Here is a 56,222-nt window from a genome sequence, read left to right on the forward strand (position 1 = left end):
CTTCCACAGCGGGTTGCTCTCGGCGGTGGCGCGCTTGGTGGACTTGGGGTCGCCGTAGACGCCGGTGAAGATCCAGTCCGCGTCGGCCTGGTTGATGTTCTCCGGGCTGACCTCGGTGGCGAGGTCCTGCACCTGCTGGTTCTTCGGCCGCGGCAGGCCGACGTCCTTGAGGACGGTGCCGATGAAGGACTGCTGGGCGTAGAGGCGGGTGAACTGCGGCATGTAGCGCAGCATCGTGACGGTCGGCTTCTTCGGGCCGATGTCTTCGCCGAGCTTCTTCGCCTTGGCGTCGTACGCGGCGAGCTTGCTCTTGGCCTCGGCGGTCTTGTCCAGGGCCGCGGCGTTGAGGAGGTAGTTCTCCTTCCACGTGAAGCCGGGGCGGATGGAGAAGACGGTCGGGGCGATCTTGGCGAGCTGCTGGTACTGCTTCTCGGCGCGGAGCTTGCTGCCGAGGATCAGGTCGGGCTTGAGCTTGTTGATGGCCTCCAGGTTGAGGCCGTTGATGGTGCCGACGCTCTTGGGGTGGCCCGCGTCCTTCTTGAGGTAGTCCGGGATCGCCTCGTCGCCCTCGGTGGGGGCGTAGCCGACGGGCTTGATGCCGAGCGAGACGACGTTGTCGAGTTCGCCGACGTCGAGGACGACCACGCGCTTGGGTGCGGACTTCAGCGGGGTGCTGCCCATCGCGTGCTTGATGGTGCGCGGGAACTCGCCGGGCTTGGCGTCGGTGCCCATCTTCGCGGTTTCCTCGGCGGCCTTGCCGAAGTCCTTGCCGCCCTGCGCGACGGACTTGGAGCCCGCGCCGTTGCCGCTCTTGTCGGCGTCCCCTCCGGACGAGCCACAGGCCGTCAGCGCGAGGGCGCCGGCGGCGGCTAGTGCGGTGGCGGCGGCGCCGCGGCGGCGAAGGAACATCGCGTACTCCAGGGGAGATCGGGCTGCCGGGCGGGGCCGCGCGGGGGCGGAACCGCACCTACAGCACACACTGTGCACAACTTAGGCAGACCTAACTTTACGCACGCGTGAAACACCCAGCACAGCCGCCCCCACCAGTACCGGCGAATCGGACTATTGCCATCCTTATGCGTGAAGTGCCGCACCACGCGTTGATCGACTGGAAGTGCGAAAACTACCTTCGGTTCCTGACTGGAGGTGACCATCCGATGACGGTCTGTGTCATGGAGGACGTGACGGCGCTCGGAAGCCCGCACCGCGCGGCGCTGACGATCGCCGCCGACGGCTCGTACGCCGCACGGCTCGCACGTCACGACGACGCGGCAGGCAACTGGTATCCGGAGCGCTGGACGATGAACGGCCCGGAGCCCTACGCCGTGCCGCTGCCCGGCAATCAGCCGGAGGAGCCGGACAGCGAGCTGCTGCCGCTGGCCGACGGCCGGGTGCTGATCCGGCGGCGGATCGCCGAGCGGTTCGCCCTCTCCTTGCTGTACCCGACAGGACCGGGGACCGGTGAACTCCCGCTCGGCACCATCGAGGTGCCCGAGCTGACCCTGCTGCCGCCGGCACCCGGCGGCCGGCACGGCTACGCGCTGACCCCCGGCGATGAATCGACGTCGCTGTGGCTGGTGCACGGTGGCCGCCGCGGCCCCGAGCACCTGGCCGAGGTGCCGGGGCGCTGCACGGGCGGCGTCTGGCTCGACCACTACGGCGGGCTGCTCGCCGTCGACCAGGAGCTGGACGGCCGGACGAAAACGGTCGCCATCAACCTGGAGCGCGGTGGCGAAACGACTCTGCTGCTGGCGATCACCGAGGACAGCAACGACCGGCTGCTGCTTGCCGATCCGGACAGCGGACTGCTGATCGTGCGGTCCGACGCGCCGGGCCAGGACCGGCTGGGCTGGGGGGTACTGGGCAGCTCGCGTCCGGTGCGCTTCCCCGAGTCCCTGCACGCCGCGGGCCCCGCGCCGCTGCCGTTCGCCGTGCAGCCGGGGCAGATGCTCACCCCCGAGCGCTGCGCGGTGGCCTTCCGGCTCGACGCGGCGCAGGGCGGCACGCTCGGCGTCTGGCGGCCCGCGGGGAAGCGGCTGCGGCGGCTGCCGGCGCCCGAGGGGTGGCTGTCCGGCGCCGGCCGCTGGACACCCGGCGGCCAACTGCTGCTGCCGTACGTCACGGACGCGGTGCCCTGCGGAGTGGCCAGGATGGCCGTGCCGCTGGAGCCGGCCCGCGGGCGCTGGGTCCGCAGCTCAGAGCCGCTGCCGATGGCCGCCAGGACGCGACCCGCGCCGTCCGGCGCGCCCCTGCCCGCGGCGCCCCCGCCCGCACCCCCGCGGCCCGGTACGCCGCCCGAGCCGCCGGCCGACGTGCCGCCCGGGGCCCGCGCCGCAGCCCGCGACACCGGGAGGCTGCGGAACCTGCAGCACGTGCAACACCTGCGGAACGTACGGAACATGCAGGGTCTGCACAGCCTGCGGGCACCGGATGACGCATCCGGCATACACGACATGCACCCCCTGCGGACCTTCGGCGGGGTCGCCCGGTTCGGCACGGAGATCACCCCTGCTCCCCCGGATCCTGACAACGACTCCACAGCATCCTCACAACCGGACAGCCCGGCGCGGGAACCGTTCGCGGCGTCCGCGCATCCCTCTTCGTGCAGGCCGGTTCCGTTGCAACAGGCGCCGCTGGCGGCCGGGGAGGCCCGGTGGAGCGTGATCACCCGCCCCGTTAGAATTTGACGGGGGCCAGGGCGTGTCCGTTGGGGTGCCGCGACGCCACGGCGCCCCAACGGACACGCCCTACGCAGCCGGTTGACCCGGCCACCGACGGTGACGCCGCGGCGGTCCCGACGCGTACAGCCGTAAGCGAACTGACGGAGTGACTCTTTTCATGTCCGAAGCCCGAACCGACACGACCGAGGCGCGAACCCCGGAGGGTTCCGCCCAGGCCGCCGAGGCCACCGGCTCCGGGAGGCACCGCGGCCCGGCAGCGACGGAGGAGGCCAAAGAGGCCGCCAACGGCCGCCACCGCCGCGACAAGCAGCCCCAGAACGCCTAGGGGTCACCGCAGAGCCCCTCCACGGCCCCCGCCGCCTTCATCCGAAGGCGGCGGGGGCCGTCGGTTTTCCCGCGCCGTCAGCCGCGTTTGAGGCCCAGCACCTCGGCGGCGCCGAAGGTCTCGTTCGGCGGGCGGTCGGCGTAGTACGGCGTCAGCAGCCCGTCGAGTTCCGCGTAGCTGAAGGCGTCCTTCGCGCTGTCGAACTTGGCGGCGATCCGGGGGCGTTCGGCGACCGCGACCATGCCGCCGTGCACCACCAGGAGCTGGCCGTTGACGCCGGCGGCGGCGGGTGAGGCCAGGTAGCCGACGAGCGGTGCGACGTGCTCGGGTGCCAGCGGGTCGAGCTGTCCTTCGCCCGGCTCGGCGAAGCCGGCGAAGACGTCCTCGGTCATCCGGGTGCGGGCGCGCGGGCAGATGGCGTTGGCGGTGACGCCGTACTTGGCGAGCGCCAGGGCCGTGGAGGTGGTCAGGCCGACGATGCCGCCCTTGGCCGCCGCGTAGTTGGGCTGGCCCGCCGCGCCTGCCAGGAACGCCTCGGACGAGGTGTTGACGATCCGGCCGTGGACCGGCCCGCCGGCCGCCTTGGAGCGGGCGCGCCAGTGGGCGGCGGCGAAGTGGGTGGTGTTGAAGTGGCCCTTGAGGTGGACGCGGATGACCGAGTCCCACTCGTCCTCGGTCATCGAGAAGATCATCCGGTCGCGCAGGATGCCCGCGTTGTTGACCAGGATGTCGAGTTTTCCGTAGCTGCTGATGGCCAACTCGACCAGTTCACGTGCCTGTTCGTGGTCGGCCACGTCGCCGGTGTGGGCGACGGCCCGGCCGCCGGCCGCGGTGATCTCGGCCGCGGTCCGCTCGGCGGGGGCCGCGGACGCGTCGCCCGAGCCGTCACGGCCCGGCGCGCCGAAGTCGTTGACGACGACGGCCGCGCCGAGGCGGGCCAGTTCCAGGGCCTCGGCGCGGCCCAGGCCGCGGCCGGCGCCGGTGACGACGGCGGTCAGGCCGTCCAGGGGCAGTGCCATGCCAGTCAATGCCGTTCCTTTCGGAGTGCGGTACGGGCGGCCGGCCGGCGGTGCGAAGGCCGGGCCCCGGTGCCGGGTGTCAGATCTCGATGCAGGTGCGCAGGGAGGTGCCGGTGCGCATCTGGTCGAGGGCGTCGTTGATGTCGGCGAGCGGGACGCGGTGGGTGATGAGCCCTTCGAGGTCGATCCGGCCGGCCCGCCACAGGGCGATGGCCCGCTCGTAGGACCGCAGGACGTCGCCGCCGCCGTAGAGCGACGGCAGGATCCGCTTCTCATCGAAGAACAGCTCGAACATGTTGACCTGGAAGGTGTCGTCCATCGCGCCCGCGCCGACCACGCACAGGGTGCCGCCGCGCCGGGTCGTCTCGTACGCGGTGCGGGCGGTGGCGGACTTGCCGACCACCTCGAAGACGTAGTCGAAGCCCTCCCCCGAGGTGATCTTGGCCTTGGCGTCGGCGAGTCCGTCGGGTTCGACGGCGTCGGTGGCGCCGAACCGCAGGGCGGCCTCGCGGCGGGCGGCCACCGGGTCGACGGCGACGATCCGGGCGGCGCCGCAGGCCCGCGCGCCCTGGATGACGGAGATGCCGACGCCGCCGCAGCCGATGACGGCGACCGACGAACCCGCCTCCACCTTCGCGGTGTTGACCGCGGCGCCGATGCCGGTGGTGACGCCGCAGCCGATGAGGGCGGCGATCTCGTACGGCACGTCGTCCGGGATGGGCACCGCGCAGTCGGCGGCGACCACGACCTCTTCGGCGAAGGTGCCGGTCCCGGCGAAACCGAAGACGTCCCCTTCGGCGCGCCGGAAGTTGGGTGTCCCGGCGTTCATGAAGCCGGCCAGGCACAGGTGGGTCTGGCCGCGCTTGCAGGAGGGACAGCTGCCGCAGGCGGGCAGCCAGCACATCAGGACGCGGTCGCCCTGCGCCAGTCCTGTGACGCCGTCGCCGACGTCGATGATCTCGCCGGCACCCTCGTGCCCGGGGACGAACGGCGCCGGCTGCGGCAGCACCCCGTTCATCGCGGACAGGTCGGAGTGGCACAGGCCGGTCGCCCGGACCCGCATCCTGACCTTGCCGGGGCCGAACCCCACCGCTTCGACGTCGTCGAGGACTTCGAGCGTGTCCTGCCCTGTCTCGTGCTGTACGGCTGCGCGCACGGTGCGGCTCCTTACGTAGGTAGGGCGGTGCGGGGGCGGGCCCCGGGAGGAGCCCGGTGGGTCAGCTGTGCTCGATGACGGTGTCGGCGAGCACCGGGGCGTCGTCGCGGTCCGCTGCGGTGACCGCGACCTGGATGCGGCCGGGTTCCGGTGCCTCGCGCCAGATGCGCAGGCGCAGCGTCTCGCCGGGGAAGACGACCCCGGCGAACCGGGTGGTGTAGGCGCGTACCCGGGAGACGTCGCCGCCGAGCGCGGTGTCGACGACGGCCTTGAGGGTGACTCCGTAGCTGCACAGGCCGTGCAGGATCGGCCGGTCGAAGCCGGCGAGCTTGGCGAACCCGGGGTCGGCGTGCAGCGGGTTCCAGTCGCCGGAGAGGCGGTAGAGCAGCGCCTGGTCCTCGCGGATGTGCCGTTCGCATCTCAGGTCGGGGGCGCGGTCGGGCAGGTCGATGCGGGCGGACGGGCCGCGCTCGCCGCCGAAGCCGCCCTCGCCGCGGACGAAGATCTGGGTGTCGCAGGTCCACAACGGCCCGTCGTCGTCGGCGACTTCGGAGCGCAGCACGATGACGGCGGCCTTGGTCTTGTCGTGGACGGCGGGGACGGTGGAGGTCTGGGTGGCGCGACCGCGTACCGGGAGGGGCCGGTGCACGGTGACGGTCTGGCCGCCGTGCAGGACGGCCGCGAGGTCGACGTCGATGCCGGGGGCGGAAAGACCGCCGGCCACCGCCATGCCTCCGCCTGCGACGGTGGCGAAGCTGGGCAGGACGTGCAGCGCGCTCTCCAGGGTGTAGCGCAGTTCGTCGGGGTCGGTGGCGGGGTGCGCCTTCTCCGGGGTGGCGGCGCCGGCGCCGATGCCGAGGTGGTAGAGCTGGACGTCCTTGTGGTCCCAGGCGAGTTCGCAGGTCCGCGGCTCGGCGGAGGTGGCCTTGGCGGCGTCGATGGGCATGGGGCTGTTGCTCCTTCACCACGCTGTGAAGACCCCGGCCCGCCGTCCGCACCGTCGGCGGGGCCGGGGTCGTACCGGTCTCGGCCGGGCCGCTTCCGGGGTGCGCCGGGACGCACTTCTAGAACGCGTTCTAGCCGATGGCTCTCATGTATAGCCGATCGGCCCGGCACCCGGAAGACCCCTGACGCGTCGTCAGATACAGCGTCGCGGGGCCACCCTGTGACATTTGTCAGGGGACATCACCCACATCCGCCACTGTCCCTTTCCCGGACACGCTCCGTAGTCTCCCTGACATGACGACCACAGGCAGGACGGTCACGCGGCAGTTGCCCGGACCACAGGGGGCGGCGGACGACGGCGCCGATGCCGCGGTGGAGTTCTCCGGTGTCACCCGGAACCACGGCGCGGTACGGGCGGTGGCGGGCATCGACCTGCGCATAGCGGCCGGTGAGACGGTGGCGCTGCTCGGCCGCAACGGCGCGGGCAAGTCCACCACGATCAACCTGCTGCTCGGCCTGCTGCCGCCGGACACCGGCACCGTCCGGCTGTTCGGCACCGCCCCGGAGGCCGCGGTACGCGCGGGCAGGGTCGGGGCGATGCTCCAGGACGGCAAGCCGATACCCCGGGTCACCGTCCGCGAGCTGCTCACCTTCGTCGCGTCGGCGTACCCCGCGCCGATGGACGTCGACGAGGCCCTGGAGCTGGCCGGGCTCGGCGGGTTCGCCGGCCGCCGCATCGACCGGCTCTCCGGCGGCCAGGCCCAGCGGGTCCGCTTCGCGGTGGCGCTGGCGGGCAACCCCGCGCTGCTGGTGCTCGACGAGCCGACCGCCGCGCTGGACGTCGAGGCCCGCCGGGCGTTCTGGCGCGCCATGCGGGCGTACGCGCGGCGCGGCCACACCCTGCTGTTCTCCACCCACTACCTGGAGGAGGCGGACGCGCACGCCGACCGGATCGTGGTGCTCGACCGCGGCCGGGTGGTCGCCGACGGCAGCGGCGACGCCATCAAGCGGCGGGGCGGCGGCGCCCTGGTCGCCTTCGATCTCGCGGGCGCGCCGACCGGCCCGCTGTCCCGCCTGCCAGGCGTCGGCTCCGTCGAGATCCGCGGCGACCGCGCACGGCTGCGCAGCACCGACCCCGACGCGACGGTCGTCGCGCTCGCCGGGCTCGGCCTCGTACGCCGCCTGGAGGTCGCGCCCGCGTCCCTGGAGGACGCCTTCCTCACGCTCACCTCCGCCCCGGAGCCCGGCGCGAAGGAGGCCGTGTGATGTTCGGCTACGTCCGCCTGGAAGTCCGCCGCACGCTGCGCGACAAGGGCTTCCTCGTCTTCGGCATCGGCATGCCGGTCCTGATGTACCTGCTGTTCACCCGCCTCGGTACCGGTGCGGGCGGCGCCTCGATGGAGTGGAAGGTCTCCGCGATGGTCGGGATGGCCGCGTACGGCGGCCTCGGCGCGGCCATCGGCACCGGCACCGGCGTCGCGGAGGACAAGAGCCTGGGCTGGCTGCGGCAGTTGCGGGTCACCCCGCTCGGCCCGGTGCGGGTGGTGGTGGGCCGCGGGCTGACCGGCTCGGTGACCGTGCTGCCCGCCGTCGGCGCGGTCCTGCTGGCGGGCGCGCTGGTCAACGGCGTACGGCTGCCGCTGTGGCAGTGGGCCGCGCTGCTCGCGCTGCTGTGGGCCGGCACCGCGCCCTTCACCCTGCTCGGGCTCGGCAACGGCTACCGGCTGTCCTCCCAGGCCACCGGCCTTGTCAACACCGGGTGCCTGATGCTGCTCGCCATCGTCGGCGGCCTGTGGTTCCCGGCCGACGCGTTCCCCGGCCCGCTGCGCTCGCTGTCCGTCTGGACACCCGCCAACCGCTTCGCGGACCTCGGCCGGAGCGTCACCGCGGGCACCGCGCCGAGCCTGACGACGGTGGCGGTCATGCTGGCGTGGCTCGCGCTCTTCGGCGGCTACGCGGTCCACGCCTACCGCAGATCGACACGGGTGATATGACCGTTCCGGAGCCGCCACCCGCGGCACGGACCCGACCTGGGGAATCACAGTGCGGAACACGAAACGACGGCGCACGGCCGGCGGCCGGTCCGGTGGCGGCGAATGGTCCTGCCGCTCCTGGTCGCCGGACCCGGCCGGAGCCACGGCGGCAGGGGACGCCGTCCGGTCCAAGGGGCCGGGCAGATACACCTTCCTGCCCTGGCTGCTGATGGGTCTTGGCGCCTTCTCCAACATCATCCAGGGCAGGTCGGGCAACCCCTGGCTGGCCGGCGCCGGGCTGCTCGCCTTCAACTCCCTCTACATCAGCGTCGTCTTCTTCTCCTTCAACCCGCGGCTGCGCGACTCCCGTTACCCGCTCTACGCGCTCGGCGCGCTGACCGCGGTCACCTACGCCATCGCCCTCGGCTTCGGCGGCAACTGGTTCCTGTTCTTCCCGCTGCTGTCCCTGGCGTCCGGCACCGTACGGAAGCTGCGCGGCAGGAAACTGGCCCTGTGGCTGGTGACGCTCAGCGGCTCGGCCGGATACCTGACCGGCTGGCACGGCGGCGACCCGGGCGACTCCTTCGGCATCGGCTACGGCACCTTCCTGTCCGGCATGGTGACGGCGACGGTACTCAGCCTCTTCGACACCATCCGCGAACTGGACGCCACCCGCCAGGAACTGGCCCACAGCGCCGTGGAGAAGGAGCGGCTGCGGTTCTCCCGCGACCTGCACGACCTGCTGGGCCACACCCTGTCCGTGGTGGTGGTCAAGGCGGAGGCGGTCCGCAGGCTGGCGCCGCGCGACCTGGACGCCGCGCTCGTCCAGGTCACCGACATCGAGGCGGTGGGCCGGCAGGCGCTGACCGAGATCCGCGAGGCGGTCAGCGGCTACCGCGAGGGCAGCCTGACCACCGAACTCGACCGCGCCCGCTCGATGCTGGAGGCCGCCGGCATCGACCCCGTCGTACGGCAGTCAGGCCCGCCGCTGCCCCCGCAGACCGGTGCGCTCCTCGGCTGGGTGGTACGCGAAGGCGTCACCAACACCGTGCGGCACAGCGGCGCCACCCGCTGCGAGATCGAGGTGCGGGGCGACGCGGACCGGGCACGCCTGACCGTCACCGACGACGGGCGCGGCCCGGCGGGGACGCCAGGACCGTACGGCGGCAGCGGCCTGAAGGGCCTCGCCGAGCGCCTGGCCGCGGCCGGCGGCACCCTGGAGGCCGGCCCTGACGGCCGCCGCGGCTTCCGCCTGATCGCCGAACTTCCGGTGGAGGAGGGCGAGATGGGCGAGGCGGCGGAGGCGTGACGAGGGGCGGCCGGGGTGTGAGGGGGCACGGCCGGCGCCCCTGGCGACGGCGGGTGCGCGCGGGGGCGCGCCCAGCACCCACGGGGTTCAAGCCCGCCACGGCCGCCCGGTGCCCCCGTACGGTTCAGCCCTCCACAGCCACCCGGTGCCCCCGTACGGGTTTCAGTCCGCCACAGCCACCCGGCGCCGTACGCCGCCCGCCACCGCCGCGACCAGCAGCGCGAGCGCCACCAACGCGGCGCTCACCCCCAGCGGCGAGCGGTAGCCGAGGCCCGCGCCGATGGCCAGGCCGCCGCACCAAGGACCCAGCGCGCCACCGACGTTGAAGGCGGCGGTGGCGAAGCCGCCGGCCAGGGTCGGCGCCCCGGCCGCCGCGTAGAGGGCCTGCGAGATCAGGGTGGAGCCGACACCGAACGAGAGGGCGCCCTGGACGAAGACCAGGACCGGCGCAACCACCGGGCTGCCGGCCGTCAGCGCGAGGAGCAGCCAGCCGGCGAGCAGCGCCGCGCCGCCCGCCACCAGCAAGTGCACCGGACGCACATCGGCGAACCGCCCGCTCACCCGGACACCGACGAAGGACCCCGCGCCGAACAGCGCCAGCATCACCGGCACCCCGCCCGCGCCGTATCCGGTGACGGTGGTGACCAGCGGCGCGAGGTAGGTGAAGGAGCAGAACGTCGCGCCGTTCACCAGGGCGCCCAGCAGCAGGGTCACCCGCAGCCGCGGGGCACCGAGCGCCCGCAGCTCACCGCGCAGCGCCGGTGCGGCGGCGTCCGGGCCACCGGCAGGCACCGACCGCAGGGCGATCAGGGCCGGCACGGAGAGGGCGGCCACCGCCCAGAACGCCGCCCGCCAGCCCCAGTGCTGGCCGAGCAGAGCACCGGCCGGCACCCCGGCGACGCAGGCCAGGGTGACACCGCCGAGCAGGGCGGAGGTGGCCCTGCCCTTGGCGTCGGCCGCCACCATCGCGGTCGCCGCCACCAGCGCCACGGCCAGGAACCCGGCGTTGGCCAGCGCGGCGACGATCCGGGTGGCGAGCAGCACCGGGTAGCTGGTGGTGACGGCGGCGACGACGTGCGCGAGCAGGAACGTGACGAGGAAGGCGAACAGCGCGCGGCGCCGGGGCCGGCGGCGGCCGATGGCCGCCATCAACGGCGCGCCGATGATCATTCCCACCGCGAACGCGGCGGTCAGCGACCCCGCCGCCGGTACGGAGACCCGGAGGTCATGGGCGATGTCCGGCACCAGGCCGGACAGCATGAACTCCGACGTCCCCATGGCGAAGACGGCGAGGGACAACAAAGGGATGACAAAGGGCATGACAGGGAACTCCGCAACCACAACGTGGATCGACCGGAAAGGGATCGACTGGCAGCGGTGGTCACGGCGCCGGGCAGCGCCCCGCCGGAACCCCGGCACCCGGACCGCAACAGGCCGGGCACATCGGGCAGTTCGTCACCGTGAGCGGCAGGACACGCAACCACCGCGGGAGGGGCAGGCGGTGCCGGAAAGGCACATCGGCACCGGCACGGACCACAACTCCCGTACTACGGCGCTCCGGTGGCGGAGGCGGGGAACACAGCCCGGCACCCGCGCAGGGCAGAACGCTGCGGCTGAGGCGGGCAGGGGCCACCGGACGCGGTGGCTAGCGTCTTGACGCCTCGGGGCTGGACATGACCGCAGCGTACGAGGGCCCGGAGGACGGCGTCCAACCCTTTTCGGGTTGAGGCGCGGGACGAGACCGGCGCCGCACGACGACGCGACACTCTGCACGGCACGACGACACGACGCTCCGTACGGACCCGGTCCGGACCCGTACGGAGCGAACGGTACGACTGTGACGCGATCCGGCCCTGATCCCTAGGCGGCAACACCCGCCGTGCAGACCGCGAAAGCCCTCAGGTCTTCAGCGGCGTTTCCGACATTCTTGCCACGGATGATCCATGACCCGCCGGAAGCATAAGAGAAGTCGAAGTGGAGATTTCCCGTGGTGCCGGTACCACCGCCACCCCCGGTGGGGACCTGACCCGCCCCCTGTCCGGGCTGGAGTGTCACGTTGGGGCCGAATAACCCGTACCGGCGGTGAGTGCCACGATGACCGGCATCCATAAGAACCTGGCTCGCTTCATTTCCACCTCACGCTTGCCGCGACAGTGACGGGAGACAAGCTTCCCCGCCCGCCCCCACCCCGCCCCCACAGCACACGGCGCACCACCGGCCGGCGAACCGGGCACCGGTGACGCGCTCCGTAAGGCAGCCGACCCGCTATCACTGAATTCAGTCGTCGTTGATGACCAGGAAATCGACGGCGGTGGCCAGCACTTGGGCGCGCCCGGCGTGGTGAGCGGATATTCCGCGATGGAGGCAAATACCCGCGAATTCGGCGTGATACCTCACGGTGGACCCTCCGAGCGGATCCAGATCAAAATGTACGGGTGTTCGCAACCGGCGGGAACGGCCCGGGTGTGCTTCCCCATTGCCGGGGCCCGCCGCGTGTGACGGACGCGGCGGGCCCACTGCGTACCACGTGTCAGCGAACGGTGACCGTCTTGACGGGCGAGGTCCGCTCCACGACCGGGTGCTTGGCCTGCGGAGTGTCGGACCCGTACAGCACGGCGCGGAGCTGGAGGGCGCCGCGATGCGCCGCCTTCACGGACGTGTTGACCTTCGCGTCGCCATAGGCGGCGCTCAGCTTGCCGCAGGTGACGGCGTGCCACGCGCCATGACTGCCGGTGCGCTGCTGGATGCAGGTACGCAGGTACGCCGCCGCGTCATCGTTGCCGCTCGCCGCCACCTTGACGGTCTGACCGACGGTCACGGTGCGCGGTGTGACGGTGAGGTCGATGCCGCCCTTGGCGAAAGCGGGAGCCGCGGCCAGGGCGACCACGGCTGCTCCCATCGCGCCGACGGTGGCCATGCGCAGGGAACGCCTCTTCGTGTCGAGCATCATGTTCCGTCCCTTTCATCGGGGTATTCAACTGCCGTGCCAACTACCGGAATTGCCCGTTGATCGGCACACTCTCGACCGATGAGACGGTACGTCCCGGGAGGGCGTTGCCTTCCGGTTCGTCAGGGGATCGCAAAGGCGGCGAGGCGACGGGGGCCGGCTCGGACCGGTCGCTGGCTACCCTGATCCCATGACTGACGTGCCCGACGAGCCCCCCATGAGCCCCGTGAAAGTTCTCCTCGCCGAGGACCAGGGGATGATGCGCGGTGCGCTGGCGCTGCTGCTCGGGCTGGAAGCGGATATGGAGGTCGTCGCGCAGGTCGCGGCGGGGGATCAGATCGTCGGGACCGCGTTGGAGACCCGGCCGGACGTGGCGTTGCTCGACATCGAACTGCCGGGGCGCAGCGGGCTCGACGCGGCGGCCGAGCTGCGGGAGCGGTTGCCGTCCTGCAAGGTCCTGATCGTGACGACGTTCGGGCGGCCGGGGTATCTGCGGCGGGCGATGGAGGCCGGGGCTTCGGGGTTTCTGGTGAAGGACGGGCCGGTGGAGGAGCTGGCGGCGGCGATCCGGCGGGTGCTGGCCGGGGAGCGGGTGATCGATCCGGCGCTGGCCGCCGCGGCGTTGAGTGCCGGGCCCAATCCGCTGACGCCGCGCGAGCGGGATGTGCTCACCGCTGCTGTGGACGGGGCGACCGTCGCCGATATCGCGGGCCGGGTGCACCTGTCGCAGGCGACGGTCCGCAACTACCTGTCAGCGGCGATCGGCAAGACCGGTACCCGTAACCGCATGGAGGCGGTGCGGGCGGCCCGGCGCAACGGCTGGCTGTAGCCACAAGCGCCGGGCGTGGGCCCGGCTCACCCGTGGGCCGCGCCCGCCCGGCGCCCGGGCAGGGCGACGGCCATCAGCGCGATGGCGGCCAGCAGGATCAGCGCGCCGACGTGGAACGCCAGGCCGTAGCCGCTCGCCAGGGCCTCGGCGCCGTGGCCGGTCAGCGCGCGGGCGGCGGCGACGGTGGACAGGATGGAGAGTCCCAGGGCGCCGCCCATCTGGCGTGAGGTGTTGACCAGTCCTGAGACCAGGCCCTGGTCGCCGGGGGCGGCACCGGATGTGGCGATGGCGGCGGTCGGGGTGGCGGCCAGCCCGGCGCCGAGCGCCATCAGGATGCCGGGGCCCAGGAGCGTGCCGAGGTAGGTGCCGTCGGCGCCCATCGCGCCCTGCCAGGCCATGCCGCACGCGGAGATCAGCGCGCCGGTGAGGGCGAGGGTCTTGGCGCCCGTGCGGTTCATCAGCCGCGGTGCGATCTTCGAGCCGATGACGATGCTCAGCGAGTGCGGGATGAAGGAGATGCCGGCCTGCAGCGGCGTGTAGGACAGCACGTTCTGCATGTAGAGGGAGAGGAAGTACCACATCGAGAACATGGCGGCGCCGGACAGTACCATCGCGGCGTTGGCCGATGAGACCGTCCGCAGCCGGAACAGGCCGAGCGGCATCAGCGGCGCCTTGGCGCGTGCCTCGACGGCCACGAATGCGGCGATCACGAGGAGTCCGGCGACCAGCGGAAGCAGCGCGTCGGCCGAGCCCCAGCCGGCCGTCTCGGTCTGCACGATGCCGAACGCGACGAGGCCGAGCCCGCCGGTCGCCAGCACCGCGCCCGGTACGTCCAGCCGCCGGCCCGTATCCCGTCGGCTCTCGGTGAGCCAGAGCACCGCGCCGGCCAGCACCAGCGCCCCGATGGGGACGTTGATCAGCAGCACCCAGCGCCACGACAGGTACTGCGTGAGCACGCCGCCGACCAGGCCGCCCACCGCGCCGCCGCCGGCGCCGACCGCCGTCCAGGTGGCGATGGCGCGGGTGCGGGCGGGGCCGGTGGGGAAGGAGGTGGTGAGGATGGTGAGGGTGGCCGGGGAGAGCACTGCCGCTCCGACGCCCTGGATCGTGCGGGCCGCGATCAGCTGCCAGGGTTCCTGCGCGAGGCCGCCGGCCAGGCTCGCGAGGGTGAACAGCGCCAGACCGACGACGAATATCCGCTTGCGCCCGAAGATGTCGGCGACCCGGCCGCCCAGCAGCATGAAACCGGCGAAGGTGATCAGGTAGGCGTTGACGATCCATTGCAGGCCCAGCTCGCTCAGGCCGAGTCCGGTCCGTACCGCGGGCAGCGCCACGTTGACGACGGAGACGTCGAGGACGACGAGGAACTGGCCCGCGCAGACCAGCAGCGTCACGATCCAGGCGGGTGCCGCCGAACGGCGCGGTGGTGCGGACAGGAGAGCGGGAGCGACTATCGGGGGCATGCGGCCCATATTCGCACCGGGCCTCCGGGCGCCGCATCGGGATATCGGGGCATCCGTCGCCCCGCCCGGGACCTAGGACTTCCGGCGGACGCCGCGGGCCCCGCCGCACCGGCGGATCCGGGTGCTCGGACGCCAACTCCCGCCCCTCCGGGCTCACTTGCGGAGCAAGGTCACCACCGCGGCGCCGCCCAGGCCGATGTTGTGCGCGAGTCCGGTCCTGGCCCCTGCGACCTGCCGCTCCCCCGCCGTGCCGCGCAGCTGCCAGACCAGTTCCGCGGCCTGCGCGAGGCCGGTGGCACCGAGCGGGTGACCCTTGGAGATCAGGCCGCCCGACGGGTTGACGACCCAGCGCCCGCCGTACGTCGTGGCGCCGTCGGCGGCCAGCTTCCCCGACTCTCCGTCCCCGCACATCCCCAGCGCCTCATACGTCAGCAGCTCGTTGACCGAAAAGCAGTCGTGCAGTTCGATGACGTCCACATCCTCGATGCCGAGACCGCTCGCCTCGTACGCCAGGCGAGCCGCGGCGCGGGAGACCGGCTTGCCGACGACGTCGATGCAGGATCCGGAGGCGAAGCTCTCCTCGGTGTCGGTCGTCATGGCCTGCCCGGCGATCTCCACCGCCTGTTCCTGGAGGCCGTGCGCGCGCACGAACCGCTCGGACGCGACGACGGCGGCGGCCGAGCCGTCCGATGTCGGGGAGCACTGGAGTTTGGTCAGCGGCCGGTGGACGGTCCTGGATTCGAGGATCTCGCCGACCGTGTAGACGTCCTGGAACTGGGCGTTGGGGTTGTGCGCCGAGTGCCGGTGGTTCTTGGCGCCGACCGCGGCGAGCTGCTCCACCGTGGTGCCGTAGCGGTCCATGTGCTCGCGTGCGGCGTTGCCGAAGATCTGCGCGGTGGGCGGGGTCATCTCGAAGCCGTGCGTCTGCGCCATCAGGCCGTAGTGCCGGGCGACCGGGGACGTCGCGAAGTCCTTGCTGTCCGCGCCGCCGCCGAGCGCGCCGCGCTGCATCTTCTCGAAGCCGAGCGCCAGGACGCAGTCGTTGACACCCGCCTCGACGAACTGGCGCGCCATCATGAGCGCGGTGGCGCCGGTCGCGCAGTTGTTGTTGACGTTGTAGACGGGGGCGCCGGTCAGGCCCAGTTCGTAGGCGGCGCGCTGGCCTGCCGTCGATGCCTGGTTGCAGTAGCCGACCGGCACCTGCTCGACCGTCTCGTAGCCGATCCCGGCGTCCGCGAGCGCCTTGCCGCCCGCCTCCTTCGCCATGTCCCAGTACTGCCAGTCGCGGCTCTCGGGCTTCTCGAACTTCGTCATCCCGACGCCGACGATGTACGCCTTGCCAGTCATGCGTGTCCTCCTGGGGAGTCACCGGTCGGTTGTGGCCCAGCCGTCAGATCAGGGGCGGGGCTCCGGGTCGCGCGGCAGGCCGAGCAGCCGTTCGGCGACGACGTTGAGCTGTACCTGTGTGGTGCCGCCCGCGATGGTCAGGCAGCGCGACATCAGGAAGCCGTGCAGGGCCCGGTCGCCCGCGCCCTCGCGCACCGCGCCATCCGGGCCGAGGAGTTCCAGCGCGAGTTCGGCGGTCTTCTGCTGGTGTGCGGTCTGGACGAGCTTGCGGATGCTGGCGCCGGCGCCCGGTTCCTGGCCGGCGACCTGCTGGAGGGTGGTGCGCAGGGCGATGCAGCCCAGCGCGTGTGCCTCGGCCGCCAGGGCGCCCACCCGCGCCCTGACGGTGGCGTCGAGCCCGGCCGCACGGTCGATGAGCGTCTGGAGGCCGGTGTCGAACGTCATCTGGTCGGCCATGTGCACCCGTTCGTTGCCGAGCGTGGTGCGGGCGACCTTCCAGCCGTTGTCGACCTCGCCGACCACCGCGTCGGCGGGCAGCAGCACGTCGTCGAAGTACACCTCGTTGAACAGCGCGTCGCCGGTGATCTCCGTCAGCGGCCTGATGTCGATGCCGGGGCTCTTCATGTCGACGACGAAGAACGTCAGGCCCCGGTGTTTGGGTGCGTCCGGGTTCGTCCGGGCGAGCAGGATGCCGTACCCCGCCCACTGGGCGGCCGATGTCCACACCTTCTGGCCGTTGACCCGCCAGCCGTCCTCGGTGCGCTCCGCCCGGGTGCGCAGCGAGGCCAGGTCGGAGCCCGCTTCCGGTTCGGAGAACAGCTGGCACCAGAGCAGGTCGCCGCGGAGCGTGGCGGGCAGGTAGCGCTCGCGCTGCGCGTCGGTGCCGTGCGCGAGGAGCGAGGGGACCACCCAGGTGGCGATGCCCAGTCCGCCGACCTTGACGCCGGCGGCGGCCAACTCCTGCTGGACGGCGAGCTGTTGGACGGGGCCGGCGCCCAGTCCGTAGGGCTCGGGGAGGTGCGGGGCCGCGTAGCCGGTGGGGGCCAGCGCGCGGCGGGCGGCTGCCGGGTCGAGGCCGCGTACGCCGTCGATGACGGTACGGGCGCGGGCGCGGTGTGCGGCGGCTTCGGCGGGGAGTTCGAGGCGCAGGGTGCGGCGGGCGCCGTCGGCACCGTGCCGGGCGGCCCGTATCCGGTGGCTGTCGCCGCCGCCGAGCAGCTGGCGGGCGACGGTGGCCCGCCGGAGGTAGAGGTGCGCGTCGTGTTCCCAGGTGAAGCCGATGCCGCCGAGGACCTGGAGGGTGTCCTTGGCGCAGCTGAAGGCGGCGTCCAGGGCGGTGGCGGTGGCCAGCGCGCCGACCAGACCGCGGACGCCGGGGTCGGCGTCGAGCGCCTGGGCGGCGTCCCAGACCAGCGCGCGGGCCTGTTCACAGCGGACCAGCATGTCGGCGCAGAGGTGTTTGACGGCCTGGAACTGGCCGATGGGGCGGCCGAACTGCTCGCGTACGGCGGCGTGCCGGGCGGCGGTCCGCAGGCTGTGCCCGGCCGCACCGCAGCTCTCGGCGGCGAACAGCACCCCGGCCAGGTCGAGGACCAGCTCGCCGTCGACGGCGAGCACCCGGTCAGCGGGCACCGGCACGCCGTCGGCACGCACCTCGGCGGTGTGCCGGGTCGGGTCGGCGCTCTCCTGGACGCGTACGGACAGCGCGGTCGCGTCGACGGCGAGCCAGACGGTGCCGGGCGCCCGCAGCTCGCCGCTGTCCGGGCCCGTCTCCGGTGGCCGGGGCTCGGCCGCCGCTTCCGCCGGCCGTGGCTCGGCGGCCAGCACGATCAGGTCCGCGTCGCCGCCCGCCAGGACGGGGGGCGCGGTGCCGTCGATGACGTAGCCGTCGGCCGTGGCGACGGCGGTGAGCGAGCCGGCGCCGAGCGCGACGGCGCCGATCAGGGCGCCGCCCGCCAGGTCCGTCACGAGGTCGCGCCGGCCGCCGCGGCGCAGCAGTTCGGCGGCCAGCGCACTGGGCAGGTACGGGCCGGGGAACGCGGCGGCGCCCAGTTCCTCCAGGACGACGGCCAGGTCGAGAAGGGTGCCGCCGCCCCCGCCCATGGCCTCGGGCAGGTGCAGCCCCAGCAGTCCCTGGGTGGCGAGCGCGTCCCAGTGGGCGGGCCTGCCGCGGTGCGGCGGCGAGGTGTCGAGCAGCTTGCGCACCTCTTCGGGTGGCACGGTCCTCGCGACCCAGCCGCGCGCCGCCTCGGCCAAGTCGCGTTGCTCTTGCGTGATTCCGATGCCCATGGCGCGCAGAGTAGAACACGTTTCAATATGACGGAAGGTCAGCGGGCGGGTGGAGGGCGGGGCCGGAGAGGCGGGGTGCGGGGAGACGGGGCGCGGGGCGGGGCTTCGCCGCCGTGGGGCCGTGCCGCGGGGCCGTGCCGTCCCTGAGCGCGCATGCCCGCCGACGGGAATCCGCTGCCGGACGCATTCCGTCAAAACGCCGTGGTGGCGAACGGCGAGAACACTCCGGTGAATTCCGTCCCGTCCGCGCATTTCCGCACCGGCCTTCCCGCCCTCGCCGTCACGCACCTCACGTCCACGAATTCCGCACCTCCCGCCCCGGAAGGAGCGGAAGGAACGGGAGGAGAGAGACGGATAGCGGGGCAGGAGAACGGGAACGGAGAGAATCGCGGACGGTGTCACCTCGCGGAGAGACGAGCAGGGAAACGGCCGCGCTCTCCGGAATGCGAACTCCGGATTCCTCCTTTCGTGCGGTGCCGCCACGAACGCACCGGCCCCGTACCCACCTCCCGCCGCACCACCCGCACTTCGCCCCTCCCGCCCCGTACGGCACGATGAGCCACCGGACCGCACGGCGCACCGGACCGCACGGTCCGCCGGACCCGCACGACCAGGAGGAAGCCCATGGCCGCTCCCACCGCTCCCCCGCCCGAGCAGCAGCCGGCGGGCGCCGGGCCAGGACCGGAGATCCTCGCCGCCTTCGAGGCGGCCAAGGGCTTCATGCCGGTGGACGAGGGCCTCGCGCTGTACGCCGCCGCGGTGCGGGCGGCGGCGCTCGGGCTGCCGCTGGTGGAGGTCGGCACCTACTGCGGGCGTTCCACGATCCTGCTCGCCGATGCCGCCCGTGCCGCCGGGGTCGTCGCGGTCACCGTCGACCATCACCGGGGCAGCGAGGAGCAGCAGCCGGGCTGGGAGTACCACGATCCGGAGGTCGTCGATCCGGAAGTGGGGCGGATGGACACCCTGCCCGCCTTCCGGCGCACCCTGCACGCGGCCGGTCTCGAGGACCACGTGATCGCGCTGGTCGGGCGGTCGCCGCAGGCGGCGGCGGTCTGGCGGGCGCCGGCAGGGCTGGTCTTCGTCGACGGCGGGCACACCGACGAGCACGCCACCGCCGACTACGAGGGCTGGGCGCCGCACGTCGCGGACGGCGGGCTGCTCGTCATCCACGATGTCTTCGCCGACCCGGCGGACGGCGGCCAGGCGCCGTACCGGATCTACCGCAGGGCCCTGGAATCCGGCGCGTTCACCGAACTGTCGGCCCACCGTTCCTTGCACGTACTGCAACGCACCGGGCCCGGCATCTGAGCGGGCTACCATCGCCGACGTGTTCAACGGCAGCCCTCGTCCCGCACCCCGGCGCCCGCGCGGTGTCCTCGTCGTCACGCTGGTGGCCCTGGTGGCCGCCGGGGTCGCGAGCTGGCTGATCTGGCGCCCGGCCGGCGGGAGCGAGCCGCCGCGGGCCGCGCCGGGAGCGTCAGGGACGCCGTCCGACGGCGCCTCACCCGGCGCGGACCCGCACGGCGGTAAGGGCGGTAAGGGGAGCGACGGGCAAGGCGGCGGGCCCGGCGCCTTGCGCGGCAAGGTCGTCGTCATCGACCCCGGCCACAATCGGCGCAACCGTGACCACCCGGAGCGGATCGCCCGGAAGGTGGATGTCGGCAACGCCCGCAAGGAGTGCGACACCACCGGCACGTCCACCGACGACGGCTACGCCGAGGCGTCCTTCACACTGGACGTCGCCCGCCGGGCCCGCGCCCTGCTCCGCCAGGAGGGCGCGAAGGTGGTGTTCACGCAGGACGGGGACCGGGCGTACGGGCCGTGCGTGGACGAGCGGGCCGGGGCGGGCAACGCGGCGGGCGCCGATGCCGCGGTCTCCGTGCACGCGGACGGTTCGGCGGCCGGCAACCGCGGCTTCCACGTCATCCTTCCGGCGCGGGTCAGGGCGGGCGGCGCCGACACCTCCGCGATCGTCGGTCCTTCCAGGGATCTGGGGCAGCGGCTGGCGGGCCGGTTCGCCGCGGTCACCGGAAGCGCGCCGTCGAATTACCTCGGCCACGGAACGGGACTCGATGTCCGTTCCGATCTCGGTGGCCTCAACCTCTCGAAGGTGCCGAAGGTGTTCATCGAGTGCGGCAATATGCGCGACCCGAAGGATGCGGCGCAATTGACCGATCCGCAATGGCGGCAAAAGGCGGCGCGCGGGATCACCGAGGGCATTACGGACTTCTTGGCGCGATGAACGCGGAAGCGGGCCGCGTTCTCGATACCGTGCCGATACCGCTTCCCGACCGGCAGGACGACCCGACCACCCGGGCGATAGGTTCCCCTTTACGATGGTGGGCCACCGCCGTGCCTCGCACCGCGCACACCAGTGACAGCGACGACCAGCACTTCGAAACCGACAAAGGACCTTTACGTGAACATCCGCTCCCTCACTCGAGGCGACGGCGTGGTGATCGGAGCAGCGGTGTTGCTGTTGATCGCCTCGTTCCTGCCTCTCTACTCGACGAGCGCGTCCGACTGCGTCGGCAAGTTCTGCCCGGCGCCCGCCTCCAGCCCGATCGCCTGGGACGCGCTGCCGCTGCTGATGAGCGTGTATCTGGCAGGTGTGGTCGCGGCGGTCCTGATCGTCCTCGCCCGCGCCCTGCCGCAGCCACCCAAGGTCGCCGGCCTGGAGCTGAACCAGGTGGGTGTCGCGCTGTCCGCGTTCGTGGTCTGGACCGCGTTCTGGTGGATCGTCAACGGCGGCGGCCCGTCGATCGGCCTGATCCTCGGCCTGCTCGCCTCGCTGGCGCTGGCCGGCGGGGCCATCGCCACCCCGCTGGTGCCCGCGCTGAAGGCCGCCCTGATCGGCGCGCCCAAGCCGCAGGCCGCCGCGCCGTACGGCGGCCCGCAGCCCGGTTACGGCTACCCGGGCGCGCAGCAGCAGCCGCAGGGGCACGGCTACGGCTACCCCGGCGGCCAGCAGCAGCCTCAGCCGGGCCAGCAGCAGCCGGGCCAGCCCCAGCAGGGGCAGAGCTACGGCGGGCAGCAGCCTCCGGTGGACGCCACCGCGGGCGGCCCGCAGGGCGCGTCCCAGGCGGCCGGTGCGCCCGCGGACTTCGCGGCGTTCTGGTTCGCCGTGCCGGTCGCGCGTCCGCTGTACGGCGAGGACGGTTCGCCGTCGCCGATCGCCGAACTGGCGCCCGGCACCTGGTACCTCGCGGTGGAGCAGCGCGGCCAGGCCCTGATCGCGCAGACCCAGGACGGCCGTCGCGGTGTCCTCCAGGACACCACCGGGATCCAGCGCGGCTGACCCGGCGCGCACCGTGTTCCGCACGGCCCCCCGCCTTCGGGCGGGGGGCCGTTGCGCTGCCGGGCGCCGGGCCGTACAGTGCGCCGACAACCGCCCCTGACGGTACGTCAGATATGGCCCGGGGCGGCGGGCACGCGGGCGGCGGGGCATCCGGGAGGGGTGGGCATGCGACTGGGTCTGGCACTCGGCTACTGGGGGCGCGGCCCCGATCCCCGGCATCTCGAACTGGCCCGTGAGGCGGAGCGCCTCGGCTACGGCTCGGTGTGGACGGCGGAAGCCTGGGGCTCGGACGCGTTCACCGCGCTCACCTGGATCGCCGCGCACACCTCCCGCATCGAACTGGGCACCGGCATCGCGCAGATGGCGGCCCGCACCCCGACGGCCACCGCGATGCAGGCGCTGACCCTCGACCACCTCTCCGGCGGCCGGATGCTGCTCGGCCTCGGCCTGTCGGGGCCGCAGGTCGTCGAGGGCTGGTACGGGCGGCCGTTCCCGAAGAGCCCGCTGACCGCGACCCGTGAGTACGTCGACGTGATCCGCCAAGTGCTGCGCAGGCAGGGCCCGGTGGAGGTGGACGGGCGGTTCCATCCGCTGCCCTACCGTGGCGCGGACGGCACCGGTCTCGGCAAGCCGCTCAAGCCGATCACCCATCCGCTGCGGCCCGATCTGCCCGTCCTGCTGGGTGCGGAGGGCCCGAAGAACATCGCCCAGACGGTCCGGATCGCGGACGGCTGGCTGCCGCTGTACTGGTCGCCGCTGCGTACCGACGTCTACCGGGCGTCGCTTGAGGGCGCGCCTGACGGCTTCCGCATCGCCCCGATGGCGCGGGCGGTGGTCTGCGACGACGTCGCCGAAGGGCTGCTGCCGGTCAAGGCGATGCTGGGCTTCTACATCGGCGGGATGGGGCACGCGGCGAGGAATTTCCACGCGGACCTGATGGCGCGGATGGGCTTCGCCGAGGCGGCCGGGCGGGTGCAGGAGTTGTTCCTCCAGGGCCGCAGGCAGGAGGCGGTGCGTGCGGTGCCGGACGCGTTCGCCGATGAGATCTCGCTGGTGGGGCCGCGGGAGCGGATCGCGGAGCGGCTGGAGCTGTGGCGCGCGGGGCCGGTCACCGATCTGCTCGTCACGGCCCCGGACCCGCACACCCTGCGGGTCCTGGCCGAGCTGACGAGCTGACGGCCGGCGACCGGCCCCCGCCTCGACCCCCGCCTCAGCCTCAGCCTCAGCCGAAGGTGGCGTACTCCAGCCACTGGTCGAGCAGCGCGCGGTCGCCCACGACATCGACCAGTTCGCTGTCGGCAGGCAGCCTGCGGTAGAAGACCCGCAGCACCTCGGTGAGCGGGCCGCGCAGGGCGACGGTGGCCTTTTCGTGCCCGCGGCGGTGGACCAGCCGGTCGCCGCTCAGGTCGAGGAACCACTCGGCGTTCAGCTCGGGCGGCGTACCGGTGGCGTGCAGGTGGATGCTGCGGCCTGGCCCGAACGGCGGCTCCCCCTTGGCCGCCAGGCGTTCGGCGACGGCCGGCAGGGCGCACAGCTGGAGCCATTCCTCCACGCAGTCGGCGGCGACCTCGGGGCCGACCTCGAAGGGCACCCCGGCGGACAGTGCCGCGTCGGCGCGGTGGATCACCGTCTCGTGCACCATCCGCCGCGCCCAGAACCCGGCCGTGTGCACCGGCGACCATGTCCACACCGCGGTGTCGGGGCCCGCCTCGCGCAGCGCCCTTACGGCCAGGTCGGCGCCTTCGGCGAGCCAGGCGTCGAGGGTGTCAGGAGTGACGTCGTCCGGCCCTGTGGCCCCGGGGATGCCCGCCGGGTCGATGTTCTCGGTGGCGCGGGCGGCGACCAGGGCGCCCGCCCAGCGGTGCGCGCCGCCGACGTGCAGGGCGAGGTCGGCCAGGGACCAGTCGGGGCAGGTGGGAACCGTGGCCGACAGGTCCCCCTCACGCAGAGCGGCGCGCAACGCGGCGGTCTCGGCGAGGAGTTCGGCGCAACAGCGCTCGTGGGTGAGTGAGCCGTCGAGTGTCATGGGCCGCACAGTAATGCAGGAAACGGCCGGTCAGCTCGGCTTTTGTGGCGGTACCGCGGTCGCCGCCGCTCAGTCATCGCAGCCCTTGATGTCGTCGGGGCAGTCCTCGACGTCGTCCTTGCCGATGGTGTTCAGCTGCCAGTGGATCAGGCCGTTGGTCATGCTGTCGGGGGTGCGGACGGTGGCGGTGAACGGCTGCTCGGCGGCGGGGATGTTGAACGTGTCCGGCTCCTGGTCGTTGCAGGTCACCGCCCACTCCTGGGCCGCGGCGCCGCGCCGGATCCGGAGGGTGAGTTCGCGGGTGCCGGGGGCTTCGCAGCCGATGTCGAGGCGGTAGGGCCGCTCGCCCGGTGTGCGGAAGGTCCGGTCGAGGCCGTCCTTGCCGTAGGCGTAGCCGTCGTCGACGAGTTCGGCGTCCCGGTCGCGGTCGGCGCGGGCGAGGCGCTTCATCGCCTTCTCGTAGTCGCCCTTGCCCCAGGCGTCGTCGGACGCCGCGGTCTCCCGCCCGCCCCGCGGTTCCTGGTCCGCCGGGGCGCCGCAGCCGCCGACCGCGGCGGCGCTGAGGAGGACGACGGTGGCGGCGAGAGGGCGTTTGCTCATGACTGTCATGGTATGTGCCGCTGGGGGCGCACCCTTGGGAAACGTCCGGGTTCGGGGACATACGGGTGCGCCCGGCGGCCGGCCGGTGTGGGTCAGCGGCAGCAGTCCGGGGCGAGGCCGGTCGGCAGCAGGTCACCGCCGAAGACCGAGGTGGTCGCCTCGTCGCCGCCCAGCGCCGCCACCGCGAGGAGCAGCGATCCGGCGGTCCAGGAGGTCCGTTCGACCGGCCAGATCGCGTCGTCGTCGAAGACGTAGCCGGTCCAGTACAGGCCGTCGTCCGCCCGCAGGTGCTGCATCCACTTGAGGATCTGCACCGCGCGGTCGGACTCGCCCATCGCCCAGAGCGCGAGGGCGAGTTCGGCGCTCTCGCCGCCGGTGACCCAGGGGTTGGGCAGCACGCAGCGGACGCCGAGTCCCGGCACGACGAACTGTTCCCAGCTCGCGTCGATGCGGTCGGTGGCGGCCGTGCCGCGCAGTGCGCCGCCGAGCACCGGGTAGTACCAGTCCATGGAGTAGCGGGACTTGTCAAGGAACCGTTCCGGGTGGCTGCGTATCGCGTGGCCCAGGCGGCCGAGTGCCAGCTCCCAGTCGGGCTGCGGCTCCTCGCGCTGCTCGGCGAGTGCCAGTGCGCAGCGCAGCGCCTGGTGGACGGATGACGAGCCGGTCAGCAGCGCGTCGGTGACGGGGGTGCCGTCGTCCTCGCGCTTCCAGCCGATCTGGCCGCCGGGCTGCTGGAGTGCGAGTACGTACTCGACGGCGGCGTAGACGGCGGGCCACATCCGGTCGAGGAAGGTCTCGTCGCCGGTGGACAGGAAGTGGTGCCAGACGCCGACGGCGATGTAGGCGCAGAAGTTGGTCTCGCGCCCGCGGTCGGTGGGGGCCGCGGCGTCGCCGTCGGCGTAGGCCGCGTACCAGGAGCCGTCGGGGTTCTGGGCGCGCACCAGCCAGTCGTACGCGGCCTCGGCACGCTCGTGTTCGCCGGCCGCGTCCAGGGCCATGGCGGCCTCGGTGTGGTCCCACGGGTCGAGGTGGTGTCCGCGGAACCACGGGATGGCGCCGTCCTCGCGCTGGGCGGCGACGATGCCGGCGACGGTGCGGGCCGCCTGTTCGGCGGTGAGCACGCCCGGCAGGACGAGCCGTTCGGTACGCCCTGGACTCGTCACTTGGCAGCCGCCTCGGGGAGGTGCGGCTTGGTGGCGTAGGCGACGAAGCTCTTGCCGATGAGGGGGTTGAGTGCCTGCTCGGCGAGCCGGGTGGCCAGCGGCTTCTTCATGATGTCCCAGACCAGCAGCTTGTGGTACGCCTTGACCGGCAGCGCCTTGTCGTTGTCGACCCCGAAGGCGCACTTGAGCCACCAGTAGGGGCTGTGCAGTCCGTGGGCGTGGTGGGTGCCGTAGGGCTTGAGTCCCGCGGCGCGCATCTTGGTGAGGAGTTCGTCGCCGCGGTAGATGCGGATGTGGCCGCCCTCGACCTCGTGGTAGGCGTCGCTCAGCGCCCAGCAGACCTTCTCCGGGCCGTAGCGCGGGACGGTGACGGCTATCCGTCCGCCGGGGCGCAGCACCCGCACCATTTCGGCGAGCACGCCCTTGTCGTCCGGGATGTGCTCCATGACCTCGGAGATGATGACGACGTCGAAGCTGTCGTCGGGGAACGGCAGGGCCAGCGCGTCGCCCTCCATGGCGGTGGCGGTGGCGCCCGCCGGGGCCTCGCCGGCCTCCTTCATGGCGGCGAACCACTTGGCGACCTCGCGGATCTCCTCGCCGTTCTGGTCGAGGGCGACGACCTGCGCGCCGCGCCGGTAGCACTCGAAGGCGTGCCGGCCGGCGCCGCAGCCCAGGTCGAGCACGCGGTCGCCCGGGGCGAGCGGGAAACGGGAAAAGTCGACGGTCAGCACGGCGTTCTGCTTTCGTCCGGCGGGTCGGGGCGGTGGTGGTCGCGGGGTGGGTCTGGGGTGGCGGCGGGCTAGCTCGACGCGGCTGCGGCGCGGCGTCCTGCCGCGGCCTTGTCGTTCTGGAGGGCGATGGCCTCGCGGTAGCGCTCGGCGGTGCCGATGGCGGCCTGCCGCCAGGTGAAGCGGGCCAGCACGCGGGCCCGGCCGGCCGCGCCGAGGCGGGCGCGCAGCGGGGCGTCGCCCAGGAGCCGCAGGAGTCCGGTGGCGAGCGCGTCCGCGTCGCCAGGCGGCACCGCGAGGCAGGTCTCCCCGTCGGGCCCCGCGACCTCGGGGATGGCGCCGCCGGTGGTGGCGAGCAGCGGGGTGCCGGTGGCCATGGCTTCGGCGGCCGGCAGCGAGAAGCCCTCGTAGAGCGAGGGGACGCAGGCGATCTGGGCGCCGCGGACCAGGTCGACGAGTGCGGCGTCGCTGATGCCCTTGACGAACTCGATGGCGCCTGACAGGCCGTGCCGTTCGATGGCGGCGGCGACCGGGCCGTCGTCGGCGCGCTTACCGACCACGACGAGATGGGCCTCGGGGTTCTCGGTGCGCACCTTGGCGAGCGCTTCGACGAGGTGGATGAGGCCCTTGAGGGGCACGTCGGCGCTGGAGGTGGTGACGATCCGGCCCGGCACTTCGGGGACGGAGGGGTCGGGCGCGAACAGGTCGGTGTCGGCGCCGATGTGGACGACGTGGATCCGTTCGCCGGGCACGCCGAGGTCGTCGGAGATCTCCTGGCGGGAGGAGCCGGAGACGGTCAGCACGGAGGGCAGCCGGCGGGCCACGCGCTTCTGCATGCGGGTGAAGCCGTACCAGCGGCGGACCGATGCGCGGCGCTTGACGCCGTCGGCCGCGGCGAGGTCGAGGCGGCGGTCGACGGTGATGGGGTGGTGGATGGTGGTGACCAGCGGGGCGCCGATGGCTCCGGGGCCGCCGAGCAGGCCGTAGCCGAGCGTCTGGTTGTCGTGCACGACGTCGAACTGGCCGCGGCGGGCGGCGAGATGGCGGCGGGCCCGCAGGGAGAAGGTCAGCGGTTCGGGGAAGCCGCCGGTCCACATCGTGGCGACTTCGAGTGCGTCGATCCAGTCGCGGTACTCGCCGCGTCCCGGGGTGCGGAACGGGTCGGGCTGGCGGTAGAGGTCGAGGCTGGCCAGTTCGGTGAGCGGCACGCCTTCGTCGAGCACGGGGTAGGGCTGGGCGCCGATCACCTCGACGCTGTGGCCGAGGCGGGCGAGTTCGCGTGAGAGGTGGCGTACGTAGACGCCCTGCCCGCCGCAGAACGGGTTCCCCTTGTACGTGAGCATCGCGATGCGCAGCGGGCGGTCGCCAGGTGGCTGGGCGGTGGCAGAGAGGGCCTCGGCGGGGCGAGGCGCGGCTGCCTGGACGGCCTCTGCGGTCACGCGCGGCCCCCTTCTCACTGGACTTTCGCCGGAGCGTAACCGCTGGCGGTAATCTAGAACAAGTTTCAGAACTGCTGGGCTACTCATCAGTTCACGGAGCTGCGAATCTACCGGCCGAGGACGGGACGCGAGGAGCCGCATCAGGTGATTCGCGCCACGACCGGAGCCCCTGCCATGCTGTGCCGATCACACCACCGGTACTCACCGCATCGCGGACGGGATGCCACGGAATGGGACATATGACTACGGAATCCAAGGCGGCCAGGCCGGCGCTTCCCGCGAGTCCTCCCCTGACCGAGCGTCAGGAGGCGCGGCGCCGCCGCATCCTGCACACCAGCGCCAGGCTGGCGAGCCGCGGCGGCTTCGACGCCGTCCAGATGCGCGAGGTCGCCGAGTCGTCCGGCGTCGCCCTCGGCACGCTCTACCGCTACTTCCCCTCCAAGGTGCACCTGCTCGTCGCGACCATGCAGGACCAGCTCCAGCACATGCACGAGACGCTGCGCAAGCGCCCGCCGTCGGAGGAGGACCCGGGTGCGCGGGTGGCACAGACCCTGATGCGGGCGTTCCGTGCCCTGCAGCGCGAGCCGCATCTGGCGGATGCGATGGTGCGCGCCCTGACCTTCGCCGACCGGTCCGTGAGCCCCGAGGTGGACACCGTCTCCCGGCTGACGACCGCGATCATCCTCGATGCGATGGGGCCGCCAGCCGCCCACCGCAGGGCCCAGGGCCCCGGGGGCGCCGCCGCCCCCACACCCGCCCAGCTCTCCGCGGTCCGGGTCATCGAGCACACCTGGCACTCGGCCCTGATCACCTGGCTGTCGGGCCGGGCGTCGATCGCCCAGGTGAAGATCGACATCGAGACGGTCTGCCGGCTGATCGACCTGACGGCGGCGGGGGCCGCGGATACGGCTTCGGCGGCGACCTCGAATGCGCCCGCGGCGACGGAGACCGCTCCGAAGCCGGCTGCGGCGGCACCGCGGGGCAGGAAGCGTTAACTCCGCCTCCACCTCGGGTAGTTGGCCCGCAAGGGGCCCACCCGACCCCTACGGGACCACTCCCCCCGCCCCCTACGGCACCCACCCCGCCCATCCCACCCCTCCCCCGCTCGCCCCCCGCTCACTCCTCCGGCGGAAAGACCGCCTCCCCGCTGTCGGCCAGGGTCAGGGTGATCGCCTCGACGGGGCAGCTCTCGGCCGCCGCCAGTACGTTCTCGGCGGCGTCCGCCTCCGGTGCCGCGGGGTGCGACTGCCGGGCCGAGTCCAGCCGGAAGCCGTCCGGCGCCGTCCCTGCGCACATCCCGGACCCGATGCACACGCCCCGGTCCACCTCCACCCGCCAGCGGTCCGCCATCACGCACCCGCCGGCAGGTGGATCATCTTGTGCTCCAGGTACGCGTCGAAGCCCTCGGGGCCGAACTCCCGGCCGATGCCGGAGTTCTTGTAGCCGCCGAAAGGCCCGAGCATGTCGATGCTGAAGGTGTTCACCGAGTACGTGCCGGTGCGCACCTGCCGTGCGATGTCGATGCCGCGTTCGGTGTCGGCGGTCCACACCGAGCCGGACAGGCCGTATTCGGAGTCGTTGGCGATGCGGACCGCCTGCGCCTCGTCCTCGTAAGGCAGCAGGCAGATGACCGGGCCGAAGATCTCCTCGCGGGCGATCCGCATGGAGTTGTCGACGTCGCCGAAGAGCGTCGGCTCGACGTACCAGCCCGTCGGCTGTCCGGCCGGTTTGCCGCCGCCCGCAAGGACTTTGGCGCCTTCCTGCTGTCCGAGTGCGATGTAGTCGAGGGAGCGCTGCTGCTGGCGGCGGGCGACCAGCGGGCCGAGTTCGGTGGCCGGGTCCAGCGGGTCGCCGATGGTCAGCGCGTCGGCGGCGGCGGCGAACCGTTCGGCGATCTCGTCGTAGCGGGAGCGCGGTGCGAGGATCCGCGTCTGGGCCACGCACGCCTGGCCGTTGATCATCCAGGCGAACGGCACGATGCCGGCGACGGCCGCGTCCAGGTCGGCGTCCGGCAGGATGACCGCGGCGGATTTGCCGCCCAGTTCCAGCGTGACGCGGCTGAGGTTGCGGGCGGCGACCTCCATGACGCGGCGGCCGGCGGCGACCGATCCGGTGAACGACACCTTGTCGACACCGGGGTGCCCGACGAGGTATTCGCTGACCTCGCGGTCGGCGGGCAGGATCGACAGCACGCCGTCGGGCAGCCCCGCTTCGGTGGCGATCTCGGCGAGCAGGTACGCGTCGAGCGGCGTCTCGGGCGAGACCTTGAGGATCACCGAGCAGCCGGCCAGCAGGGCGGGCGCGAGTTTGGCCGCCGCGGTGAACTGCGGGACGTTCCAGGGGACCACGGCGGCGACCACTCCCGCCGCTTCCCGGCGGATCAGCAGCGGCCCGAGTATGCCGTCGCGGCGTTCCTCGAAGGGGTGGTCGGCGGCGACCTTCAGGGCCGCGTCCCAGACCAGCATCGCGGCGAGCGACTGCACCATGATCCCGGACGTGAGGGGGGTGCCGTTCTCGGCGCTGATGACCTTGGCGATCTCCTCGCTGCGGACCGCGAAGGCGTCCTTGATCCGGGTGATCACCGCGATCCGTTCGTCGAGCGGGGTGTTCGCCCAGACCCCGGAGTCGAAGGAGGTGCGGGCCGCGGTCACCGCGCGGTCGACGTCGGCCCGCGAGGCGTGCGGGACGCGGCCGATGACCTGTTCGGTGTGGGGTGAGACCACCTCGATCGTGTCGCGTCCTGCCGGATCGACCAGCTCACCACCGATGTAGAGCTTTCCGTACTCGACGAGGTCGCTCATCGCTGCCGCCTCCCGCGGATGGGCCGCCTTGGCCGCCTTGGCCGACCGGAACTGCCGCTCCCGCCGGTTCCTGACGCTGCATCAGAAACTGATACCACCTCCCCCGGGAGGAGTCCACGGCGAGAGCCGAATCCCTCCGCGCCGCCCGTACCGGCCACCCCGTTGCCGCCAACTCCGGCCCGGCAAAAGGCCACTTCACGCCGCACTGAAACCGGTTCTAGTTATAGTGGGCCGCCTGGCTGCGCCGAAAGGGGACCGGGATGACACGAGTGACCGACCACAAGGGCGGCGTGTGGAGCATCGCCGTCCCCATCCCCGACAACCCGCTCGGGCACACCCTCGTCCACCTCCTGGAGACCGACCGCGGCCCGGTCCTCGTCGACACCGGCTGGGACGACCCGGCCTCCTGGGACGCCCTCGTCGCCGGCGTCGCGGCCTGCGGCTTCGCCGTCCCTGACCTGCACGGCGTCCTGATCACCCACCATCACCCCGACCACCACGGCCTCTCCGCCGCCGTACGGGAGGCGTCCGGCGCCTGGATCGCGATGCACGAGGCGGACACGGACGTGGTCCGCCGCACCCGCGAGGCCGAACCGGGCCGCTGGCTCGACTACCTGACCGCGAAGCTCACCGCGTCCGGCGCCCCCGACGACCACCTGGCGCCGCTGCGCGCGGCCCGCGCCAGGAAGTCAGGCACCCGCGCGCTGCCCGCCCGCCGCCCCGCGCTGCCCGACCGTCCGATCGCACCCGGCGAGCTGCTCGACCTGCCCGGCCGCAGGCTGCGCGCCCTGTGGACACCGGGCCACACGCCGGGCCACGTCTGCCTGCACCTGGAGGAGGCACACCCGGGGCAGGCCGCCCCTGGCGAGCCGCGGGGCCCGGCGGGCGGCTTCGGGCGGCTGTTCTCCGGCGACCACCTGCTGCCCGGCATCACCCCGCACATCGGCCTGTACGAGGAGCCGGACGATGCGACGGTCACCGCCCCTCCCTCAAGCGCTCAGCTTCGTTCGAGCTGGGCAGATCCCCTCGGCGACTACCTCGCCTCCCTGGAGCGGGTCGCCCGCCTCGCGCCCGCCGAGGTGCTGCCCGCCCATCAGTACGCGTTCACCGACGCCGCGGGCCGCGCCAGGGAGCTGATCGCACACCACGAGGAACGGCTCGACGGGATCCACGCGCTGCTCGGCGAACCGCTGACCCCCTGGCAGCTGGCCGTGGCCATGGAGTGGAACCGGCCCTGGGAGCAGATCCCGCACGGTTCCCGGAACATCGCGGTGTCCGAGGCCGAGGCGCATCTGCGGCGCCTGGTGAAGCTCGGGCGGGCCGAGCAGCTGCCGGGCGCCGACCCGGTGCGGTTCCGCGCGATGTGACCGGGGCGGCGGCCCGCGGGCCCGGTGGGATGGGGTCTCCCCTGCTCGAACGAAGCTGAGAGCTTGGGATGGGGTCTCCCCTGCTCGAACGAAGCTGAGAGCTTGGGGAAGGGCCGCCGACGGCCGTGCCGTGGCGACCGCCCGCTAAAGTGTGCGGATAACTTCATCCGTGCCCGATCGGGGGAAGCCGGTGGAAATCCGGCGCTGACCCGCAACCGTCAGGGCGGGCCCGTCCCGCGCGCCGCAAGCACGCGCGCGCCGCACGGAGCCCGTACGAGCCGGAGCACCCGGTGGGGCACACCAAGGCTCCCGCCACCGGATCCGCCGCCCGCGGCCGGCCGGTGCGCGGCACCGTCGAGGTATACGGAGCTGAGCCCGGTGCCACCGCGTACGGTCACCACGGCCGCCGACGCGGCGGCCGGCCGAGCGTGGCTGCGTAGGGCGTGCCCGACCACCACCGCTGCGAACCGACCGAGAGGCACCGACCGATGGCCCCCATGGCCCCCTCCTTCGCCGTCCTGGCGCGCCGCGTGGCCGCCGCGCTGGCGGCTGCCGCCGTGCTGGGCAGCGCCGCCCCTGCCGCGTTCGCCGACTCTCCGCCGCCCGCCCCGAAGAAGCTGCCCGCTGGCCTGTACGGCTCCGGGGACGCGCAGTACGACGGGGTGTGGCGGCAGTCGCTCGCGCTGCTGGCCCAGCACACCGTGGGGGTGCGGCCTGCCGCGTCCGCCGTGGACTGGCTGGCGGGGCAGCAGTGCGCGGACGGCGCCTTCGCCGCGTTCCGCGCGGATCCGGCGAAGGCGTGTGACGCCAAGACGATGCGGGACACCAACCAGACGGCGGCTGCCGTGCAGGCGCTGGCCGCGCTCGGCGGGCACGACGAGGCCGTGCGCAAGGCGGTGGGCTGGCTGAAGTCGGTGCAGAACGACGACGGCGGCTGGCCTTCGATGGCCGGTTCGCCGAGCGACGCCAACTCCACGTCCGTGGTGATCGGTGCGCTGGCCGCGGCCGGTGAGCGTCCCGAGTCCGTGACGAAGGGCGGCAGGTCTCCGTACGAGGGGCTGCTCACCTTCCGGCTCGGCTGTGACGTGAAGGAGGGCGAGCGGGGCGCGTTCACCTTCCAGCTCAAGGGCGCGGCGGCGAACGCGGACGCGTCGGCGGCTGCGGCGACCGGCGCCCTGGGCAAGGGCTTCGTCGTCGGCCCGGCGGGCAAGGACGCCGGCGCGCCTGCGGCGCCGTCCTGCGAGGACGGCGGGAAGGCCGGCGCGGCGGACCGTAAGGAGGCCGCGGAAGGCGCGGACGCCTATCTCGTGGCGCAGCTCGGCAAGAACGGGCAGCACCTGCCGTCCGCGATGCCGGGGGCGGAGAAGCAGCCCGACGTGGGCAACACCGCCGACGCGGTGGTGGCGCTGGCCGCGGGCGGGCACCGCGCGGCGGCCCGCCAGCCGCTGGCGTGGCTGGAGAAGCACGGCGCGCCGTGGGCGAAGACGGGCGGCCCCGCGGCGTACGCGCAGTTGGTGTTCGCCGCGCACGCGACCGGCGCCGACCCGCGGGACTTCGGCGGTAAGGACCTGGTCGCGGGGCTCAACGCGACGGGCCCGAAGCCGGCCGGTGACGGGCAGTCCGTGTCGCCCGCCAAGGATCCGAAGGACACCGGGTCGGACGGCGGGTTCAGTGTGTGGTGGGTGATCGTGATCGGTCTCGCCGTGGGTGCCGGTATCGGCTTCCTGATCAGCGGCCGACGGAAGCGCGGGCTGTGATGCGGCGTACGCGCCTCGCCTGTGCCCTGCTGCTCGCGGCGGCCGTGACCGGTCTGGGCGCGGGCCCCGCCCAGGCGCAGGAGTACCGCTACTGGTCTTTCTGGGACGGTGACGGCGGGTCCTGGGCGTACGCCACGCAGGGCCCGGCCACGATGCGTCCGGCCGACGGCGCCGTCACCGGTTTCCGCTTCACCGTCAGCGCGGACTCGGCCGCCGCGGGCAAGCCACGTCCCGCGGCCGACTTCAAGGCGCTGTGTGCCGGTACGCAGGCGAAGGACGGGGCGAAGCGGGTCGGGGTCGTCATCGATTTCGGTACGGCGGCGGATGCGCCGAAGGGCGAGCAGCCGCCGGAGCCGCGCGAGGAGTGTGCCCGGGTGCCCGATGACGCGTCGGCGGGTGACGCGCTGGCGGCGGTGGCCACGTCGCTGCGGTACGACGCGCACGGGCTGCTGTGCGGCGTCGCGGACTATCCGAAGGCGGGGTGCGCGGAGCAGGTGAGCGGGTCGGGTGCGTCGGCCGGTGCGTCGCCGTCGTCGGAGAAGCCGGCTGCGGGTGCGGACGGGGACGGTGGTGGTCCTTCCGCCGGGCTGCTCGGCGGGATCGGCGTCGTCGTCGTGCTGGGTGTGGCCGCCGGGTGGCAGGCACGCCGCCGGCGCGGATGAGCGCCCCGCAGGCGACCCGCAGCACGGCCCTGCACGCGGGCGCGTGGTGGCTGTGGGCGCTCGGTCTCGCGACCGCCGCGTCCCGCACCACCAATCCGCTGCTGCTGTGCCTGCTGGTCGGCGTCGCGGGTTACGTCGTCGCGGTGCGCCGTACGGATGCGCCCTGGGCCCGTTCCTACGGAGCGTTCGTGAAGCTGGGGCTGCTGGTGCTCGGGATCCGGCTGGTCTTCGCCTTCCTGCTCGGTTCGCCGATTCCGGGGACGCACACGCTGGTGACGCTGCCCGAACTGCCGCTGCCCGACTGGGCGAAGGGGGTGCGCATCGGTGGCCGGGTCACCGCCGAGGGCATGGTCTTCGCGCTCTACGACGGTCTGAAGCTGGCCACGCTGCTCATCTGCGTCGGCGCGGCCAATGCGCTGGCGAATCCGGCGCGGCTGCTGAAGTCGCTGCCAGGCGCGCTGTACGAGGCGGGGGTCGCGGTGGTCGTCGCGATGACCTTCGCGCCGAATCTGGTCGCCGATGTGCAGCGGCTGCGGGCCGCCCGCCGGCTGCGCGGCCGTCCCGACCGTGGGGTCGCGGCGCTCCTCCAGGTGGGCCTGCCGGTGCTGGAGGGCGCGCTGGAGCGGTCGGTCGCGCTGGCCGCGGCGATGGACGCGCGTGGCTACGGCCGCACCGCGTATGTGCCGCGCGCGGTGCGGCACACCACCACCGTCCTGACCCTGGGCGGGCTGCTCGGGGTGTGCGTGGGGACGTACGGGCTGCTGGCCGACGCGGGTGCGGGTCTCGGGCTGCCGCTGCTGCTGGTGGGGCTCGCCGCGGCGCTGGCCGGGTTGTGGCTGGGCGGGCGCCGTACGGTGCGCACGCGTTACCGGCCGGAGCGGTGGGGGGTGCGCGCCTGGCTGGTGTCCGGTTCCGGGATCGCCGTCGCCGCGCTGATGATCGCGGCGAACGGCTATGCGCCCGGCGCGCTGCATCCGTCGGCGGTCCCGCTCACCGCGCCGCAACTGCCGCTGTGGCCCGCCCTGTCCGTGCTGGTGGGGCTGCTCCCCGCGTGGGTGGCACCGCTGCCTGCCGTGCCGGGCGGTGGGGCGGGCGCTGCGGGGTCCTGCGGGGCGCGGGTGTCGGTGTCCGGCCGGAGTGGCCGGCGGAAGAAGGAGTCTGCGCAGTGATCCGGTTCGAGCAGGTCTCGGTCAGCTACGACGGTGCGGCGCAGCCCGCGCTGCGTGGTATCGATCTGACCGTGCCCGAGGGCGAGTTGTGTCTTCTCGTCGGCCCTTCGGGTGTCGGCAAGTCGACGCTGCTGAACGCGGTCTGCGGGCTCGTGCCGCACTTCACCGGGGGCACCCTCAGCGGCCGGGTGACCGTCGCGGGGCGTGACACGCGTACCCATGCCCCGCGGGAACTGGCCGATGTCGTCGGCACGGTGGGCCAGGATCCGCTGGCGCATTTCGTCACCGACACCGTGGAGGACGAGCTCGCCTACGGGATGGAGTCGCTGGGCCTCGCCCCTGATGTGATGCGCCGCCGTGTCGAGGAGACGCTGGATCTGCTGGGGCTTGCCGGTCTCCGTGACCGTGCGCTGCCCACGTTGTCGGGCGGGCAGCAGCAGCGGGTGGCGATCGGCTCGGTGCTGACCGCGCACCCGCGGGTGCTGGTCCTGGACGAGCCGACGTCGGCGCTCGATCCGGCGGCGGCCGAGGAGGTGCTGGCCGTCCTTCAGCGGCTGGTGCACGATCTGGGCACGACGGTGCTGCTCGCCGAGCACCGTCTTGAGCGGGTGGTGCACTACGCGGACCAGGTCGTGCTGCTGCCGGCGCCGGGTGCGCCGCCCCGGCAGGGCGACCCCGCCGCGATCATGGCGGGCTCGCCCGTGCAGCCGCCGGTGGTCGCCCTCGGCGAGCTGGCGGGCTGGTCGCCGCTGCCGCTGTCGGTGCGCGACGCCAGGCGCCGGGCCGCTCCGCTGCGCGAGCGGCTGGCGGGGCTGGCCCCGGAGGCGGCGCCGGTCCGCATCGGGGCGGGTGCGGTGCCAGGACCGGTGGCGTCTGCTCCCGGTGCGCCGGAGCCGGGCCGGTCGGCCGGCCGGTGGTGGCGGCGCGGCACGGCGTCGCCCGATACCGCGCCCGCGCCCGCTTCCGGCGACGCGCACCCGCCCGCCGTCGTCTCGGCGCTGGCCGTCCGCCGCGGCAGGACCGAGGCGCTGCGCGCCGTGGACCTGACCGTGCGCGCCGGGGAGACGCTCGCGCTGATGGGCCGTAACGGTGCCGGCAAGTCGACGCTGCTGACCACTCTGGTGGGGATGCACGAGCCGTCGGCGGGCGGTGTGCGGGTCGGCGGCGTGGTTCCGCACCGCACCGCTCCCGGCGCGCTGCTGCGGCACGTCGGGCTGGTTCCGCAGGAGCCGCGCGACCTGCTGTGTGCGGACACCGTCGCCGCCGAGTGCGCGGCGGCTGACCGGGACGCGGGGGCGGCGCCCGGGAGTTGCCGTGCCCTGGTCGCCCGGCTGCTGCCGGACGTTCAGGAGGCGGTCCATCCGCGCGACCTGTCCGAGGGGCAGCGTCTGGCCCTCGCGCTGGCGGTGGTGCTGACGGCGGGGCCGCCCCTGCTGCTGCTCGACGAGCCGACGCGCGGCCTGGATTACGCGGCGAAGGCCCGTCTGGTGGACGTGTTGCGCGCTCTCGCGGCCGAGGGGCACGCCATCGTCCTGGCCACCCACGACGTGGAGCTGGCCGCCGAACTGGCCAGGCGGGTCGTCATCCTGGCCGACGGGGAGATCGTCGCGGACGGGCCGACCGACGAGGTCGTCGTCTCCTCCCCCGCGTTCGCCCCGCAGGTCGCCAAGATCCTCGCCCCGCTGCCCTGGCTCACCGTTCCCCAGGTCGCCCGCGCCCTGGAGGCCGCCTCATGACATCCGACGCTCCGGAGCGGGCCGTGCGCGTGGGCCGCAAGGTGCGGGCCGTCCGGCTCGGGCCGCGTTCCGTCGCGGCGCTGGCGCTGGTCTCGGCGATCGGGGTGATGGCGTTCGGCTGGCCGCTGCTCGCCGGCTCCGCTTCGGGGCTGGCCCATTCCCGGGACGCGCCGTGGCTGTTCGCGGCGCTGCTGCCGATGCTGTTGGCCGTGGTGGTGGCGACCATCGCCGACAGTGGTCTGGACGCGAAGGCCATCGCGATGCTCGGCGTGCTGGCCGCGGCCGGCGCGGCGATGCGCCCGCTCGGCGCCGGGACGGCCGGTATCGAGCCGATGTTCTTCCTGATGGTGCTGGCGGGCCGGGTGCTGGGTCCTGGGTTCGGGTTCGTGCTGGGCTCGGTGGCGATGTTCGCCTCCGCCCTGCTGACCGGTGGTGTCGGTCCCTGGATGCCGTTCCAGATGCTGTCGATGGGCTGGGTGTCGATGGGTGCGGGGCTGCTTCCGGGTCCTGACCGGCTGCGGGGCCGCCGCGAGCTGGTCCTGCTCGCCGGGTACGGGGCGGTGTCCGCGGTCCTCTACGGGCTGGTCATGAACCTCCAGGGCTGGCCGTACATCGGCGGGATGGCCTCGGGTGTCTCGTTCGTCCCCGGCGATCCGCTGCCCGACAATCTGGCCCGTTATCTCGCGTACTGCCTGGCCACCTCGCTGGGCTGGGATCTGCCCCGTGCGGTGGTCACGGTGCTGCTGACGCTGACGCTGGGCGGCACGCTGCTGAAGGCGCTGCGCCGGGCCACCCGCCGCGCGGCCTTCGACGCGCCGGTCTCCTTCGACGCGCCGGACGCCGGGGGTGCGTCCCGAGGGGGCGCCCCCGGCTGACCGGCGTCCGTCAGGCGCTCCGGGCGGGTGCCCGCCTCAGAGTCGCTGGATGATGGTGCCGGTCGCCAGCGCGCCGCCCGCGCACATGGTGATCAGGGCGAACTCCTTGTCCGTGCGCTCCAGTTCGTGCAGCGCCGTGGTGATCAGGCGGGCGCCGGTGGCCCCCACCGGGTGGCCCAGGGCGATGGCGCCGCCGTTGACGTTGACCTTCTCCAGGTCCTGTTCGAAGACCTGCGCCCAGGACAGGACGACGGAGGCGAACGCCTCGTTGATCTCGACGAGGTCGATGTCCTTGAGCGACATCCCCGCTTTGCCGAGGACCGCGCGGGTCGCGTCGATCGGCCCGTCGAGGTGGTAGTGCGGGTCCGAGCCGACCAGTGCCTGGGCGACGATCCGGGCCCGCGGCTTGAGTTTGAGTGCCCGCGCCATCCGCTTGGACGCCCACATCACGGCGGCGGCGCCGTCGGAGATCTGTGAGGAGTTGCCCGCGGTGTGCACGGCGTTCGGCATGACGGGCTTGAGGCGGCCCAGTGCCTCCGTGGTGGAGTCGCGCAGCCCTTCGTCCCGGTCGACGAGCCGCCACATGCCCTGGCCCGCGGCCTGTTCGTCTTCGGTGGTGGGGACCTGGACGGCGAAGGTCTCCCGCTTGAAGCGTTCCTCGGCCCAGGCGGCTGCGGCCCTCTCCTGCGAGCGCAGTCCGAGTGCGTCGACGTGTTCGCGGGTCAGTCCGCGGCGGCGGGCGATCCGTTCGGCGGCCTCGAACTGGTTGGGCAGGTCGACGTGCCACTCGTCGGGCCAGGGCTTGCCGGGTCCGTGCTTGGAGCCGCTGCCCAGCGGCACCCGGGACATCGCCTCCACGCCGCAGCCGATGCCGATGTCGATGACGCCGCCCGCGATCATGTTGGCGACCATGTGGTTGGCCTGCTGGGATGACCCGCACTGGCAGTCGACGGTGGTGGCGGCGGTCTCGTAGGGCAGGCCCATGGTGAGCCAGGCGTTGCGTGCCGGGTTCATCGACTGTTCGCCGGCGTGCGTGACGGTGCCCCCGACGACCTGTTCGACGCAGTCGGGCTGGATGCCCGTACGGCCGAGGAGTTCGCGGTAGGTCTCGCCCAGGAGGTAGGCGGGGTGGAGGTTGGCGAGCGCTCCTTGGCGCTTGCCGATCGGGGTGCGTACGGCTTCGACGATGACGGGTTCCGCGGCCATGACTGACTCGTCCTCTCCTCGCGTCCGCGGGGCGTCCCGGCACCCACGGAAGAAGAACTAGTACGCGTTCTAGTTCTGCGCTCAGTCTCGTGAGCGGCCCCCCGCCGCGCAAGGGGCGCGCACCCTCGTTGTCCGATCTCCGGCGCCCGGGAAACGGCCGCCGAAGCGCCCTCGTCCGCAACAGGTGCCGCCGCAACCCTTGCCAGTTGGAGAACTCGTCACTACCTTCACCGCGACATCTGATGAGCCGTCAGAACCCGCAGAGGAGCCGGCACTCCCGGCCCCGGTCCGCGCCCGGCCGGACACGGGACGGGCCCGCGCCGGAGCCGGACCGGACCAGGAGTCGCCGATGCCATGCCCAGCGTTGCCCGAGGGATTCGACTTCACCGACCCCGACGTCTACCAGTCCCGCGTCCCGCTCCCGGAGTTCGCGCAGCTGCGGCAGACCGCGCCCGTGTGGTGGAACGCCCAGCCGCACGGCATCGCCGGATTCGACGACGACGGCTACTGGGTGGTGACCCGCCATGAGGACGTCAAGGAGGTGTCCACGAAACCGGACATCTTCTCCGCCCACCTCAATACCTCGATCATCCGCTTCCACCCGTCGATGACCCGCGACCAGATCGACGTACAGAAGCTGATCATGCTCAACATGGACCCGCCGGAGCACACCCGGGTGCGCCAGATCGTCCAGCGCGGCTTCACCCCGCGGGCCATCCGCGCGCTGGAGGACGCGCTGCGCGACCGCGCCGCGAAGATCGTCACCGAGGCGCGCCGCCGCGGCTCGGGCGACTTCGTCACCGACATCGCCTGCGAACTGCCCCTCCAGGCCATCGCCGAACTCATCGGCATCCCGCAGGACGACAGGTCCCGCATCTTCGACTGGTCGAACAAGATGATCGCCTACGACGACCCTGAGCTGGCCATCACCGAAGAGGTCGGCACCAACGCGGCGATGGAACTGATCTCGTACGCGATGAACCTCGCCGCGGCCCGCAAGGAGTGCCCGGCCAAGGACATCGTCAGCCGGCTGGTCGCCGCGGAGGACGAGGGCAACCTCGGCTCGGACGAATTCGGCTTCTTCGTCCTGCTGTTGGCGGTGGCGGGCAACGAGACGACCCGCAACGCGATCACCCACGGCATGCACGCCTTCCTCACCCACCCCGAGCAGTGGGAGCTGTACAAGCGCGAGCGCCCGGACACCACGGCGGAAGAGATCGTGCGCTGGGCGACGCCGGTGGTCTCCTTCCAGCGCACCGCGACCCGGGACACCACCCTGGGCGGCGCGCGGATCGCCAAGGGCCAACGGGTCGGCATCTTCTACTCGTCCGCCAACAACGACCCCGAGGTCTTCGACCACCCGGAGTCCTTCGACATCACCCGCGACCCGAACCCGCACCTCGGCTTCGGCGGCGGCGGGCCGCACTTCTGCCTCGGCAAGTCGCTGGCCGTCCTGGAGATCAACCTCATCTTCCAGGCCATCGCCGACGCCATGCCGGACATCTCCCTCACGGGCACACCCCGCCGGCTGCGCTCCGCGTGGCTCAACGGCGTGAAGGAACTGCGGGTGCAGTACGGGTGAAGGGGCGCCGGGCGCCGGCGGCGGATGGGCGGGGGCTTGCCGCCGGGGTCTGCAGCCCCCGGCAGGCGGATCCGGCGGTCAGCTCAGCCGGGCATCGGCGTAGAAGACCATCGCATCGCGCTGGTAGACGGCCAGCCCGTCGGCGATCGCGTCGTAGTTCGCGCGCATCTGCGGATCATCGACGAAGTGCCGGCCCATCCCCTTGTAAGCAGCCGCGTCCGGGCTCCAGGTCCGGCACACGAACCGGTACTGGGCGTCCACCGCGGCCTGCACCGCGGGATCGGCAACCGGTGTGCCGGCCGCCATGAACTCCGCCATGCGGATCATCTGTGCCGTCACCTCCCGCTGCCACCGCTCCACGTCCTCGGCGCTCATCGCCCCCCTGGTCTGCCGGGACTGCTGGGCCTGTGCCCAGGCCCGCGGCCACCGCTCCCGCACCTCGGCTTCGGCGGCCTCCCCCGCGGCCGAGAGGTGGGCGGGATCGAAGCCATCGAACAGGTTCTCCGGCCTGTTGATCTTCACCATGTCGTTGTTGTCCCTGCCTTCCTCCAGTTCGGCGATGGTGCGGCCGACCGTGCGGGCGAGCGTCTCCAGCCGGTCCCGTTCCGTGAGCAGCCGTTGGTGGTGCTCGCGGAGCACGGACACCTGATCGGTCCGGCTCTCCAGGACCGCCCGGATCTCGCGCAGCCCCACGTCCAGCTCCCGCATCAGCAGGATCTGCTGCAAACGCAGCAGATCCGCCTCCTCGTAGTAGCGGTGCCCGTTGCCACCGATCCCCGCGGGCGGCAGCAAGCCGATCTCGTCGTAGTGGCGCAGAGTCCGGGACGTCACCCCTGACATCCGGGCCACGTCCGCAATCGACCAGGCCATTGCCCTGCCTCCCATCGCCGGGCCGGTCTCTCCGGCCCCACAGAAGACCGTAGAAGTTGACGCAGCGGAAAGCGCAAGCCGGAATCCGGCGGAGGGCTGTCGGCGGATTCTCAAGAGTCGTGCCCTGCGGGGAAGGGAAGGCCGCGGTGTGGATCGGAATGGCCTTCCGTGAGGGGGCAGTTGGGTGGCACGGCTCGCCCGGTAGGGAACCGTGGCCGGGCCGGGCCGAGTCCCTTACCGGGACTGCGGAAGGGACGCCCATGAGCATCGACGCGCCCCGCCCGTCCGAGCGGTCGCCGTACGGCGGGCCGCGGCCCGCGAGCGAGCCGCCGCGGCCGTACACACCGCTGCGGCGGCGGCACGGGGTGCGGTGGCGGGGATAGCGCCGCGGGGCCAAGTCGTCCGAAAACCGCCGGGCGCCGGACCTTGCCAGCGATGACGGGCGGAATTACATTCAACTCGCCGGTAACACCCGGCAGTACAGCGCACCGCCCGTACCGCCCGCCCGGCGCAGCCGCGTCGGCGGTCCGCCCGGCACAGCGCGTTCGGCACCGCTCATCGCTGCATACCACCGCGCCGCCCCACAGGCCGCCGTGCGTAACACCCCTATGCAGCCCCCTTGTTCGCCCCCCACGTGATCGACAGCGCGCGCCACCGCTCTTCGAAGGGGACTCGTATGAAGGACGCACACGGCAGACAGGTCACGGGACGCATCAGCTGGCGGCGGTTCGCCGCGCTGTCCGTCCCGGCGCTCGCCTGCACGGCAGCACTCGGCATCGCCCTGTCCAACGGAGCACTCGCGGCCTCGTTCGCCGTCTCGGGACAGCAGTTCAAGGTCTCGGCCGACCGCCTCACGGGCGACGGCTTCGCGCAGTACGGCAGTGTGGACGCCAACGCCAGGGGCGACCTGCTGCCCGTCGCCGTCACCGCCATCAAGTCGGCCGAGCTGCACAGCCTGTGCCAGTCGGTCGTCACGCACCTGCCGGTCATCGGCGACATCTCGCTCAACCTCAGCGCGGGCACCGGGAAGACGCCGGTCAAGGCCGACGACCTCTTCGTGGACGCCACCCAGTTGTCCGGCAACGCGTCCTTCCACCGCATCGAGATCGGCCGGGACGCCTCCACCCTCACCAAGGGGCCTGACGGCGCCCAGGGCCTCCAGGACCTGTTCGCCCAGCAGGCCGACGACGTCGCCATCGATCACCTGCGGCAGACCGCCTGGGCGACCAACGCGGGCACGTTCCGGCTGTCCGGGCTGAGCATGAAGGTCTCCAAGGGCAAGAAGGAATGCTTCTGACATGGCGGCCGGCATCCGGCTCCGTTGGCGGCGCTGGCGCACCGGCCGCCCGTTCTGGGGTGGTCTGGCGGCGGTGCTGGCCGGCGCCGAGATCTGCGCCATCCCGCTCGCGCCGCTGAAGATCATGCTCCAGCAGGGCATCGCGGGCATCCCCTCGGTGCTGATGGGCCTGGTGATGATCCTGATGGGCCTGTCGGCCTGGTTCACGCCGCACTACCGGGGCATCGCCGGCGTCCTGACGGTGCTGTTCTCGGCCGCCGCGCTGGTGCTGTCGAACCTCGGCGGCTTCCTGATCGGCACCGTGCTCGGCATCATCGGCGGCGCGCTGATCTTCGCCTGGCAGCCGCTGCCCGCCACCGGGAACAGCGCACCTGGCATCCCGGCCGGCGACACCGCCTAGACGCGCAAGCCCGTCCCACCGATTTCCGCGGTTCACGACGGGCCCGTACGCGTACCGCCACGCGCTCGTACGCGTACGGGGCCGTCGTGCCCGCGCACCTTCCCCCTCGCGCCCGGACCACCGGGCACCCGCAGAAGGAGACCTGACATGAACTCCGACGTGAGACCTGCCATGAGATCCGCCCGCACCACACGTACCGTGCTCACCGCCGCGACCGGCATCGCGGCGGCCATCGGGCTCCCCCTCGCGGTGGCCGGGCCCGCCGGGGCGTCAACGGCCGCCGCTGCGGCCACGACCGTGACGCCGGCCGGGCACGGCTTCAGCGCCGCGCTCAGCGGCAGCGCCACCTTCTCCGCGGGGTCGGTGACCGTGACCTGTACCGCATCCGGATCCACCGGCCAGGTCCCGGCAGCCCCCGGCAACCACAACGCGGCCGGGCCGGTGAGCAGCGCCATCTCCGCGCCCACCTACGGCTCCTGCACCACGAGCATGCCGGGGGTCAGCGCCACCGTCAGCACCACCGGCACCTGGGGTGTGGCCATGCAGAACGGCACGCAGGTGACCGCCGGTCTCGCGATGCCGTCGGGCGGCTTCGTCCTCAAGACCAGCGGCCTGGCCAACTGCACGGTGACGGCCGCGCCCACGGCGGCTGCGACCGTCAACGGCACCTGGTCCAACGGCGCGCCGTCGACCCTGAAGTTCACCGACGCGAAGGTGCCGGTGAAGGTGGAGGGCGGGTTCGGCTGCCCGACGACGGCGACCAGTTCGACGTTCAACGCCACCTACAAGGTCACCGACACCACCGATCCGGCGTCGTCGATCACCGTCACCGGCTGATCCTTCCGGCCGTTGTCCTCAGCGCGCGGTGAGGACAACGGCCACCGCCGCCGCAGCCGCCGCCACCGCGACGCTGCCCGCGGCGAACGCGGTGCACAGGCGCCTGCGCAGCACCTGGTAGACACCCGAGTACTCGGCCCGCAGGGAGGCGCTGCGGGTGGCGATGCGTTGCAGGTACGCCTTCGACAGCTCCGCCTGGTCCTGGCAGTAGAGGCGTTCGACCTCGGCGCGCTGACTGTCGGTGAGCCAGGGCAGCCCGGCGCAGAAGGCTTCGGCCCGCGTGCGCGCCCGGCTCTTCTCCGCCTCCCAGAGCAGATAGCCCTCGATTTCGTTGATGGCTTCGTCGGTACGCATTGTGCCGCTCACCTCGCCCATGCCGCTCGGATTGCTCAGGTCGCTCACCCCGCTCCCGCCGCTCATACCCGGGCGCTCCGCTCACCGTCGCGGTCCAGGGCAGCACGGTCGCCCTGCCCCAGCGCGTCGCCTTCCGCCGCGATTTCCGGGTGGTGCAGGTCGAATGCCGGGGATTCGGAACGGATGCGGGGAAGGGAAATGAAGTTGTGCCGCGGGGGCGGGCAGGAGGTCGCCCACTCCAGCGAACGGCCGTAGCCCCAGGGGTCGTCGACCTCGATCTTCTTGCCGTACTTCGCGGTCTTCCAGACGTTGTAGAGGAACGGCAGCATGGACAGCCCGAGGAGGAAGGAGAAAATGGTGGACACGGTGTTGAGCGCGGTGAATCCGTCGGCCGCCAGATAGTCGGGGATACGGCGGAGCATGCCTTCGGCGCCCAGCCAGTGCTGGACGAGGAAGGTGCCGTGGAATCCGATGAACAGCGTCCAGAACGTGATCTTCCCGAGCCGTTCGTCCAGCATTTTTCCGGTGAACTTCGGCCACCAGAAGTGGAATCCGGAGAACATCGCGAAGACGACGGTGCCGAAGATGACGTAGTGGAAGTGGGCGACGACGAAGTAGGTGTCCGTGACGTGGAAGTCGATCGGCGGCGAGGCGAGGATGACGCCGGTCAGACCGCCGAAGGTGAAGGTGATCAGGAAGCCGATCGCCCACAGCATCGGCGTTTCGAAGGACAGTGAGCCCTTCCACATCGTGCCGATCCAGTTGAAGAACTTCACGCCGGTGGGCACCGCGATGAGGAAGGTCATGAAGGAGAAGAACGGCAGGAGTACGCCGCCGGTCGCGTACATGTGGTGCGCCCAGACGGTGACCGAGAGACCGGCGATCGAAATCGTCGCCGCGATCAGACCGATGTAACCGAACATCGGCTTCCGGGAGAAGACCGGAATGACCTCGGAAATGATGCCGAAGAACGGCAGCGCGATGATGTACACCTCGGGGTGGCCGAAGAACCAGAAAAGGTGCTGCCAGAGCAGTGCCCCGCCGTTCGACGCGTCGAAGACGTGCGCCCCGAATTTACGGTCCGCCTCCAGGGCGAACAGCGCTGCGGCGAGCACCGGGAAGGCCAGCAGGACCAGCACGGCGGTCAGCAGCACATTCCAGCAGAAGATCGGCATGCGGAACATCGTCATGCCGGGTGCGCGCATGCAGATGATCGTGGTGATGAAGTTGACGGCACCGAGGATCGTGCCGAATCCGGAAAAGGCGAGGCCCATGATCCACAGGTCGCCGCCGATACCCGGTGAATGCACCGCGTCGGTGAGCGGCGAATACGCGAACCAGCCGAAGTCCGCCGCGCCTTGTGGCGTGAGGAATCCGCCGACCGCGATCAGCGAGCCGAAGAGGTAGAGCCAGTACGCGAACATGTTCAGCCGCGGGAACGCCACATCGGGCGCGCCGATCTGCAACGGCATGATCCAGTTGGCGAATCCGGAGAACAGCGGCGTCGCGAACATCAGCAGCATGATCGTGCCGTGCATCGTGAACGCCTGGTTGAACTGCTCGTTCGACAGGATCTGGTGGCCCGGCCTGGCCAGTTCGGCGCGCATCACCAGCGCCATCAGGCCGCCGATGCTGAAGAACGCGAACGAGGTGACGAGGTACATCGTGCCGATGGTCTTGTGGTCGGTGGTCGTCAGCCACTTCACGGGTTGTTTCATGCCTGCTAGGTGTCCGCAGCCCCCTCGGACATCACTCCTGCGGCCGTCCCGGGGCCGTGTGAAGGATCACCGGAAGAGGGTGTGAAGATCGGGGGCATGCCGGACACCAACGGATCATGAGCACGGACGAAGCCTTCGCCGATGCCTATCGCACGCACTACTGGGCGGTCAGCCGCTTCGTGGCGCGTCGGCTGGACGGGCAGGCAGACGAGGTCGAGGAAGTGGTCGCGGAGGTCTTCTCCATAGCCTGGAGACGCCGCGCCGACCTTCCCGACTCACCCCTGCCCTGGTTGTACGGGGTGGCCAGGAACTGCCTGGCCAACACGGTGCGCGGGCTCGGCCGCTACCGGCGGCTGCTGAACCGCCTGGGCAATCACGAGATCGCGCACCGCCGGGGAACCGTGGAGAGCCCGGACACCGAAAGGCCCGGCTCCTGGGTGCACGAGGCACTGGCCCGCCTCTCCCCCGCCGACCAGGAAGTCCTGCGGCTGACGGCCTGGGAGGAACTGACCATCGAGGAGCTGGCGGTCACCCTCGGGTGCAGCCAGAGCGCGGCGGCGATGCGGCTGCACCGGGCCCGCGGCCGGCTCCGTACGCAGATCGACCGGATGCGGGCGACGGTGTCCGTGCGAGCAGGAGGCAACAGCGATGCGTGACGACGAACTGGACCTGCTGCGCGCCGTCGATCCGGTGTCGTCCCACGAGGGCCCGTGGCGCGAGAGGCCGCTGGACCACCGGGCCGAACGCGCCCTGAACCAGCTGCTGTTCACCACCCGCCGCAGGAAGGTGCGGCGCCGCCTGGTGGTGCGCGCCGAGGCCGCCGTGCTCGCGATCGTCGCGGTGCTCGCGTACACCTTCTCGGGCCCCGGGGCGCAGACGGCCGCCGCCGTGCCCACCGCGCTCCACCTGCGGACCGACGCGCCGTCCGTCTCCCTCGACGTCCTGGCGCACCGGGCCGCGGCCCGTGCGAAGGCGGCAGGACCCGAGGACGGGCCGCGCCGCGGCAGCCACCTCCAGAGCTGGTACATGAGCATGGAGTCGGGCCCGGACGCGGCGCCGCCGGTCACCGTCCCCGAGGAGCGGATCACTCGGTGGAACGCGGACGGCGGCGGCTCCGAGATGGTGGTGGCGACCGATCCGCGGCACCCGGGCCGCCCCGTGATCCACGCCGACGGCAACGGGCGCTGGCGCACCGTCAACGACGGCAAGGTGCTGCACCGCAAGGTGTACCCGGCCGGTTCCGAGGCGCAGCACGGCGGCCTCGCCTCCCGCACCGAGCCGCCGACCGACCCCGACGACCTGCGCGAACTCCTCCGCATGCTCTACGGAAGCGGCACCGGCGACACCCCGGAGCTGCTCCAGGCGCTGTCCTCGTACCGGCAGGAGTGGACGCCGGGGCCGCGCGAGACCGCCGCCGTCGTCGAGCTGCTGGCCTCGGCCGACGGCCTGCGCCCCGCCGGGATCGTCACCGACCGGCTCGGCCGCCGCGGCCAGGCGTACGTCTACACAGGTCACGACGGTTCGATGGCGGGCTCCCGCCAGATGATCATCCTCGACCCGCTGACCGGCACCCTGCTCGGCAGCGAGATCACGTTCACCAAGGACGTCCCCGACTACAAGATCAAGGCGGGCGATGTGATGTCGTACGAGGCGTGGATGCCGTAGGAGGGCCGGGCCGCCGTGTCAGTGGCCGAGGCGGCGCAGCGCCTGCTCCGGGTAGCGGGCGCCCGCGACGGCCGTGTCCGGCACGGCGGCCCGCAGCCGTGCGGCCTGCTCGGCCGTCAGCTCCACCGCGAGGGCCCCGGCGTTCTCCTCGACGTACCGCACCCGCTTCGTGCCAGGGATCGGCACGATGTCGTCGCCCTGCGCCAGCAGCCAGCCGAGCGCCGCCTGCGCGGGGGGCACGCCGATCTCGCGGGCGATCCGCCGCACCTCGTTCACCAGCGCGAGGTTGCGGGTGAGGTTCTCGTCCGAGAACCGCGGCCAGCGAAGGCGGTTGTCGCCTTCGGTCAGCTCGTCGCGGGAGGCCAGCGCCCCGGCGAGCATGCCGCGCCCGAGCGGCGAGTACGCCACCACGGAGATCCCCAACTCCCGGCAGGTGGCGAGCAGTTCCCCTTCCGCCACGTCCCGCGTGAACAGGGAGTACTCCACCTGCACCGCGCTGATGGGATGGACGGCGTGCGCGGCCCGCAAGGTGGCAGCGCTCACCTCGGACAGCCCGAGATGCGCCACCTTCCCCGCCGTGACCAGCTCCGCCATCGCCCCGACGGTGTCCTCGACCGGTGTGCCGGGGTCGCGCCGGTGGGCGTAGTAGAGGTCGATCCGCTCCACGCCGAGGCGGCGCAGCGACGCGTCGCAGGCGGCCGGTACGTACCCGGGCGAGGTGTCGACCCGGTCGACCCGCCCGGTGGCAGGGTCGTGGCGCAGCCCGAACTTCGTCGCCAGGAAGACGTCCGCACGCCGCCCGCGGTCGCCGAGCCAGCCGCCCAGCAGTTCCTCGTTGGCGCCGCGCCCGTACGCGTCGGCGGTGTCGAGGAGGGTGACGCCGAGCGCCGCCGCCCGGTCGAGGGTACGGAGCGCCTCATCCGCGTCGGCCGGCCCGTAGGCGACCGACATCCCCATACATCCGAGCCCGATCGCGGAGACCTCCGCGGGGCCGCTGCCGAGCCGTCGCGTCTTCATCGAGTGATCGTAACGGAGCGAACGGGCCCTGAATGATGCCGAATCAGCCACGGAACGGCCGGAGTTGGCGCGCTGCGGCGACGTACGGCCGCGACGTACGGCTGTGGCGAGCGGCTATGGCGAGCGGACGCCGGGGCGCCGTCCCCGCCGCGCCGTTTCCGTACGCAATGCGGCGCGCCACGCGACACGGCAACAGGGCAACGCACTCCGTGACGCACCTCACGCGCCTCTCGGGTTTACCCGTGCTGTGCACGTCACAGTGGCGCGCAGTTGCAGTCGTTCACCGCGATAAGGATCACAGACAAAGGTCCCGCACAATCCTTTGCAAAAAGACGTTTGCCCTGCCAGGAGCGGGTATACGGGCGACTGCGCGGTCAACCGTGCACCGTCCGTGATGACCGGGTCTGCCCCTATGGTCGACTTTCGCCCGTCACGCCATGACGGGTTTGTCCATGTAGTCGTCCCAGAGAGCGCAGGCGAGCGAACACGTGCCGACGCAGTCCCCCGTCGCACCCGGGAACCCCGTCCCCGGCGGCAACCGCAAGGACGCCGCACCCGATCTGGAGAAGCGGTCCCAGGGCCGGTCCGCCGGCGAGTCGTCCTCCGATGTGACCGTCGTCGAACCCGCGATGGTCAAGCGTGCGGTGTCGGCTGCCGCCCTCGGCAATGCGATGGAGTGGTTCGACTTCGGCGTCTACAGCTACATCGCGGTCACCCTCGGCAAGGTGTTCTTCCCTTCCGGTGACTCGACCGCGCAGTTGCTGTCGACGTTCGGCGCGTTCGCCGCGGCGTTCCTCGTGCGCCCCATCGGCGGCATGGTCTTCGGGCCGCTGGGCGACCGGATCGGCCGCCAGAAGGTCCTCGCCATCACCATGATCATGATGGCGGCCGGCACCTTCTGCATCGGCCTGATCCCCTCGTACGCCTCCATCGGCGTGGGCGCGCCCATCCTGCTGCTGGTCGCCCGCCTCGTCCAGGGCTTCTCGACCGGCGGTGAGTACGGCGGCGCGTCCACCTTCATCGCCGAGTACGCGCCGGACAAGAAGCGCGGCTTCCTCGGCAGCTGGCTGGAGTTCGGCACCCTCGCCGGCTACGTCGGCGGCGCGGGCCTGGTCACGCTGATGACGGCGCTGCTCTCCTCCGACGACCTGCTGTCCTGGGGCTGGCGGATCCCGTTCCTGATCGCGGGCCCGATGGGCATCATCGGCCTGTACCTGCGGATGCGTCTTGAGGAGACCCCGGCGTTCGCGCAGCTGGAGAAGGAAGCGCGGACGAAGGAGAAGGAGCGCCGGGACGCCGAGAAGCGGATCGGCATCCGCGAGATGATCTTCGGCCAGTGGCGCTCGATGCTGCTCTGCGTCGGCCTGGTCCTGGTCTTCAACGTCACCGACTACATGCTGCTGTCGTACATGCCGAGCTACCTGACATCGGAGCTGAAGTACGACGAGACCCACGGGCTGCTGGTCGTGCTCGCGGTGATGGTCGTGATGATGTGCATCCAGCCGTTCGCCGGCCGTCTCAGCGACCGCTTCGGCCGCCGCCCGGTGATCGCCGCCGGCTGCCTCGGCTTCCTGGTCCTCTCGGTGCCCGCGCTGCTGCTGATCCGGCAGGGTTCGCTGGTGGCCATCGCGCTGGGCATGGCCGCGCTGGGCCTGCTGCTGGTCTGCTTCACCTCGACGATGCCGTCCACGCTGCCCGCGCTCTTCCCGACCAAGGTGCGCTACGGCTCGCTGTCGATCGGCTTCAACATCTCCGTTTCGGTCTTCGGCGGCACGACCCCGCTGGTGGTCACCGCGCTGATCGGCGCGACCGGCAACCGCATGATGCCCGCCTACTACATGATGGCCGCGGCCGTCATCGGCGGCGTCGCCGTCTGGCTGATGTCGGAAAGCGCCCGCAAGCCGCTGCCCGGCTCGCCCCCGGCCGTGGAGACCGAGGCGGAGGCCGTCGAGGTCGTCCGCCTCGCACGCCGGACGGCCGCATCGGCCGCCTGAGGCGGACACCGCGCAAGGCGGTGAGGAAGTACGGCAGGAGCCCGGTGCGGGTACGGCACCGGGCTCCTGCGCGTTCCGGGGCGTTCAGCGAGGACGCGTTCCGGGGGGTGCGCCCGACGGCCGGGCGCGCCCCGGCGGTCCCTCCCCCAGCGGCCTGCCGACGGCGTCGGCCCGGCCGGTGACCTGCGGCTCAGCGCGGGCCGAACCAGCGGACGAGAGCCGCCTTCAGCCCGTCGGGGTCCGCGCCCGCCCAGGCGACGTCACCGTCGGGCCGGAAAAATGAATCTCCACCGCAGTGGTGCGACCCGTCGACGCGGTCCCGAGCTGGCGAACGCGATTCTCGACGCCGCGTGAGACGTGCTGACCGAGTACGGATACCCCGGCTTCACCTACGAGGCGGTCGCCGCCCGCACGCACATGATCACGATGATGAGCGTGCAGTTGGTGGGCTACTTCCGCGACACCGGCACCAGCTTCGGCGAGCTGCGCGAAGCCCTCATCCCGCCGGGCCCGGCAACCCCCTTCGAGACGATCGTCGCCCGCGCCGTCGAGCGCGGCGAACTGCCCGACGCACCGCGCTCACCCCGCGTGGTCAACCTGCCCTTCGACCTGCTGCGCCACGACATGCTGCTGACGACGCGCCCGGTGTCGGACGAGTCGATCGCCGAGATCGTGGACGCGGTGTGGCTGCCGCTGCTGGCGGTTCCCGAGGCGGCGTGAACCCGGCGCGGTGCGCCACCCCGGGCGGGTTGTGTATCGGGCGGGTATCAGGGAGCGCTTGGCCGTCCATCGAATCCGCGCGCCGGGCCGCGGGGAGGGGCGCCACAGGGGGCCTGCGTGCCGTGGCCCCGGAAGCCGCCCGAGCCGTGCCACCCGGCCTGACCTGGGCATTCACGGAGGGAAGAGGCAGCGATGGGGTGACGTGTGTCCGCTTTGCGGCATAGTTGCCAGGCCCGGCGTCTGCCCTATCGTTTCTTGCGGGTCGCCGTCTGCGCGTGCGTGCACACGGGACCTGTGCCCGACGACCGTCCGAACAGGAGTCATCTGCCCGTGTCCCCGTCCGCCCCGGATCCGGCCCCTCCGCAGCCTGTGCGTGTGCTGCTGGTGGAGGACGACGAGCTGATGCGCCGGTCCTTCACCGTCGCCCTTGAGCGCTACGGCTACCGGGTGAAGGCCGCGGCCGACGGTCTGACGGGGCTTGAACTCTTCCGCGACGAAGGCTTCGACCTGCTGATTCTGGACGTGCTGCTGCCCGGTCTCGACGGGATCGGCCTGTGCCGCAGAGTCCGGGAGACCAGCTTGGTGCCGGTCTTGATGATGTCCGCCCGCGGCGACGGACTCGACGTCGTCGCCGGTCTGGAGGCCGGGGCGGACGACTACGTGGTCAAGCCCGTGGACACCTACGTGCTCGTGGCCCGGATCCGTTCGCTGCTGCGGCGGGCGACCTACGCGCCCGCCCCGGTGTCCGGGCGGCCCGCCGGCGCCGACGGGCCGCCGCCGCCCGAAGGGGAGCCGCTGGTCTTCGGGGACCTGACCATCGACACGGCAGGTCTTGAGGTGTTCGTCTCCGGAAGCCCCGTGGCGCTGACCCCGACCGAGCTGAAGCTGCTGCTGGAGTTCGCCGCCCACCCGGGCACCGTGCTGGAGCGGCACACCCTGCTGCGGGACGTGTGGGAGTACGGCTGGGACGGCGACAGCCGGGTCGTGGACCTGTGCGTGCAGCGGCTGCGCAGGAAGCTGGGCCGGGACCGGATCGAGACGGTCCGCGGCTTCGGCTACAAGCTCAGGCGCTGAGGCGGGTGCGTCCGTTCCGCCGGCCGCGGCCGGCCCGCGTGCCCCTGCGCTGGAAGATCGCCGCGCTGGCCGCTGCCACCGCCTGCCTGGTCGCGGCGGCGGTGGGGGTGCTGGTCCACGTGTGGACCGCGCACGACATCAGGCACCGGGCCGAAAGACAGGCCCTCGCCGGTGTGACCTCGGCCATGGACGTCTACCGGCGCACCGGAACCCTCACGGACAACGCCAGGATCGATCCGGCCGAGCTGCCCTACGCGTTGCAGAACCCGGCCGACGGCGACCGGCACGTGTCCTACGGCGGGAACGTCCCCGGGAGCATGGACCCGACCGTCTGGGGTGCCCAGCGGGTCGGCGGTCCCGGCAGCCCGGTGCTGGCCGTCCGGGTGACCATCTACGCGGAGTTCCACGAGCTGTACCGGCTCGACCTGACCATGGCGGTGGCCTCGCTCATCGCCCTCGCGGCTGCCACGCCCCTGGCGATCTACGGGGCCGGGCTGCTCGGCCGCCGGCTGCGGCGGGTCTCCGAGACCGCGGGCCGGATCTCCGCCGGGGATCTCGACGCCAGGACCGGGCGCACCAAGGGCCGCGACGAGGTGGCCGACATCGCCACCACCGTCGACCTCATGGCCGACAGTCTCAGCCAACGGCTGCACACCGAGCGGCAGTTCACCGCGGACGTGGCCCACGAGCTGCGCACCCCCGTCGGCGGTCTGCTGGCCGCCGTCGACCTGCTGCCGCCCGGTGAGACGGAGGATCTGCTCCGGGCCCGGGTGCGTGACCTGCGCGGACTGGTCGAGGACCTGCTGGAGATCTCCCGGCTCGACGCCGGTGCCGAACAGCCGGTCCGCGCCCATGTCCCGCTCGGCGCGGTCGTCCGTGAGGCCGTGACGCGTACCGGCCTCGACACCGAGGTCACCGCCGCCGGCACCCGGCACGAAGCGGCCGGGCAGACCGTCGAGACCGACCCGCGCCGCCTCGAACGGATCGTCAGCAATCTCGTCATCAACGCCCACCGGCACGGGGGCGCCCCGGTACAGGTCACCGTCGACGGCCATACCGTCGTCGTGCGCGACCACGGCCCCGGCTTCCCCCCTGACCTGCTGCGGGGCGGCCCGCGCCGCTTCCACACGGGCGCGGCTGAGCGCGGCTCGGGCCACGGTCTTGGCCTGACCATCGCCCTGGGCCAGGCCCGGCTGCTCGGCGCCGAACTGCGCCTGGACAACGCCCCGGACGGCGGGGCCGTCGCCACCCTGCGCCTGCCGGCCTGACCGCCCGGCCGCTGCGGAACCGCTCCGGACAAAACCGCTACGGGCAGAACTGCTACGCAGCCAAGCGGGCGCCGATACACGGCGGCTGCGGTCCTGATACGTCCGCCGGACACCTTGGGTGTGCACCCTTCCGCACCCGAAGAGGAGTCCCCGTGACCGCCGAGCCCCTTGACACCCTCACGCCGCACCCGACCCCAGGGGTGGCGGCTGCCGTCACCGACCTGTCGAAGGTCTACGGCAGCGGAGACACCCGCGTCGTCGCCCTGGACGGTGTCAGCATCTCCTTCCGGGAGGGCGAGTTCACCGCGATCATGGGCCCGTCCGGCTGCGGCAAGTCCACCCTGATGCACTGCGCCGCCGGGCTCGACGCGTTCGACTCAGGCTCCGTCCGCATCGGCACCACCGAACTGAGCACGCTCAACGACCGGCAGCTCACCCAGCTGCGCCGCGACAAGATCGGCTTCATCTTCCAGGCGTTCAACCTGCTGCCGACGCTGACCGCGCTGGAGAACATCACGCTGCCGCTGACCGTCGCGGGACGCCGCCCCGACCAGCAGTGGCTGGAGCGCGTGGTCTCCAAGGTCGGCCTCTCCCCGCGCCTGGACCACCGTCCCGGACAGCTGTCGGGCGGGCAGCAGCAGCGCGTCGCGGTGGCCCGCGCCCTGGCCTCCCGACCCGCGATCATCTTCGGCGACGAGCCCACCGGCAACCTCGACTCCCGGGCCGGGGCCGAGATCCTCGGCTTCCTGCGGGACTCCGTGCGCGAGCTGGGACAGACCGTGGTCATGGTCACCCACGACCCCGTCGCCGCCGGCTACGCCGACCGCGTGGTCTTCCTCGCCGACGGCCGCCTGGTCGACGACATGACGCGTCCCACATCGGACCGGGTCCTGGACCGGATGCTGCACCTTTCCGGGGGCGGTCACACCAGCGGCTCCGCCGCACGGACCCCCGCGTTCGGCACCCGCTCGCGCACGAGCTGACCCGCCCGCACGTCAGCCGTCAGCCGTCAGCCCTGAACCAGCCGCCCGCTCGCATCCGCCGAGCCCGCCTCCCAGGATCCGCACCCCCATGTTCCGTACCGCTCTGCGCAACGTGTTCGCGCACAAGACCCGCCTGCTGATGACCGCCTGCGCGGTCATGCTCGGCGTCACCTTCATCACCGGCAGCCTCGTCTACGGCGACAGCCTGAGCCGTGCCTCAGCCGCCCGTGCGACCGAAGGCTACGAGCGCATCGCCGTCGACGTCGCCGCCGATACCGACCCCGCCGACGGCGGCCGTCCCCACCACCTCGGTGCCCGCACCGTGACCACCCTGGCCGAGCTTCCCGGCGTTGCCGTCGCCGCGGGCCGGGTCGACGGCTTCGCCGCCGTCGCCGACCGTGACGGCACGCCCGTCGGTCACGGCACGTCCGCCCGGGGCGGCAACTTCGCCCCGGGAGCGGACGGCAGGGATCCCGCCTACCGCTTCACCCAGGGTTCGGGACCGACCGGCAACGACACGATCGCCCTCGACGAGACCACCGCCACCAGCGGCGGCTTCCGCGTCGGGGACAGGGTGCGCGTCGGCACGGGCAAGGGCGCCGCCTCCTACACCCTCAGCGGGGTCTTCCGCACCGACGGAACCAAGCTCCCCTCCGGAGGCAGCCTGACGCTGTTCACCAACGCCACCGCCCAGCGGCTCTTCCTCCAGCCCGGCCGCTACCAGCACATCGAGCTGACGGCCACCCCCGGCACCGACGTGCCCCAGCTCCTCAGCCGCGTCGAATCGGCGCTGCCCCAGGGCACCAGCGCGGTGACCGGGGCCCGGCTCGCCCAGATCAAGGCGAACCTCGCCACCAGCGACAGCGGCACCATGAGCCAGATCCTGCTGGGTTTCTCCGCGGTCGCCCTGTTCGTCGCCACCTTCCTCATCTCCAACACCTTCACCATGCTGGTCGCCCGACGCACCAGGGAGCTGGCCCTGATGCGGGCCATCGGCGCCACCCGCAAGCAGGTGCGCCGCATCCTGCTGGCCGAGTCCCTCCTCGTCGGCGCGCTCGCCTCCGTGGCCGGGATCGCCGTCGGCACCGGCGTCGCCGCCCTGCTCCAGACGCTCTTCGCCCCCGCCGACGCCCCGGCCGCCCCGCTGGTCCTCACCCCGGGCACCGTGCTCGTCTCCCTGCTGGTCGGCACGCTCCTGCCCATGGTCGCCGCATGGCTGCCGATCCGCCGGGCCATGGCCATCCCGCCCGTCGCCGCGCTCAGCGCCGCCGAGCACACGGCGCCCGCCCGCGTGGGCTCCCTGCGCACCGGCCTCAGCGCCGCGCTGACGCTC

The 56,222-nt window shown here is 72.5% G+C and carries 51 protein-coding genes and 1 riboswitch (2 of these 52 cut by a window edge); of the genes, 29 read left to right on the forward strand and 22 right to left on the reverse strand.

Features of this window, described 5'->3' with window-relative positions; translation table 11 throughout:
- Positions 1-909, reverse strand: the 5' portion of a protein-coding gene (locus tag ACGFNI_RS02345) for an ABC transporter substrate-binding protein (protein WP_393679798.1). Its footprint begins 126 nt before the window's first position; only the first 909 of its 1,035 coding nucleotides appear in the window; the start codon lies at positions 907-909; the stop codon falls past the left edge of the window.
- Positions 910-1,157: 248 nt separating this feature from the next.
- Between ACGFNI_RS02345 and ACGFNI_RS02350 the strand changes: the two genes are divergently transcribed.
- Positions 1,158-2,687, forward strand: coding sequence for a hypothetical protein (locus tag ACGFNI_RS02350; protein ID WP_393679800.1), 1,530 nt, complete (start codon positions 1,158-1,160; stop codon positions 2,685-2,687).
- Between the two features lie 151 nt (positions 2,688-2,838).
- Entirely contained in the window at positions 2,839-3,006 is a 168-nt protein-coding gene (locus ACGFNI_RS02355; protein ID WP_393679802.1) for a hypothetical protein, read from the forward strand.
- A 77-nt stretch (positions 3,007-3,083) separates the two neighbouring features.
- On the opposite strand, the gene ACGFNI_RS02360 is transcribed toward ACGFNI_RS02355, so the two are convergent.
- From ACGFNI_RS02360 to ACGFNI_RS02370, 3 genes are all read right to left on the reverse strand, one after another.
- Positions 3,084-4,025 (reverse strand): 3-oxoacyl-ACP reductase, encoded by a 942-nt coding sequence (locus ACGFNI_RS02360; protein ID WP_393679803.1) that lies wholly within the window; start codon positions 4,023-4,025, stop codon positions 3,084-3,086.
- Between the two features lie 79 nt (positions 4,026-4,104).
- Entirely contained in the window at positions 4,105-5,181 is a 1,077-nt protein-coding gene (locus ACGFNI_RS02365; RefSeq protein WP_393679805.1) for a Zn-dependent alcohol dehydrogenase, read from the reverse strand.
- Positions 5,182-5,242: 61 nt separating this feature from the next.
- Entirely contained in the window at positions 5,243-6,127 is an 885-nt protein-coding gene (locus ACGFNI_RS02370) for a MaoC/PaaZ C-terminal domain-containing protein (protein ID WP_393679807.1), read from the reverse strand.
- 293 nt (positions 6,128-6,420) lie between these two features.
- Between ACGFNI_RS02370 and ACGFNI_RS02375 the strand changes: the two genes are divergently transcribed.
- From ACGFNI_RS02375 to ACGFNI_RS02385, 3 genes are read left to right on the forward strand one after another with little or no spacing between them, the layout of a single operon-like run.
- Positions 6,421-7,392, forward strand: a complete 972-nt coding sequence (locus ACGFNI_RS02375; RefSeq protein WP_393679808.1) for an ATP-binding cassette domain-containing protein — start codon at positions 6,421-6,423, stop codon at positions 7,390-7,392.
- A complete protein-coding gene (locus tag ACGFNI_RS02380) occupies positions 7,392-8,120 on the forward strand; it encodes an ABC transporter permease (RefSeq protein ID WP_393679809.1) in 729 nt (242 codons plus the stop codon). Before ACGFNI_RS02375 ends, ACGFNI_RS02380 begins: the two co-directional genes overlap by 1 nt.
- 49 nt (positions 8,121-8,169) lie before the next feature.
- Entirely contained in the window at positions 8,170-9,408 is a 1,239-nt protein-coding gene (locus ACGFNI_RS02385; RefSeq protein ID WP_393679811.1) for a sensor histidine kinase, read from the forward strand.
- A 162-nt stretch (positions 9,409-9,570) separates the two neighbouring features.
- On the opposite strand, the gene ACGFNI_RS02390 is transcribed toward ACGFNI_RS02385, so the two are convergent.
- The gene (locus ACGFNI_RS02390) at positions 9,571-10,728 is read right to left on the reverse strand and encodes a Cmx/CmrA family chloramphenicol efflux MFS transporter (protein ID WP_393679812.1); all 1,158 of its coding nucleotides are present in this window, start codon (positions 10,726-10,728) and stop codon (positions 9,571-9,573) included.
- A gap of 1,210 nt (positions 10,729-11,938) precedes the next feature.
- Positions 11,939-12,358, reverse strand: coding sequence for a hypothetical protein (locus tag ACGFNI_RS02395; RefSeq protein WP_393679814.1), 420 nt, complete (start codon positions 12,356-12,358; stop codon positions 11,939-11,941).
- Positions 12,359-12,545: 187 nt separating this feature from the next.
- Here ACGFNI_RS02395 and ACGFNI_RS02400 point away from each other — a divergent pair, with 187 nt between their 5' ends.
- Positions 12,546-13,184, forward strand: a complete 639-nt coding sequence (locus ACGFNI_RS02400; protein ID WP_393679815.1) for a response regulator — start codon at positions 12,546-12,548, stop codon at positions 13,182-13,184.
- Positions 13,185-13,210: 26 nt separating this feature from the next.
- Here the strand turns inward: ACGFNI_RS02400 and ACGFNI_RS02405 are convergent, their stop codons facing one another.
- From ACGFNI_RS02405 to ACGFNI_RS02415, 3 genes are all read right to left on the reverse strand, one after another.
- Complete coding sequence (locus ACGFNI_RS02405) at positions 13,211-14,656, reverse strand: MFS transporter (protein WP_393679816.1); 1,446 nt, start codon at positions 14,654-14,656, stop codon at positions 13,211-13,213.
- Between the two features lie 144 nt (positions 14,657-14,800).
- Positions 14,801-15,994: a lipid-transfer protein gene (locus ACGFNI_RS02410; protein WP_393679818.1), complete on the reverse strand. Its 1,194-nt coding sequence runs from the start codon at positions 15,992-15,994 to the stop codon at positions 14,801-14,803.
- Positions 15,995-16,042: 48 nt separating this feature from the next.
- A complete protein-coding gene (locus tag ACGFNI_RS02415; RefSeq protein WP_393679819.1) occupies positions 16,043-18,283 on the reverse strand; it encodes an acyl-CoA dehydrogenase in 2,241 nt (746 codons plus the stop codon).
- A gap of 624 nt (positions 18,284-18,907) precedes the next feature.
- Between ACGFNI_RS02415 and ACGFNI_RS02420 the strand changes: the two genes are divergently transcribed.
- The 4 genes from ACGFNI_RS02420 to ACGFNI_RS02435 all read left to right on the forward strand — a co-directional run bounded on the left by ACGFNI_RS02420 (position 18,908) and on the right by ACGFNI_RS02435 (position 22,757).
- Positions 18,908-19,591, forward strand: coding sequence for a class I SAM-dependent methyltransferase (locus tag ACGFNI_RS02420; RefSeq protein WP_393679821.1), 684 nt, complete (start codon positions 18,908-18,910; stop codon positions 19,589-19,591).
- A gap of 19 nt (positions 19,592-19,610) precedes the next feature.
- A complete protein-coding gene (locus ACGFNI_RS02425) occupies positions 19,611-20,525 on the forward strand; it encodes an N-acetylmuramoyl-L-alanine amidase (RefSeq protein ID WP_393679823.1) in 915 nt (304 codons plus the stop codon).
- Between the two features lie 177 nt (positions 20,526-20,702).
- Positions 20,703-21,581: a hypothetical protein gene (locus ACGFNI_RS02430; RefSeq protein WP_393679824.1), complete on the forward strand. Its 879-nt coding sequence runs from the start codon at positions 20,703-20,705 to the stop codon at positions 21,579-21,581.
- 165 nt (positions 21,582-21,746) lie between these two features.
- Entirely contained in the window at positions 21,747-22,757 is a 1,011-nt protein-coding gene (locus ACGFNI_RS02435; protein ID WP_393679826.1) for an LLM class F420-dependent oxidoreductase, read from the forward strand.
- 46 nt (positions 22,758-22,803) lie between these two features.
- On the opposite strand, the gene ACGFNI_RS02440 is transcribed toward ACGFNI_RS02435, so the two are convergent.
- The 5 genes from ACGFNI_RS02440 to ACGFNI_RS02460 all read right to left on the reverse strand — a co-directional run bounded on the left by ACGFNI_RS02440 (position 22,804) and on the right by ACGFNI_RS02460 (position 27,537).
- Positions 22,804-23,607: a maleylpyruvate isomerase family mycothiol-dependent enzyme gene (locus tag ACGFNI_RS02440; protein ID WP_393679827.1), complete on the reverse strand. Its 804-nt coding sequence runs from the start codon at positions 23,605-23,607 to the stop codon at positions 22,804-22,806.
- A 69-nt stretch (positions 23,608-23,676) separates the two neighbouring features.
- Positions 23,677-24,207, reverse strand: a complete 531-nt coding sequence (locus ACGFNI_RS02445) for a hypothetical protein (protein WP_393679829.1) — start codon at positions 24,205-24,207, stop codon at positions 23,677-23,679.
- Positions 24,208-24,299: 92 nt separating this feature from the next.
- Positions 24,300-25,370 carry a prenyltransferase gene (locus tag ACGFNI_RS02450; protein ID WP_393679831.1) on the reverse strand — a complete coding sequence of 357 codons (1,071 nt, stop codon included), beginning with the start codon at positions 25,368-25,370 and terminating at the stop codon, positions 24,300-24,302.
- The gene (locus ACGFNI_RS02455; RefSeq protein ID WP_393679833.1) at positions 25,367-26,101 is read right to left on the reverse strand and encodes a class I SAM-dependent methyltransferase; all 735 of its coding nucleotides are present in this window, start codon (positions 26,099-26,101) and stop codon (positions 25,367-25,369) included. Before ACGFNI_RS02455 ends, ACGFNI_RS02450 begins: the two co-directional genes overlap by 4 nt.
- 68 nt (positions 26,102-26,169) lie before the next feature.
- Positions 26,170-27,537, reverse strand: coding sequence for a glycosyltransferase family 4 protein (locus ACGFNI_RS02460; RefSeq protein WP_393679834.1), 1,368 nt, complete (start codon positions 27,535-27,537; stop codon positions 26,170-26,172).
- 239 nt (positions 27,538-27,776) lie between these two features.
- On the opposite strand from ACGFNI_RS02460, the gene ACGFNI_RS02465 reads away from it, so the two are divergent.
- A complete protein-coding gene (locus ACGFNI_RS02465) occupies positions 27,777-28,532 on the forward strand; it encodes a TetR family transcriptional regulator (RefSeq protein ID WP_393679836.1) in 756 nt (251 codons plus the stop codon).
- Between the two features lie 121 nt (positions 28,533-28,653).
- Here ACGFNI_RS02465 and ACGFNI_RS02470 read toward each other — a convergent pair whose 3' ends face one another.
- Positions 28,654-28,887 (reverse strand): ferredoxin, encoded by a 234-nt coding sequence (locus ACGFNI_RS02470; RefSeq protein ID WP_393679838.1) that lies wholly within the window; start codon positions 28,885-28,887, stop codon positions 28,654-28,656.
- Positions 28,887-30,338 carry an aldehyde dehydrogenase gene (locus ACGFNI_RS02475; protein ID WP_393679840.1) on the reverse strand — a complete coding sequence of 484 codons (1,452 nt, stop codon included), beginning with the start codon at positions 30,336-30,338 and terminating at the stop codon, positions 28,887-28,889. The genes ACGFNI_RS02470 and ACGFNI_RS02475 overlap by 1 nt, the downstream gene beginning before the upstream one ends.
- A gap of 260 nt (positions 30,339-30,598) precedes the next feature.
- Between ACGFNI_RS02475 and ACGFNI_RS02480 the strand changes: the two genes are divergently transcribed.
- The 6 genes from ACGFNI_RS02480 (at position 30,599) to ACGFNI_RS02505 (ending at position 37,904) form a co-directional block, all read left to right on the forward strand.
- Positions 30,599-31,705, forward strand: coding sequence for an MBL fold metallo-hydrolase (locus ACGFNI_RS02480; protein ID WP_393679842.1), 1,107 nt, complete (start codon positions 30,599-30,601; stop codon positions 31,703-31,705).
- A gap of 142 nt (positions 31,706-31,847) precedes the next feature.
- Positions 31,848-32,015: riboswitch (cobalamin riboswitch) on the forward strand.
- 178 nt (positions 32,016-32,193) lie between these two features.
- A complete protein-coding gene (locus ACGFNI_RS02485) occupies positions 32,194-33,462 on the forward strand; it encodes a prenyltransferase/squalene oxidase repeat-containing protein (protein WP_393679844.1) in 1,269 nt (422 codons plus the stop codon).
- Positions 33,462-34,124 carry an SCO2322 family protein gene (locus tag ACGFNI_RS02490; RefSeq protein ID WP_393679845.1) on the forward strand — a complete coding sequence of 221 codons (663 nt, stop codon included), beginning with the start codon at positions 33,462-33,464 and terminating at the stop codon, positions 34,122-34,124. The genes ACGFNI_RS02485 and ACGFNI_RS02490 overlap by 1 nt, the downstream gene beginning before the upstream one ends.
- Positions 34,121-35,293 (forward strand): CbiQ family ECF transporter T component, encoded by a 1,173-nt coding sequence (locus ACGFNI_RS02495; RefSeq protein WP_393680335.1) that lies wholly within the window; start codon positions 34,121-34,123, stop codon positions 35,291-35,293. The genes ACGFNI_RS02490 and ACGFNI_RS02495 overlap by 4 nt, the downstream gene beginning before the upstream one ends.
- Entirely contained in the window at positions 35,290-37,029 is a 1,740-nt protein-coding gene (locus ACGFNI_RS02500) for an ABC transporter ATP-binding protein (RefSeq protein WP_393679847.1), read from the forward strand. The genes ACGFNI_RS02495 and ACGFNI_RS02500 overlap by 4 nt, the downstream gene beginning before the upstream one ends.
- On the forward strand, positions 37,026-37,904 hold the full coding sequence (locus ACGFNI_RS02505; RefSeq protein WP_393679848.1) for an ECF transporter S component: 879 nt from the start codon (positions 37,026-37,028) through the stop codon (positions 37,902-37,904). Before ACGFNI_RS02500 ends, ACGFNI_RS02505 begins: the two co-directional genes overlap by 4 nt.
- Positions 37,905-37,940: 36 nt before the next feature.
- On the opposite strand, the gene ACGFNI_RS02510 is transcribed toward ACGFNI_RS02505, so the two are convergent.
- Entirely contained in the window at positions 37,941-39,110 is a 1,170-nt protein-coding gene (locus ACGFNI_RS02510; protein ID WP_393679850.1) for a steroid 3-ketoacyl-CoA thiolase, read from the reverse strand.
- 349 nt (positions 39,111-39,459) lie between these two features.
- On the opposite strand from ACGFNI_RS02510, the gene ACGFNI_RS02515 reads away from it, so the two are divergent.
- Positions 39,460-40,692, forward strand: a complete 1,233-nt coding sequence (locus ACGFNI_RS02515; RefSeq protein WP_393679852.1) for a cytochrome P450 — start codon at positions 39,460-39,462, stop codon at positions 40,690-40,692.
- A gap of 78 nt (positions 40,693-40,770) precedes the next feature.
- On the opposite strand, the gene ACGFNI_RS02520 is transcribed toward ACGFNI_RS02515, so the two are convergent.
- Positions 40,771-41,562: a MerR family transcriptional regulator gene (locus ACGFNI_RS02520; protein WP_393679854.1), complete on the reverse strand. Its 792-nt coding sequence runs from the start codon at positions 41,560-41,562 to the stop codon at positions 40,771-40,773.
- 676 nt (positions 41,563-42,238) lie between these two features.
- Here ACGFNI_RS02520 and ACGFNI_RS02525 point away from each other — a divergent pair.
- From ACGFNI_RS02525 to ACGFNI_RS02535, 3 genes are all read left to right on the forward strand, one after another.
- Complete coding sequence (locus tag ACGFNI_RS02525; protein WP_393679855.1) at positions 42,239-42,859, forward strand: DUF6230 family protein; 621 nt, start codon at positions 42,239-42,241, stop codon at positions 42,857-42,859.
- A 1-nt stretch (position 42,860) separates the two neighbouring features.
- The gene (locus ACGFNI_RS02530; RefSeq protein ID WP_393679856.1) at positions 42,861-43,259 is read left to right on the forward strand and encodes a DUF6114 domain-containing protein; all 399 of its coding nucleotides are present in this window, start codon (positions 42,861-42,863) and stop codon (positions 43,257-43,259) included.
- A 147-nt stretch (positions 43,260-43,406) separates the two neighbouring features.
- The gene (locus ACGFNI_RS02535) at positions 43,407-44,096 is read left to right on the forward strand and encodes a hypothetical protein (protein WP_393679858.1); all 690 of its coding nucleotides are present in this window, start codon (positions 43,407-43,409) and stop codon (positions 44,094-44,096) included.
- An 18-nt stretch (positions 44,097-44,114) separates the two neighbouring features.
- On the opposite strand, the gene ACGFNI_RS02540 is transcribed toward ACGFNI_RS02535, so the two are convergent.
- Entirely contained in the window at positions 44,115-44,516 is a 402-nt protein-coding gene (locus tag ACGFNI_RS02540) for a hypothetical protein (RefSeq protein WP_393679860.1), read from the reverse strand.
- Positions 44,513-46,168 carry a cytochrome c oxidase subunit I gene (gene ctaD, locus ACGFNI_RS02545; protein WP_393679862.1) on the reverse strand — a complete coding sequence of 552 codons (1,656 nt, stop codon included), beginning with the start codon at positions 46,166-46,168 and terminating at the stop codon, positions 44,513-44,515. The genes ACGFNI_RS02540 and ctaD overlap by 4 nt, the downstream gene beginning before the upstream one ends.
- 116 nt (positions 46,169-46,284) lie before the next feature.
- Here ctaD and ACGFNI_RS02550 point away from each other — a divergent pair, with 116 nt between their 5' ends.
- Both ACGFNI_RS02550 and ACGFNI_RS02555 read left to right on the forward strand, forming a co-directional pair.
- Positions 46,285-46,824 (forward strand): RNA polymerase sigma factor, encoded by a 540-nt coding sequence (locus ACGFNI_RS02550; protein ID WP_393679863.1) that lies wholly within the window; start codon positions 46,285-46,287, stop codon positions 46,822-46,824.
- Positions 46,817-47,833 (forward strand): CU044_5270 family protein, encoded by a 1,017-nt coding sequence (locus tag ACGFNI_RS02555; protein WP_393679865.1) that lies wholly within the window; start codon positions 46,817-46,819, stop codon positions 47,831-47,833. Before ACGFNI_RS02550 ends, ACGFNI_RS02555 begins: the two co-directional genes overlap by 8 nt.
- A gap of 18 nt (positions 47,834-47,851) precedes the next feature.
- Here ACGFNI_RS02555 and ACGFNI_RS02560 read toward each other — a convergent pair whose 3' ends face one another.
- Positions 47,852-48,850 carry an aldo/keto reductase gene (locus ACGFNI_RS02560; RefSeq protein ID WP_393679867.1) on the reverse strand — a complete coding sequence of 333 codons (999 nt, stop codon included), beginning with the start codon at positions 48,848-48,850 and terminating at the stop codon, positions 47,852-47,854.
- Between the two features lie 560 nt (positions 48,851-49,410).
- Between ACGFNI_RS02560 and proP the strand changes: the two genes are divergently transcribed.
- Entirely contained in the window at positions 49,411-50,844 is a 1,434-nt protein-coding gene (gene proP / locus ACGFNI_RS02565) for a glycine betaine/L-proline transporter ProP (protein ID WP_393680337.1), read from the forward strand.
- Between the two features lie 190 nt (positions 50,845-51,034).
- Here the strand turns inward: proP and ACGFNI_RS02570 are convergent, their stop codons facing one another.
- On the reverse strand, positions 51,035-51,220 hold the full coding sequence (locus ACGFNI_RS02570; protein ID WP_393680339.1) for a hypothetical protein: 186 nt from the start codon (positions 51,218-51,220) through the stop codon (positions 51,035-51,037).
- Between ACGFNI_RS02570 and ACGFNI_RS02575 the strand changes: the two genes are divergently transcribed.
- From ACGFNI_RS02575 to ACGFNI_RS02595, 5 genes are all read left to right on the forward strand, one after another.
- Entirely contained in the window at positions 51,202-51,564 is a 363-nt protein-coding gene (locus tag ACGFNI_RS02575) for a TetR-like C-terminal domain-containing protein (protein WP_393679869.1), read from the forward strand. The genes ACGFNI_RS02570 and ACGFNI_RS02575 overlap by 19 nt on opposite strands.
- 375 nt (positions 51,565-51,939) lie before the next feature.
- Positions 51,940-52,638, forward strand: coding sequence for a two-component system response regulator CseB (gene cseB / locus ACGFNI_RS02580; RefSeq protein WP_393679871.1), 699 nt, complete (start codon positions 51,940-51,942; stop codon positions 52,636-52,638).
- A 38-nt stretch (positions 52,639-52,676) separates the two neighbouring features.
- Positions 52,677-53,906, forward strand: a complete 1,230-nt coding sequence (locus ACGFNI_RS02585; protein ID WP_393679872.1) for a sensor histidine kinase — start codon at positions 52,677-52,679, stop codon at positions 53,904-53,906.
- A gap of 152 nt (positions 53,907-54,058) precedes the next feature.
- The gene (locus tag ACGFNI_RS02590; protein WP_393679874.1) at positions 54,059-54,889 is read left to right on the forward strand and encodes an ABC transporter ATP-binding protein; all 831 of its coding nucleotides are present in this window, start codon (positions 54,059-54,061) and stop codon (positions 54,887-54,889) included.
- Between the two features lie 88 nt (positions 54,890-54,977).
- Positions 54,978-56,222: the 5' portion of an ABC transporter permease gene (locus tag ACGFNI_RS02595; protein ID WP_393679876.1), read on the forward strand. Its footprint extends 1,293 nt past the window's final position; the window shows 1,245 of its 2,538 coding nt (coding positions 1-1,245); the start codon lies at positions 54,978-54,980; its stop codon lies off the right edge, out of view.

It is taken from the genome of Streptomyces sp. NPDC048644, assembly GCF_043199105.1.
GTDB lineage: Bacteria > Actinomycetota > Actinomycetes > Streptomycetales > Streptomycetaceae > Streptomyces.

Excerpts from the sequence above, each read along its gene's own strand:
- ACGFNI_RS02530 (WP_393679856.1), top strand. The coding sequence starts at position 42,861 with ATGGCGGCCGGCATCCGGCTCCGTTGGCGGCGCTGGCGCACCGGCCGC.
- ACGFNI_RS02435 (WP_393679826.1), top strand. The coding sequence starts at position 21,747 with ATGCGACTGGGTCTGGCACTCGGCTACTGGGGGCGCGGCCCCGATCCC.
- ACGFNI_RS02525 (WP_393679855.1), top strand. The coding sequence starts at position 42,239 with ATGAAGGACGCACACGGCAGACAGGTCACGGGACGCATCAGCTGGCGG.
- ACGFNI_RS02475 (WP_393679840.1), bottom strand. The coding sequence starts at position 30,338 with ATGAGCGACCTCGTCGAGTACGGAAAGCTCTACATCGGTGGTGAGCTG.
- ACGFNI_RS02380 (WP_393679809.1), top strand. The coding sequence starts at position 7,392 with ATGTTCGGCTACGTCCGCCTGGAAGTCCGCCGCACGCTGCGCGACAAG.
- ACGFNI_RS02440 (WP_393679827.1), bottom strand. The coding sequence starts at position 23,607 with ATGACACTCGACGGCTCACTCACCCACGAGCGCTGTTGCGCCGAACTC.
- ACGFNI_RS02370 (WP_393679807.1), bottom strand. The coding sequence starts at position 6,127 with ATGCCCATCGACGCCGCCAAGGCCACCTCCGCCGAGCCGCGGACCTGC.
- ACGFNI_RS02515 (WP_393679852.1), top strand. The coding sequence starts at position 39,460 with ATGCCATGCCCAGCGTTGCCCGAGGGATTCGACTTCACCGACCCCGAC.
- ACGFNI_RS02395 (WP_393679814.1), bottom strand. The coding sequence starts at position 12,358 with ATGATGCTCGACACGAAGAGGCGTTCCCTGCGCATGGCCACCGTCGGC.
- ACGFNI_RS02495 (WP_393680335.1), top strand. The coding sequence starts at position 34,121 with ATGAGCGCCCCGCAGGCGACCCGCAGCACGGCCCTGCACGCGGGCGCG.
- ACGFNI_RS02410 (WP_393679818.1), bottom strand. The coding sequence starts at position 15,994 with ATGACTGGCAAGGCGTACATCGTCGGCGTCGGGATGACGAAGTTCGAG.
- ACGFNI_RS02520 (WP_393679854.1), bottom strand. The coding sequence starts at position 41,562 with ATGGCCTGGTCGATTGCGGACGTGGCCCGGATGTCAGGGGTGACGTCC.
- ACGFNI_RS02505 (WP_393679848.1), top strand. The coding sequence starts at position 37,026 with ATGACATCCGACGCTCCGGAGCGGGCCGTGCGCGTGGGCCGCAAGGTG.
- ACGFNI_RS02485 (WP_393679844.1), top strand. The coding sequence starts at position 32,194 with ATGGCCCCCATGGCCCCCTCCTTCGCCGTCCTGGCGCGCCGCGTGGCC.
- ACGFNI_RS02555 (WP_393679865.1), top strand. The coding sequence starts at position 46,817 with ATGCGTGACGACGAACTGGACCTGCTGCGCGCCGTCGATCCGGTGTCG.
- ACGFNI_RS02535 (WP_393679858.1), top strand. The coding sequence starts at position 43,407 with ATGAACTCCGACGTGAGACCTGCCATGAGATCCGCCCGCACCACACGT.
- ACGFNI_RS02420 (WP_393679821.1), top strand. The coding sequence starts at position 18,908 with ATGGCCGCTCCCACCGCTCCCCCGCCCGAGCAGCAGCCGGCGGGCGCC.
- ACGFNI_RS02445 (WP_393679829.1), bottom strand. The coding sequence starts at position 24,207 with ATGAGCAAACGCCCTCTCGCCGCCACCGTCGTCCTCCTCAGCGCCGCC.
- ACGFNI_RS02390 (WP_393679812.1), bottom strand. The coding sequence starts at position 10,728 with ATGCCCTTTGTCATCCCTTTGTTGTCCCTCGCCGTCTTCGCCATGGGG.
- ACGFNI_RS02540 (WP_393679860.1), bottom strand. The coding sequence starts at position 44,516 with ATGAGCGGCGGGAGCGGGGTGAGCGACCTGAGCAATCCGAGCGGCATG.
- ACGFNI_RS02405 (WP_393679816.1), bottom strand. The coding sequence starts at position 14,656 with ATGGGCCGCATGCCCCCGATAGTCGCTCCCGCTCTCCTGTCCGCACCA.
- ACGFNI_RS02415 (WP_393679819.1), bottom strand. The coding sequence starts at position 18,283 with ATGGGCATCGGAATCACGCAAGAGCAACGCGACTTGGCCGAGGCGGCG.
- ACGFNI_RS02550 (WP_393679863.1), top strand. The coding sequence starts at position 46,285 with ATGAGCACGGACGAAGCCTTCGCCGATGCCTATCGCACGCACTACTGG.
- ACGFNI_RS02560 (WP_393679867.1), bottom strand. The coding sequence starts at position 48,850 with ATGAAGACGCGACGGCTCGGCAGCGGCCCCGCGGAGGTCTCCGCGATC.
- ACGFNI_RS02480 (WP_393679842.1), top strand. The coding sequence starts at position 30,599 with ATGACACGAGTGACCGACCACAAGGGCGGCGTGTGGAGCATCGCCGTC.
- ACGFNI_RS02465 (WP_393679836.1), top strand. The coding sequence starts at position 27,777 with ATGACTACGGAATCCAAGGCGGCCAGGCCGGCGCTTCCCGCGAGTCCT.
- ACGFNI_RS02355 (WP_393679802.1), top strand. The coding sequence starts at position 2,839 with ATGTCCGAAGCCCGAACCGACACGACCGAGGCGCGAACCCCGGAGGGT.
- ACGFNI_RS02350 (WP_393679800.1), top strand. The coding sequence starts at position 1,158 with ATGACGGTCTGTGTCATGGAGGACGTGACGGCGCTCGGAAGCCCGCAC.
- ACGFNI_RS02400 (WP_393679815.1), top strand. The coding sequence starts at position 12,546 with ATGACTGACGTGCCCGACGAGCCCCCCATGAGCCCCGTGAAAGTTCTC.
- ACGFNI_RS02360 (WP_393679803.1), bottom strand. The coding sequence starts at position 4,025 with ATGGCACTGCCCCTGGACGGCCTGACCGCCGTCGTCACCGGCGCCGGC.
- ACGFNI_RS02375 (WP_393679808.1), top strand. The coding sequence starts at position 6,421 with ATGACGACCACAGGCAGGACGGTCACGCGGCAGTTGCCCGGACCACAG.
- ctaD (WP_393679862.1), bottom strand. The coding sequence starts at position 46,168 with ATGAAACAACCCGTGAAGTGGCTGACGACCACCGACCACAAGACCATC.
- ACGFNI_RS02470 (WP_393679838.1), bottom strand. The coding sequence starts at position 28,887 with ATGGCGGACCGCTGGCGGGTGGAGGTGGACCGGGGCGTGTGCATCGGG.
- ACGFNI_RS02490 (WP_393679845.1), top strand. The coding sequence starts at position 33,462 with ATGCGGCGTACGCGCCTCGCCTGTGCCCTGCTGCTCGCGGCGGCCGTG.
- ACGFNI_RS02510 (WP_393679850.1), bottom strand. The coding sequence starts at position 39,110 with ATGGCCGCGGAACCCGTCATCGTCGAAGCCGTACGCACCCCGATCGGC.